The following is a 56834-nucleotide window of genomic DNA, read 5'->3' as shown; positions in this document are numbered from 1 at the left end:
TGCAGTTCGCGCTCGCGCACCCGGTGACCGCCGCCGCGATTCCCGGTGCCTCCCGGCCCTCCCGCATCGCCGAGGACCTCGGCGCCCTCGGCGAGGAGATCCCCGCGGCCTTCTGGCAGGACCTGCGGGAGACCGGCCTGCTCGACCCGGCGGCGCCGCTCCCGGCCGGCGCCTGACACCCACGCCCCGGCAAGCGGAGCCCCGGCCGATCCGACGATCGGCCGGGGCTCCGCTCGTTCAGTACCGACAGCCGTTCAGTACCGACAACCGGTCGGCTTTGACGATCGTTCAGTGTCGACGGTCGTTAAGTATTGACGACCTCTGTTTGGCATGACTTAATTCCGGTACCCGAGAGAGGGGCAGGAACCGTGGCCGACAGCGCTCAGCCGGAAGAACCGGCCGCCGACGATCCGGCCCAGCAGGTGGGGGCCGAGATCAAGCGCATGCGTACCGAACGCGGCCTGACACTGCGGGACCTGGCGGAACGCTGTGGGCTCTCCGCCGGTTTCCTCTCGCTGGCCGAGCGCGGCATCAACGCGATCTCGCTGACCTCGCTCTTCGCGCTGGCCAACGCGCTGGAGGTGGACGCCGTCGAACTGCTGGGCGCGGCCGGGCGGCGGAGCCGGCACGAGTACGCGGTCACCCGGCACGACGACCCGCACGCCACGACGGTGGCGATGGGCGAGCGTACGCACCGCGTGCTGACCGCTGACCTGCCGGACCAGGGCATCGAAGTACTGGCCACGACGGTGCGGCCGACCGCCGAGCCGTCACCGGTCACGCAGCACGACGGCGAGGAGTTCTGCTACGTGCTGCGGGGTGAGCTGACGTTCCTGCTGCCGGACGAGACGGCCGTGCTCACCGCGGGCGACTCGATCCACTTCAAGTCCCGGATTCCGCACGCCATTCACAACCGCGGCACCGACACAGCGGAGGTGCTCTGGACGGTCGACCGCCCGCTGCTGCGGCGACCCGACGGCACGCTCTGCTGACCGCGTTCCACCTGTTGCCGGTGCACGCCACTCACGGAGAGGCGGCCATGAGCGAACCGACGAAGGACGTCCCGAAGAGAGAGCACCCACCGAGCGGCCGCGGCCGAGCAGGCGACCGCGGTTTCTTCGGCCAGCCCCGCGCCCTGGCCACGCTGTTCTTCCTGGAGATGTGGGAGCGCTTCTCGTACTACGGGATGTCCGCGATCCTGTTGTACTACCTCTACGACCGGACCTCCGACGGCGGCCTCGGGCTGGACAAGCCGACCTCGTCCGCGCTGGTCTCGGTCTACGGCGCGCTGGTGTTCATGTCCGGCATCCTGGGCGGCTGGCTGGCCGACCGGCTGCTGGGCATGCGCCGCGCGGTCCTGCTGGGCGGCGTCCTGATCATGTGCGGTCACCTGGCGCTGGCGGTGCCCGGCGGGCTGCCCGCACTGCTGGTGTCGATGCTGCTCATCGTGGCCGGCACCGGGCTCCTGAAGCCCAACGTGTCCAGTCTGGTGGGCGAGTTGTACTCGGCGGCCGACACCCGCCGCGACGCCGGGTTCTCCCTCTTCTACATGGGCATCAACCTCGGAGCCTTCATCGCTCCGTACCTGGTGGGCACCCTCGGCCAGCAGGTCGACTACCACCTCGGCTTCGGTCTCGCGGCCGTCGGCATGGCCGCGGGGCTGGTGGTGTACGTCCGGGGGCGGGCCCGGCTGGGCCGGGCCGGGGAGTCGCCGACGCATCCGCTCCTCCCCGGGGAACGGCGCCGCGCTGCGGTACGCGCCGCCACCGGTGCCGCGGTACTGGCGGTGGTGGTCGTGCTCCTCGGCGTCACCGGAAACCTGACCGTACGGGTGCTGATCAACGCCGTGTCGGTGCTCGCGGTGCTGCTGCCGGCGTCGTACGTGGTCATGATGGTGCGCAGCCCGCACACCGATGCCGTGGAGCGGTCCCGGCTGCTCGCCTACGTTCCGCTGTTCATCGGCGCGGTGTGTTATTGGGTGGTCAACGAGCAGACCGGCTCGGTGCTCGCGCAGTTCGCCGACACCCGGACCGACCTGGAGGTCTTCGGCCATGCCGTGCCGTCCTCGTGGTTCCAGTCGCTGAACCCGATCGCCACGCTCGTCCTGGCCCCGGCCTTCGCCTGGCTGTGGATCAGGTGGGGTGACCGGCAGCCCACCACACCGCGCAAGTTCGCCACCGGACTGCTGCTCGGCGGGGCCTCGTTCGTGCTGATGGCCGGGCCCGGCCTGCTGCACGGCGTGACGGCGAAGGCCAGTCCGTGGTGGCTCGTGGCGAGCTACTTCGTGGTGATCTGCGGGTCGATGTGTCTGTCGCCGGTGGGGCTCTCGGCCACCACCAAGCTCGCGCCGCGTGCCTTCCTCGCCCAGATGATGAGCTTGTGGTTCCTGGCCTCAGCGGCGGCGGGCGGCATCAACGCGCAGTTGGTGCAGCTGTACCGCCCGGAGACCGAGGTCGGCTACTTCGCCGGGGTCGGCGCCGCGGTGATGGCGACCGGCGTTGTCATGCACCTGCTCTCGCCCTGGGTGCAGCGGCACATGGGCGGTGTGCGGTGAGCGGAAGTCCGTCGAAGTCGAAACAGAAGGAGCGAGGCATGCGAGTGGTGGTCGTCGGCAGCGGTATCGTCGGTGCGGCAGCCGGTTACGAACTGACGCGGGCCGGGGTGGACGTGGTCCTGGTGGACTCGTGCGCCGAGGGCCGCGCGACATCGGCCGGCGCGGGCATCATCTGCCCGTGGTCGTCCCAGGTGGACGACCCGGACTGGTACCGGTTCGCGGTCGCCGGCGCGGAACACTACCCGGAGCTGCTGGCCGCGCTGGCCGCCGACGGGGAGACCGAGTTCGGCTACCGGCGGGTCGGCTCACTGCGGCTGGTCACCGAGGCCGAGGCCGACGACGCGCTGCGGCGCGTGGCAGCACGTGCAGCGGAGTCCCCGATGGCCGGCGAGGTGGAGCTGATCGGTGCGGAACGGGCCCGCGCGCTCTTCCCGCCCCTCGGCCACGACGGCCCGGCGGTCCACATCCCCGGTGCCGCGCGGCTGGACGGCCGCCTGGTCCGCGACGCGATGCTCCGCGCTGCGGCCCGGCGGGGCGCCCGGATCGTCAGTGGTGCGGCCGCGATCGTCGCCGAGGACACGGTCAGCGGTGTGCGGGTCGACGGGGAGTTCCTCGCGGCCGACGCCGTGATCGCGGCGGCCGGTGCCTGGTCGCCGCGGCTGCTCGAACCGCTCGGCGTCCGGGTACGCATCGCACCGCAGCGCGGCCAGATCATGCATCTGCGGCTGCCGGGCGTGGACACCGCCGACTGGCCCGTCGTACTGCCGCGTTCGCGCCACTACCTCCTGGCCTTCGACGACTCGCGCGTCGTGGTGGGCGCGACCCGTGAGGACGGTACCGGCTTCGACCACCGGGTGACCGCGGCCGGCATGGCGGAGGTACTGCGTGAAGCGCTGTCGGTGGCCCCGGGGCTGGCCGACGCCACGCATGTGGAGACCCGCATCGGCTTCCGCCCGGTGGGCCCCGACATCCGGCCCATGCTCGGCACGGTTCCCCAGGTGGCCGGGCTGATCGTGGTCAACGGGCTGGGCGCGTCAGGGCTGACGATGGGCCCCTACGCGGGCGCGGTCGCGGCACGGCTGGCCCGCCGAGCGGCTCCGGGCATCGACCTGTCGCCGTACGACCCACTGCGCTGAGCGGTCGGTCCGGACCCCAGTGTGGCCCGGACCGGGGCCCCTGAGGCCCTCTCACCTGAAGCGCCGTCACCTTGCGCGCGAGCGGGTGCGGACGGCGGCGGCGATGAGGAGGGCGAGGCCCGCGACGGCGGCACCGGCGGCCAGCAGGAGCGGTGTCTTCGTGTCCTGATCAGCGGTCGTCGCGGTGCTGACGGACGGACCGGCGGAAGGGTCACCGGAGTGGCTGGTGGAGCCGTCCGCCGTTCCGTTGCTCTCCGCCCCGTTGTCACCTCGGTGCGCCGAGCCCTTCGCACCGTGGGCGGAGTCCGCATCGTGCGCGGAGCCTGTGGGGCCGGACGCCGCCGGGCGGGCCTTGCCGTCCTCGGCATGTCCGCCGCCCTTCGCGGCGCCGGCGCCCGGGTCAGCGGTGCCGGCGGGAGCCTTCCCGCCGCTCCCGCCGGTGCTTCCACCGTTGTCCCCGGAGGGCTCTGAGCCGGACGGTGTGCCCGCGCGGGTGATGTCGAAGGAGGCCAGTACCGGGTTCTGCCCGGGGTCGAGTGTGCACGGTACGTCGGTACGGCCCGGGTTCACCTTGCCGTTCGCGTCCCTCGGCACGACGTGCAGCACGAGGTCGCCCACGCTGATCTCCGCCTTTCCCGGGTGGTGGAAGGTACGCGACGGCGCGGTGCCGGTGCCCTTGACGTCGAACGGGCCGGACTCCGGCACACGGGTCCTGGGCACAGTGAACGGCACGGTGAGACGAGCGCCGTCCTGACCCGCGGTCACCCGCACGTCCGCGTCCACCGTGCCTTCGACGGTCTTGACGCCGATCCAGTTCAGGCCGGTCGTTCCGGCGTCACTGACCTGGGACGTCGCATGGATGGCGAAGCGCCGGGTGGGCTTGCCGACCACGGCCGACCGGGAGACGTCCGCGTCGATGGTGACCGCGGCCCGCTGGCTGACGGCCTGTACCGAGCAGGTGTAGTTCAGCGTGCGGGACACCGGGGCCGCGGCGGCCGAGCCCGCTCCCGGCCCTGCCACCAGTCCCCCGGCGGCCGCCGCCACGCCCGCAACGGTCGCCACCCCCGCGGCTCTACGGGCCACGCGTCCGTGCGGAGCCGTACGGTTCGTCCCGCGCCGGTGGTGCATGCGCTTGTCCGTCATCATCCGACCTCCCCCGTTGCTCTTGTGGGCTTGTGAAACAGGATGCAGCCGGGGTGTCCGGGGTTTGTCACTGTTCTGGCCCAGCTTCATCACTGGAGCGGGCGGGGCGGGAGGCACGCGTCAACACGGTTGATTTGGCTGGGGCGTTGGGGCCTCCCCCCGCGTTCGGTGCCGCCGAGCAGTTCTGTGCCAGGTGGTCGCGGAGTTCGGCGTGGCGGAACTGGTAGACCGCACCGGCCCGGCGCAGGATGCCTCGCTCGCAGGCGTCGTCCAGGAAGGCGATCAGCGCCCAGGGCAGCCGGCCGGTCAGCGGCAGCCAGATGCGCGACAGTGCCACCCACTGACCCCACGCGGTGAAGCTCAGCCCGTATCCGAAGCCGCCGCCGAACGCCGCCTCGACGGCGAACACCAGACCGGCCAGGAGCCCCACCACGGGGCCGTCCATCAGTCCGGGCACGGGATCGTCCATGAGCCCGATGCCGATCGCGGACGGGACTCCGAACACGAGCCCGGACACCAGCATCTGGACGAACACGTTCCTGCGGTTCTCGTCGAGCAGGACGACGGGACTGACGGTGTGGGTGATCTTGCTCGGCACTTCCAGCCAGGCCATGATTCCCAGCACCAGCCCGATCCCGAGCCCGACCATGGGAACGAACAGGACCGCGCCCGCGAGTCCGCCGTCGAGCCCGTCCCCCAGCCCGATCGGCTCGACCACGCCCCGGTCCACGAGTACCAGCGCGAGCGCGGCCGGGGTGCCGAACGCGACTCCGACCTTGAAGCGCGGAAGGAAGCTCCCGCGCTGCTCCCGCGTCCTGCTGAAGATCTTCACGCGGACGCGCGAGGGCTCCGCCTCGCCACGGGAGACCACCGCGTACAGGATGCCGAAGCCGACACCGGCCACGAGCCCGTGCAGGAGCCCGACGACGAGCCCGCGTTGGACCGCGAATCCGAGTCCGTACGGCGTCGCGATCAGGTCGACGGGCAGATTGCCGATCGCGGTCGGCAGTCCGAAGGACAGTCCGGCGAGGAAGGCGACCATGAGGATGCGGGCGGCACGGCTCATGGTGGTACCCAGCTGCCACCAGGCCAGGTTGTGCGTGTTGCGTTGGACGAGGTGGGTGGCGAGGTAGCCGAGCCAGTGCTGGGCGCGCTCGGGGTCCCACTGGCGTCGGCGGGGGTCGTCGGGGACGCCGGTGGTGTCCTCGGGCAGGACGTCGTACGCGGCGGGCGTGAAGGCGGTCAGCAGGTGTTTCCGCAGGGCATCGGCGTCCGCGAAGCGGGCCGTGTCCAGCAGCTTCGACGGGTCGCGGCCGGCGGTGTCGCTGTAGATGGTGCGTGCCATGGCCACCATCAGCGGGGTGGTGAACACCTCGGCGAGGTGGTCGGCGCCGCGGCTCCGCGGGCGTGCGCGCAGCTCGGCCATCACGGGCCCCCACACCGTGCTGTCCAGGCCGCCGCCCTGCCCCGGCCTGCTGGCGCGGGACAGGTAGTCCCCCACGGCGCTCAGGCTGAGGTCGTCCAGCTCCACGACGGCGGCACCGGTGAGCACGTCGGAGCCGGTGTACTCACCGGTCCCGGCCGGACCGTCGGAGCCGTTCACGGCACGGGCGTACTCCTCGGGGCGGCTGGTGAGCAGGTACGGCAGCTTCGTCCGGTTGAGGGAGATGAGCGCCGTGCCCTGCAGGCCCACCGCGATCTCGTCGAACCCGTCGAGGACGGGGAGGAGCCAGTCGGCGTCGATCAGTGCGCGGGCCAGGTTGCGGCCGGGCGCTTCCGGGTCAGGGGCCGCGAGGCCGGGGTGGTCGCGTACCAGCTGTCCGCACATCCAGTCGCGGAGCGAGGTGGTCGTCGGGTCCCATGAACCGAGGCCGAAGATCACCGGTATGCGGCCGGGTACGCCCTTCTCCAGCCAGTCGAGGACGAAGCGGAGGGTCAGGATCGTCTTGCCGGAGCCGGCCGCGCCGAGCACCACCAGCCGGCCGGACGGGATGGAGCGGTACTTGGGCACGATCCCGCCGAGCCAGCCGGCCAGCGGGAGGGGGCCGGGGTCCGTGCCGGGCGGTGCGTTGCGGATGTTGGCCCACTGGTCGGACACCGGCCTGCTGGTGAGGCGGTAGCGCACGCCGAGCGGGAGCGGGTCGTGCACCCTGCGGCGCCGCTCCTCGTCGTCCCACTGGCGGTGCACCGCTTCGACGAACAGCGCGGCTGCCTTGTGGAGTTGCGGTTTCCCGGCGGCGCCCGGCAGCTCCGGCAGGCCGACGGGGCGCTGCGCGGGCGGTGCGGTACGCGGCAGTGCGTCGAGACCGCCGGGGGTGGGCGGCAGGCCGGTCAGCCCGGCCAGCTCGTCGACCGCCTCCGGCGGCAGGGATGTGTACCAGAGGTGCACGGGGCTGGCCGTGAGCGCGCCGAGTCCGTCGGAGGGCTGATCCTCGGTGATGATGCCGATCAGGCAGCCGCCGCTCCACACGGCGGCCCCCGACATGCCCTCCCACGGCGAGCGTTGCGGGTCGGGGTCGCGCGCCGGGGCCTGCAGCCTGGCGATCTCCAGGGTGCCCCGGCGCAGGGACGACAGCGGGTCGGCCAGACCGAGTGCGTGGTGGGTGTCCCGGTAGGAGGTGAGGACGTCGCTGCCGGGCGATGCGACGCCACGGCGCAGCCGGAACCGCGGGAAGCCGAGTGCTTCGCAGTCCACCGCACGCGTGACGCGGGCGAACCGCACCGGTGACACCTCGGTGGCGTACGGACCGCCGGCGCCGGGTCCGCCCGCGATCCTGAGGAGCGCCACGTCCGCCGCGGGGTTGGCCCAGACCGGCTCGCCGGCCGTCTCCCGTACGCCGCCGTCCGCGGTGACGAACCGCACCTGCACCGAGACCGCGTCACCCACCACATGGGCGGCCGTGAGCACCACGTCGGCGGTCACGCGGTACCCGGAGCCGCGCCGGCCCGCGCCCGTACGGCGTGTGGTGAGGATCTGGACCGCCCGGCCGGGGTCGAGCCCCGCCGGCTGCGCGGCCCAGGTCACGGCCTGGTTCACTGCTCGTCGGCCTCGGCCAGCGCGCCGACGTACGGTGAGTCGTCCGATCCCCTCAGGGTCGGCTGCAGCGTGAGTTTGATGTGCTGGGTCGAGACCGTGCCCCGCGTGGCCTCCGCGCCGGACTCCACCACCCAGAACCGCACTTTGGCCCCCGCGTGTCCCGTGCGCTCCAGCGCGACCGACATCTCCAGCTCGATCGGACCCAGTGCGAAGCGGAGCTGTTCGCCTTCCGCCGCGGTGACCGCCTGCTCCAGTTCCTGCCGTAGATTCCTGATCACATTGGCCAACTCGATCACGACCAGCCCCTTTGCCGTTCGCCCGTCACCGGTTACCCAGGACTGTAAGCGAACGGTGTGCCCTGAGTATCGAGTTGACACAGATGAGGAGGGAATGGCGTTGGAACGACGGCAGGTGCCGCTGCCCCGTGGGCGGCACGGCCTCAGCCGTGCGGAGGTGGTGGCGTCGCAGCGGATGCGCATGCTGACCGCCACGGCGGAGGCGATGAGGGACCTGGGCTACGCGCGGACGTCGGTCGCGGAGGTCATCCGGCGTGCCGGGGTGTCACGGGAGACGTTCTACCAGCAGTTCCGGTCCAAGGAGGACTGCTTCGTGCAGGCCCTGGACGCCGCCACCGAGCAGCTGGCGGGCCTGCTGGAAGAAGCCTGGCGGCCGGCCGGCTCCCCCGAGGAGGGCCGGCCGGCCGCCCCGGCGGACGTCTTCCGCCGGCTGGTGCACCTCTACCTCCGCACGCTCGCGGAGCACTCCGCCTTCGCGCGGCTGTTCCTCGTCGAGGTGTACGCGGCCGGACCCGCGGCGATGGACCGCCGTATGGAGTGGCAGCGGCGGTTCGCCGACGCCATCGCCGAGATCTTCCGGACGGCGGAGGAGGAGCAGCAGCCAGGCGTTGACGCGCCTTCAGGTTCCGGTGCGGACGAGCGGCGCTTCCACTGCGAGGCGCTGGTCGCGGCCGCCGCACAGCTGGTCACGGCGCGCCTGGTCGCGGACGACCTGGACGGCCTGTGCGCGCTGGAAGATCCCCTCGTCCGCCTCGCGGCCCGCCTCCTCGGCTGAGGGCCGGTGCCGCCGGCCGGTCACGCCGGTGCCACCGACCGGTCACGCCGAAGCCGCCTGCCGGTCCCGCTGACCCGTTGGGCCCGTTACGGCAGCCAGGGGAAGTGCGCCAGCTGACCGCGTACGGGAGCGGGCAGCAGCGGCGCGATCAGCGCGCGGTACCCGGCCGCCCGCTGCGACGCCGACGTCGCTTCCCCCTTTGACGGAGCGTCGCTTGACGGTGCGTCGGACACCTCGGCCGGGCCGCGGACCGGCTGTCCCGCGCCGCAGAGCGGAACCTTGGGCGCCTGGCGGTTGAGCTGGTCGCCACCGCCCGAGACGGCGTACGGGTTGATGTCGTAGCCGTGGTCACCGGTGAAGTAGCCGGCCACCCCGTTGGCGAAGCAGGCCGGGTTCTTGATGACGTTCTCGGAGTAGCAGATGCCGTCGTTGGTGTTGCAGATCTCCTTGACGGTCAGGTCGCCGAAGCCGCGCGGCCCCTTCATCGTCATGCCCGGCAGGATGGTCGGCAGGTTGGTCTCGATGCCGCCGGGGCCGCCGTCCGCGCCGGGCCGCCGGGGGTCGCCGTAGAGCACGCCGTTGATCCGGTCGTGCGGTACGGCGTCGCTCTCGGAGAGTGCGGCCAGCTCATCGCCCGCGACGATGGCGCCTTGCGAGTACCCGGCAATGGTGAGGTGGCTGTCGGCGCACGTGCCGTGGAACTCCTTGACCGCCGCGTCGAGCTTGGCGATGCCCTCGGCCACCGAGTCGTCCAGTGTCTTGGTGTCGCCGGGGTACGGGGCGATGGACGCCGAGTAGTGGATCTTCGTGAACGCCACGCCGGCGGGCAGCGTGGCGTTGCTGGCGTCATACACCGTGGCATCACCGTCGAGGTGGCCGCCGACCTCGAAGATCATGGTCTCCGGGCAGTCGGCCGGGGCCCCCGCCTGCTGCTGCGCCGGCCCCTGTGCCGGGGCCGCGACGGCCTGCGGCGCGCTCAGCCCCAGGGCGGGCAGCGCCACGCACAATGCCAGTAACGTCCGTGCCTTTCTCATCTGCACCTCGTCTCAATCGCCGTACGAGGAACGGCAGTTCCGCCCCCGTGCGACGTTCAAGCTAGCGGTGCGGGTGTTCTGCGAACAGAGGTGTTCGTGAAAACAGCGGTGTGGCTGTGGTGAAGCACTTGTGTGGCTGCCGTGACGACCGGGAGGGGTGGGCGAGGCACCAACGAGGCGCCGCCCACGCGTACGGGTCGTGGGCGGCGCCGATGCCGTGTGCCGTGTGCGGCGGCCGGGCGGTCAGGTCCGGGCGGCCTGGATCTTCCAGTCGGCCACGTTGCCGGTGCGGTTGTAGTAGGCGTTGACGCAGACGTCGTACTTGCCTTCGGCCGGGCCCGCGCCGTTGGTCTCCAGGAAGCCGCCGTGGTCCCCGTAGGTGTTCCACAGCAGGACGGTGTCGCCGAAGCGGACCTGCTGGTCGGCCGGCGAGGAGGTCTGGGCGAAGATACGCCACCGCCCGGTGCCCGTGGCGCGGTCCTTGGCCTGCGAGGTGGTCACGTCCCAGCGCGCACCGGCCTGCTGCTGTCCGTCGGTGGCGGCACTGTTGGTGTCGAGGTAGCCGCCGTCGCCGCCGTAGAGGTTGCGCAGGTAGATCAGGTCGCCGCTGCGCACCGGCTGGCCGCTGGCCTTGCCCGAGGCGGACAGGATCTCCCAGGTGCCGGTGCCCTTGGCGCGGTTGGGGGAATCCGCCGTGGAGACCCCGTACTTGGCTCCGGCGTAACCGGCGTTGCCATTGCTGTCGAGATAGCCGCCCTGGCCGTTCTGGTAACCGTTCTGCAGGTGGATGCGGTCGCCGTACTTCAGCTCGTTCGCCATCGGACCCTCTCGTTCATCAGACGCGGCCGCGCCGGCCCGGTGCCTCCGCGCGACACGCCTACGGGGAATCAGCGAGAGCACGCTACGGCCGCACGAGAGACCGCAAAAAGCAGCTATCAGGACAACAGTGTGATCTCTGGCGGATTACTCGGATCGGGGCATTTTGCACAGTGCAAACACGCGTGTCGCGGTACGGGGCCGGGGCGGCCGCGGTAGTCCTCGTACGTCCTCGACCACCCACCCCGCCGTGGAGGCAGCTGATGGCCCGGCGCCGCACTCGCTTCAAGGAGCGCAAGACCTGGCTCGGCATCGGCGCGGTGCTGGTCCTCGCCGCGTTCAACGCGCCGGCGGCCACCGGATTCGCTGAGCGGGTCTACCACGACTACGCGATCAACCGGGACGCGTACAAGGCGGAGAACGGGCACTGGGACGTCCTCGACGTCCCGCCGGAATTCCGCCAGAACACCATTCACGCGGCCCTGCTCCGCACCGGCAAGGTCCTGCTGGTGGCCGGCTCCGGGAACAACGTCAAGAACTTTGACGCCAAGCGCTTCACCAGTGTGCTGTGGGACCCGGTCAGGAACTCGTTCAAGAAGATCCACACCCCGAACGACCTCTTCTGCACCGGGCACATCCACCTGGCCGACGGCAAGCTGCTGTTCGCGGGCGGCACCAAGCGCTACGAAAAGCTCAAGGGTGATGTCACCAAGGCCGGCGGCCTGATGATCGTCCACAACGAGAATCCGAACGAGCCTGTCAGACTGCCTGCCGGCACCGTCTTCACCGGCAGGAGGAACCACAGGACGTTCGTCGCCAAGGACCCCATCCGCATCCGGCCGGCGAAGAAGGTATTCGACAAGGAGACCGGCCGGTTCCTGCGTACCGAGGCGAGCGTGGACCGCATTTACGTCGAGGCCCGCAAGAAGGGCAGACAGTACGAGGCCGGCGCCCAGGACAACTACCGGGTACGGGGGCTGACCCGTGCCAGGGCACACAACGTCTACGGCATCGCCACCAAGCTCGGCCTGGACAAGAAGGACTTCCAGGGAATCCACGATGCCTACGAATTCGATCCCCTGGCCGAGAAGTTCACCAAGGTGCAGTCGATGCACGAGGCGCGCTGGTACCCGACCCTGGTGCGCCTCTCGGACGGCCGCGTTCTGGCACTGTCCGGTCTCGACGACATCGGCCAGGTGGTGCCCGGCAAGAGCGAGATCTACGACCCGAAGAGCCGGACATGGGCGTACAGCGGAAAGGTGCGGCAATTCCCCACCTACCCGGCGGTCTTCCCGCTGTCCGACGGCACACTCTTCTACTCCGGCTCGAATGCGGGATACGGTCCTGCCGATGTCGGCCGCACGCCGGGCATCTGGCATTTCCGCACCAACACCTTCACCAAGCTGCCCGGCCTGGACGACGCCGGCCTGATGGAGACCTCGGGCACGGTACTGCTGCCGCCGGCGCAGCGGCAGAAGTTCATGGTGGTCGGCGGCGGGGGCATCGGCGAGTCCGCCAAGTCCTCGAAGAAGACCCGGCTCATCGACCTCACGCAGCCGCACCCGTCCTTCCACGACGGCCCGTCACTCGACGAGGGCACCCGCTACCCGATCCTGTCCGTCCTGCCGGACGACACCGTGCTGGTCACCGGGGGCTCGAAGGACTACCGGGGCCCGGTGGCCGAGAACATCCTCCAGGCCCGCCTCTACGATGCGCGCTCCGGCACGATGCGCCGCGTCGCCGACCCGCAGGTGGGCCGCAACTACCACTCCGGAGCGATCCTGCTGCCCGACGGCCGGGTCCTCACCTTCGGCGGTGACTCCCTCTTCGCCGACAAGGCCAAGACGCAGACGGGCACCTTCGAGCAGCGCTTGGAGGTCTACACGCCGCCCTACCTGTACCGGGGCGCGCGGCCCGCGCTCTCCCACGGACCCACCACCGTCGGACGCGGCGCCACCGCGGTCTTCCGCACCAAGGACGCCGCCGCGGTCAAAACGGCCCGGCTGCTCCATCCCAGCTCCACCACGCACGTGACGGACGTCGAACAGCGCTCCGTCGCGCTGGACTTCACGAGGACGAAGAGCGGCGACGGCATCGAGGTCACCCTCCCGAAGAACCGCAACCTGGTCCCGTCCGGCTGGTACATGCTCTTCGTGACGAACCGTCAGGGCACGCCGTCCACGGCTCGGTGGGTGAAGGTGCCGTGACGCCTCCGACGACCGGCCCTCCGCCGCGTTCCGGTATCACCGCGGGGGGCAGCGCGTACGGACGCCCCACGGCGCCCACCCCCGCGTACGCACCACCGTCAGGGCGCGTCGGTCCAGCCGAGCGGGTACATCTCGTGGACCGCGGTGAGGGCGGCCGGTTCCGTGTCCGCAGCGGGCGCCGCCGGCTCGCCGGCCGCTTCGGTGAACGCGGTGAGCGCGGTCACCATCGCGGCGCGCTGCGCGGGCTCCATGCGCTCGACGATCTCGGCGATCGCCGCCCGGCGCCGGGCCGTGACCGCTGCCACGATGCGGCGTCCCTCGTCGGTCAGCCGCAGCAGCGTCTCGCGGCGGTTGCCGGGGTTGAGCTGCCGGTCGGCGAGGCCCGCCGCGATCAGCCGGTCGACCATGCGCATCGCCGTGGACGGATTGACGCGCAGCAGGTCGGCGAGGGCCACGAGCTTGGCCGTTCCGTGCACGGACAGGACGACGAGCAGCCGGAACTGCGGCAGGGTCACCCGGTCCTCGACCGCCGCCAGCGAGCGCGCCGAGACGCCGACCAGCACCCTCGACGCGGTCAGTGCCGCCCGCGTCACCGCGTCCACGTCGTCCCGGGCAGCCTTCCCCGCACCCTCGTCCATGCAGCCTTTTTACCTCACATGACCTTCCCTTTGACGACGTTTGCGCAAGGCGATACCGCGGACGGGAACCAGCGCTTCACCGGCCCGGGCCGGCCCGGGCTGCCGGATGACGGGATGGACCCGCGTGGTACCGGCGGTCACTCCGCCGGCGGGCGGGCCGCCGCCAGGTCCCGGGCGTAGGTGACGGACCGGCGTTCCACCGCGAAGCCCGTGTCCTCGTAGAAGCCCAGCGCACCGGAGGGGTTGGCGGTGTCCACGGTCAGCGACACGGTGTCGTACCCGGCGTCGCGCGCCGCTCCCAGTACGTCCCGCAGCAGTGCGGGCGCCGCGCCCCGGCCGCGGAAGGCGCGCCGGGTCCCCAGGTACGCGACGTGGCAGTCCCGGCTGCCCGTCGCGGCCGTCTCCGCCGCGCTCTCCTCGACCAGGAGGTAGGCGGCCACCTCGTCGCCCGCGACCAGCAGCCGGGACATCGCGGGTTGGAACGTCCCGGCCCCGATGACCCAGGTCCGCCAGTCGGTCTCGTCGAGCACGGTGAAGTTCCAGTGGTCGCGGAACGCGTCGTTGTGCGCGAGCCGGGTGGCCTCGGCGTACGACGCGTCGAAGGGCACGATACGGGTGCCCTCGGGCGCGGGGCGGGGCTCCGGGCGGCTGCCGGCCAGTGACTGCTTCATGTCGAACCACCAGCGGCACGGCGTGAACCCGCGCCGCTCGGCCAGTTCCGCCAGGTCCCGCTGGTCCGCCATGCCGTTGAGCAGCAGCTCACCCGGCAGCTTCGACAGTTCCCCGTCCAGCGCGTGCCGGACCTGCGCGCGGTCCTCCAGCCAGGTGACGAGCCGGGTCCCGATGCCGCGCCGCCGCCAGTCGGGGTGCACTGCCGCGTCCGCGGAGAAGCGGGCCGCGTCCACCGCTCCGTGCGGCGTGTGCAGCACGGCGTACGCGACGAGGTGCGGGCCGTCCCACAGCCCCAGGCTGTCCCGCTCCGGGTCCAGCTTGGGGTCGGCCAGCACCTCCGTGAGGTCTCCGGCGTCCAGGTGCTCGCCGGTGTCGTCGACGTGCTCGACGGCCTGGTGGAGCTGCAGCCAGGCCGGTACGGACTCGTTGCTCAGCGGCCGGGCCTCCAGGCGCTCCGTGGGAAGCCGTTCTCCCATGTCAGCCGTTCCTCTCACCTGGTCGCACCTGCCGATGACCTCACTCTCGCAAGGTCCGCCGTCCGGCGCGACCGGTAGTCACCCGCCCCGGCCGCCGACCAGCCCGTTCGTCCCCTCTTCCGGGTGGCGCGCCTTGATCGCGGACGGCGGGATTGACGGGGCGTTTCGGGGTACTCGGCGTCGCGAACCGAGCGTGTACGGAACAGTGGGGAGGCGTCTGTGGGCGTCCAGGCCGACGCGGCAGACGTGCCGGAAAGGAGCCACCGATGAGTACCGAGAACCCGCAGGCCGACAGCGCGACGCCGGAGGAACTGCGCGAGCAGGCCGAGCGCACCCGCGAGGAGCTGGGCGACAGCGTGGCGGCACTGACGAAGAGGACCGACGTCAGGGCCCAGGTCATGCAGAAGTCGGCCGCCGTGAAGGAGCAGGTGGGCGAGAAGGCCGCCCGGGCGGCGGAGGCGGTGAAGGACAAGGCCCCCGAGCCGGTCGGTGACGCGACGGTCGAGGTCGTACGCGCGGTCCGGACCCGGCGCACCCCGCTGCTGGCCGCAGGCGCCGCCGTACTGGTGACGCTGGTGGTCATCGGTCGCCGCCGGCGTCGCCGCTGACGTTCGACCGCGCTGCCCACGTCGGCGGGGCCTGCGGCAGTACGGCAGGCCCCGCCGGTCTCGTTCCCTCGCTCACGGAGAAGCAGTGTCCGCTCACCAGACCCTCTGCGCGATCACCGGCGCCACCGTCACCGCCGCCGTCCTGCTCGCCCGCTGGCGCGTCACCGAACACCGCCCGCCGCGTGCCTGGCCCGGCGGACACGACAGCCTGAGCCTGAGCGAACTGACCGCACCGCACGTCACACGGTCCGGCCCGGCCGCCCCGCCCCTGCAGGAGGAACCGGGCGCCGAGGTCCGGCAGGGCCGGCAGCACTGACGGCCCTGCCCGGCCGGCGGCACCACGACTCGGGCCGGGCCGGGGCCGGGCTCACAGGCGGTGGTACTCCTGTTCCGGGCGGCCGGCGGCGCCGTAGCGCAGCCGCATGCGCAGACGGCCGCGCGTGACGAGGTCGGCGAGGTAGCGCTGTGCCGTGGCGCGCGAGACACCGATCCGCTCGGCGACCTCACCGGCGGAGAGCGGGGCGTCCGAGCCGTCCACGGCGGCCAGGACCAGTTCCCGCGTCACGGTCTGCGCGGCGGCCTGCCGGCTGCGGCTCGCGCGCGGGCTCCGGAGCGCGTCGAAGGCGTTGTCGATCACGGTCTGGTCGAGGATGTCCGCCTCCGTGAGCTGCCGGAACCGCGCGTACCCGCGCAGCTTCTCGGACAGCAGCCGCGGCGGGAACGGCTTGATCAGGTACGCGAGCGCACCCGCCGACAGCGCCCTGCGTACGGTCGCGCCCTCGGCAGCGGCGCTGAGGACGAAGACGTCGCAGGGCAGCTCGGCGATGAGCCCGATGCCGGAGCGGTCGGGGAGGTAGAGGTCGACCAGCGCGAGGTCGACGGGGTGCGCGGCCACGTGGTCCAGCGCGGCCCGCGCGGAGTGTGCCGTCCCCACGACGGTGAAGCCGGGGGTGCCGGCCACCTGCGAGGCGTGCAGGTCGGCGACGCGGAAGTCGTCGTCGACGACCAGCACGGAGAGGGAGCCGTCGGGTTCGTGCTGCCGCTGAGGGTCGTGGCCTCCTGATGGCCTGTCAGCCTCTGTGTCCTGTCGGGACCCTGAGGGCGACTCAAGTCCTGCACCGTCTTCGCGTCGTTCGTGATGGTCGGGCATTCCTGGTCTTTCACGGTGTGGTGTCGGGGTTGCGTACGACGTTGGGCAGTCGGGCCACGAAGACGGCGCCGCCGGTGACCCGGTCGGACTCGCCGAACGGTTCCGCGGAATCGGCGCCGGTCCCGGGCCCGGTGGGGTCGGCGGGCGGTCCTCCGGGGTCGGTGAGGCGGATGTCCCCGCCGCGGCCCCGGGCGATGCGCCGGATGAGGGAGAGGCCCACGCCCCGTCCGCCCGGCGCCGACGCATGGTCCTTCGTGGAAACCCCCTCCTCGAACAGGGTGTCGGCCAGCCCGGCCGGTACGCCGTCGCCGCTGTCCGCCACCGTGAGGTGCAGGTCCGACTCCACCGCCATCAGCTCCACCTCGACACGCGGCGGACGGCGGGTCCCGTCACGGGCGGCGTCCAGGGCATTGTCGATCAGGTTGCCGAGCACCGTGGTGACATCGACGCGTGCCGTCACCGGCGCGTCGACCCAGGTGGCGCCGCCGAGCAGCAGGGTCACCCCGAGTTCGCGCGCCTGCGCCGCCTTCGCCGACAGGATGGCGCTCAGGTACGGGTCCTTGACCGTCTCCAGGCCGGGCAGCGCGGCGCCGGACGCTGCCGACGGATCGCCGCCACCGGTACCGGGCAGGGTGCCGGCCGTACCGAGCAGGGTGTCGATGTAGTCCGCCGCCTGCTCGGTGTGTCCCTGGTGCAGCAGCCCGGAGAGGACGTGCAGACGGTTGGCGAACTCGTGCCGCTGGGCGCGCAGCGCGGAGCTCATCGTCTGTACGGCGTCGAGCTGGCGCGTGAGGGACTCCACGTCGGTGCGGTCCTTGACGGTCAGCAGTGTGCCGAGGTCGAGGCCGTCCCGCTCGACCCGGCGGGCCGACACCACCAGCACCCGCTTCCCCACCCCGGCCATGACGGGCCGTCCCTCGGCCGCGCCGACCACTTCCCGGACGCGCGGGGTCAGGCCCAGCGCGTCGAGTGGGGTGCCCGGCTCGGCCGGCGTGCCCAGCAGGCGGCGCACCTCGTCGTTGGCGACGGTCACCCGACCGTGGCCGTCGACGGCGAGCACGCCCTCGCCGATGCCGTGCACCACCGCCTCCTGCTCCTGGACCAGGCCCGCGAGCTCTTCGGGTTCCAGGCCGAGGGTGAGCCGCTTCCAGCGCCGGGCCAGGAGTACCGAGGCACCGATGCCCAGCAGCAGCGCGGCCACCAGCCAGCCGACCCCGCCCCACAGCACCCGTGCGGCCTGGGCGCGGACGGCCGCCGCCGAGACGCCGACGTTCGCCTCGCCGACGACGCGGTCCGAGCCGGGCGCGCGTACCGGCACCTTGGCGACCACCTCCTCGCCCAAGTGCGCACGGTGCAGGGCGAGTTCTTCGTGCCCGGAGAGCGCCCGGCTGGGGTCGGTGCTGACCTTCTTGCCCAGCTGGGAGACGTCGGGGTGGGCCAGCCGGATGCCCCGGTCGTCGGTGACCACGACGAACAGCGAGCCGGTTTCCTTCCTGACGGTCTCGGCCCGCCGTCGTACCGCGGTGGCGGCGAGCGCCGTGCTGCTTTCGTGCGCGGCACCGTGTCCCGGGCGGTCGTTGGCCGCGGAGTAGCGGGCGGCCGCGGCGCGCACGGCAGGCTCCGAGGCGACGGTACGGGAGATGGCGAGGGCGCGCTGCTGGTACTCGTGGACGAGCCGCTGGTCGGTGTCGTACGCGAAGGCGCCGAAGGCCGAGACGAGCACGGCCACGACGATCACGCACTGCAGGAGCAGCGTCCGGGTCCGCAGCCGTACGCGCGGTCTCCTGCGACCGGGACCCGGCACGGCTGACCTGGGCCGGAGGCGGGTGCGGCGGGACGGGTAGGGCTTCACAGGGCCCACGGTAGACGCGAGCGGAACGCGCACGTCCGAGGGGCGCGGGCTCCCACCGGTTGGCGCGGCGGGCTGTCGCTGGGGGGACGGTGGGCGGCATCACGGATTCCTGCCAGTGACGCGGCGGGCGACACCACGGGCTGCCGTCGGTGGCACGGCGGACGGCACCACGGGCTGCCGTCGGTGGCATGCGGACGGCGTGTGCACACAATGAGCAGAAGTCGCAGAACGCGGCTATCGCGGGTTGTGCACGAATGCTGGAGCGCCGCTCCGGGCTGCGGATAGCTTCCCGCAGGTCCGACCGAGCCGCGATCAGCTGGAGAAGCGAATGACCACACGCCGCGCAGAGCCGCGCGCGAGCGCTGTACGCGCCCACGCCGAGGGGGCGCAGAGAAGGTGACGACGCATACCTGGACGCTGCTGATCACGCTGGCAGGTGCCATCGCGGCCCTGATCGTGCTGATCAATTCCCGGCTGAAGTTCCACCCGTTCATCGCGCTGATGCTGGTCTCCATCGTGGTGGCCGTGGTGTCCGGCGAGTCCACCGAGCAGATCGCCGAGTCCATCGAGAAGGGCGCCGGCGGCATCCTCGGCGACGTCGGCATCACCCTCGCCTTCGGCGCGATGCTCGGCAAACTGCTCGCGGGCTCGGGCGCGACGGACCGGATCGCCCGGGCCATCATCGACCGCGCGGGCGAGCGCGCGCTCCCCTGGTACATGGCGGGCGCCGCGTTCGTCATCGGCATCCCGATGTTCTTCGAGATCGGGCTCATCGTGCTGCTGCCGCTCATCTTCAGCGTGGCCCAGCGGCTGCGCGACAGCGGGAAGCACACCGGCTCGCCCTACGTACTGCTGGCCACCCCGGCCATCGCGGCCCTCGCCACACTGCACGGGATGGTGCCGCCGCACCCGGGCCCGCTGATCGCCGTGGAGGGCCTGCACGCCGGCCTCGGTACGACCATCCTCGTCGGCCTCGTGTGCGCGGTACCGACCGTCGTCCTGGCGGGCCCGGTGTACGGACGGTGGATCGCACCGCGCCTGGCGGTGTACCCGGACCGGGAGCTGGTCGCCCAGTTCGCCGGCGGACGACAGGCCGCGGACGGCGACGAGCGGGCCGCGCGTACCGATGGGCAGTCCGCGAGCGGGGCCACCTCCGCACCCGCCCGCTCCGAGCAGTCCCCCACCCGCTCCGAGCAGTCCTCCTCCCCGCGGACCGGCGTCCCCGTCGGCCGGGCGCTGGCGGCCGTGCTCCTGCCGGCCGTCCTGATGCTGCTCCGCACGCTCGGCGAACTCACCCTCGGCGAGTCCGGCGCGCTCCGTCACGTGCTGGACTTCGTGGGCGAGCCGGTGATCGCGATGTTCGCCGGCTTCCTCTTCGCGCTGTTCGTACTCGGATACCGCCGCGGTACATCGCCGGAGGCCACCCGGCAGGCACTCACCGACAGCATCAAATCCGTGGCGAGCATCCTGCTGATCATCGCCGGTGGCGGCACGTTCAACCAGGTACTGGAGGACTCCGGCATCGGCAAGGCCATCGAGTCCGTCGCCTCCGGCGCGCACCTGAACCTGCTCGTCCTGGGCTGGCTCCTGGCCCTGGTGCTGTCGTTCACCACGGGCTCAGCGACCGTGGGCATCGTGGCGGCGACCGGCATCCTGGCACCGATGGCACAGCACACGGGCAGCATCGAGACCTCGCTGCTCGTCGTGGCGATCGGCGCCGGCTCGATCGGCCTGAACTACGTGAACCACGCGGGTTTCTGGCTGGTCAAGGAGTCCTTCGGCATGACCCTCGGCCAGGCGACGAAGTCGCACACCATGATCCAGACACTGGTCAGTGTCTGCGGTCTGCTGATGGCCCTGCTCCTCTCCGCGTTCGTCTGACCCGAACAGTGGTCTTCGCGCGGCCCGGGCGGGGGCATACCGCCCGGGCCGTGGGCATGCCGTCCGGGCCGCAGGCATGCAGCGCGGCCACCGGCACGGACCGAGCATGCCTCGCAGAACCTGTCGCCGCGCTGACCACGCTGAACACCGCCCTGCTCACCGCGCGCAACCACGCGCTGACAGCGGGCGCGGAGATCGTGCTGTCCGCCGTGCCCGCCAACACACTGCGCATCCTCGGCATCGGCGGCACCGGCAGCGGCACGCTCACGACACACTGACCGGCGGGACACACTCACGTCCGCGACACACTGACAGTCGCAACGCACTGACGCCGCGACGCACTGTGTCTGGCGGTCCCGACACACCGGCGGCCGTCGGGCGGCGCCCGCCATGCCGCGTACGCATACCGGAACCGGTGGCCACACCGCACGCGGCACCGCACCACACCGCACTGGTCACGCCCTCTCAGGACGAGTTCACACTTCTGGCCTGAACAGGGTGCATGAGGTCGAGCAGCCCGGGCACTCGCCGCGACGTAAGGCACTACGCACGACGAGATGGAGGTAGCTCCTCATGGCTGCGACCAACAACTCGGGCAACTTCGCCGACGACCGCGAGCGCGCGGCTGAGGCCGGCCAGAAGGGCGGCCACGAGAGCGGCGGCAACTTCGCCAACGACCCGCAGCGCGCCTCCGAAGCCGGCCAGAAGGGCGGCCAGGAAAGCGGCGGCAACTTCGCCAACGACCGCGAACGTGCCTCTGAGGCCGGCCAGAAGGGCGGCCAGGAAAGCGGCGGCAACTTCGCCAACGACCGCGAGCGCGCGTCCGAGGCCGGCCAGAAGGGCGGCCGGCGGTAACACTCCGCTGCCGAACGTCGATGGGGCCCGGCAGGCACGTACCTGCCGGGCCCCACGGCTCGCCCCCCACACAACGACGTCTCATGACTCGCTCCCCCGCACAACGAAGTCCCACCTCTCGCGCCCCCGCACAACGAAGCCTCACGGCTCGTTCCCGCTCCGCACAACGAAAGGACGCCTGTTGCTGACGTCGCATCACGCCACCGTGCGGCAGTTGCTGGCCCGGTACGCAACGGCCCGGCTGGCCCAGGAGGAGAAACCCACTCCCGAGCACCGCGCCGAGCTCACGGCCGCCTCCTCCGCACTGTGCGCGGCCACCGGATGCGCCCGCCTCGACGAGGCGCTGGCGGCCGCGGACCGCATCGTGCAGCAGCACGCGACCCCGTGCACGGCGTCCGTGGAACACCCCTGCCAGGTGTGAACCCCGGCTTCGGCATCTCTTGCCCCCAGCGGCGCCCGCATGAGGCAAGGTGTCCTCATGCTGACCGATCATCAGGAGTGCCGCGTCACCGTGACGGCGGTGGCTCCCGTCGGAGTCCTGGTCGATGCCGACGGCGACGAGGGCTTCATCGACCAGGCGAAACTGCCGTCGTGGTGGTCCGACGTGCCTCATGTCTCGGTCGGCGACCGGCTGCGCGCGGTGGTGCTGGACGCCTCGAGGACACCACCGCGGCTCAGTGCCCTGCCCGGTGACATGCGCAGAGCCGAAACCCTGCGGCGAACGGGGCAGTGAGAGGCGGCGTCGTCCGCCGCGCATGGCCGCCGCGCCGCCCGGTATTCTTGCTCCGACACCATCCGGAGGGGAAGCGAACCATGGCACGGCGGCCGACCGTCACGAGCGTGCAGATCGCCCGTGAGGCGGGTGTGGCCCAGTCGACCGTGTCCCGCGTCCTCAACGGCGGGAGCGTGTCCGACGAGACCCGCCGCCGGGTGCTGGAGGTGGTCGCCAAGTACGACTTCCAGCCCAGCCAGGCGGCCCGCAGTCTGGTGGGTGCCCGCTCGGGGCTCATCGGTGTGGTCATCCGGGACCTGACGAACCCCTTCTATCCGGTGATGGTCAAGGCGATGGAGCGGGTGCTGCACGGGCAGGGCCTGCGGCTGTCGCTGGTCACGGACGTGATGACGGCCGACGAGGGCCTGGCGTTGCTGCGGCGCGAGGGCGTGGACGGAGTCGTGTTCACCTCGGCCGTGCAGGACGAGCCGCTGGCACACCGCATCCGGGGACACGGCATTCCCGTGGTGTTGTGTCACCGCACCCTGGAAGGTTTCCCGGTCGACCAGGTGGAGGCCGACAACGTCACCGCCGGCCGGCTGGCGGCCGACCACCTGCTGGAGCTGGGACACCGCCGCATGGCGATGGTGTGCGGCCTGGCCGGCGCGAGTACCGCGGAACAGCGCGGCCGCGGTTTCCGCGAAGGAGTGCGCGCCGCCGAGGCACGGACCGGAGAGGCCGTCGCCCTCACGGAGGTGGACGGCGCGTACGACTACGGCACCGCCTACGACGCGGTGCGCACACTGCTCGCCGACACCGAACCGCCCACGGCACTGTTCTGCCAGAACGACGTCATGGCGTACGCGGCCCTCAACGCGGCCGCCGCGGCGGGCGTGTCGGTACCGCGTGAGCTGAGCGTGGTGGGCTGCGACGACGTACCACTGTCGGCGTGGGAGCGCATCGACCTGACGACGGTGCGTCAGCCACTGGAGCGGATCGCGCAGGTCGGCGTGGAACTGCTGCTGGAGCGGCTGGCCGATCCGGACGCGCCGCCCCGCCACGAGGTGCTGCCGGTGGAGTTCGTCGGCCGCACCACCACAGCCCCGGCCTGAGCCCGCACGTCCGCCTCACCGGCTCAGCAGCGGACACACCACTGCATTCCTCCCCGAGGCACCCGGTACGGGCCGCCGCGCCCGCACGCCCCGAAACCGGGACACACTCCCCGCCCGTCCCGCGATGCGGACACGCACCCCTCTCCGCCCGAGAACCCCGGCACATACCCCTTGACCGCCTCACGGTCCGTCTCGCATTCTTTGGATACGCATCCAATGGATACGTATCCAACACGAGCAAAGGAGCTGGGCGTGTCCCGCACCATCAAGGCCGCCACCACCGCGACCACCGCCCCTTCCGGCAACGACACGGTCGGGCAGGCCGTCCGCGAGCTGATCGCCGACGTCCGGGGGCGCGGCGATGCCGCCGTCCGCGAGCTGTCGGCGCGCTTCGACCGCTGGGAGCCGGAGTCCTTCCGGCTCGGCGAGGAACAGCTCGCCGAGATCATCGGCTCGCTCGACCCGCAGGTCATCGAGGACATCAAGACGGTCCAGGCCAACGTCCGCCGCTTCGCCGAGGCGCAGCGCGAGTCGCTGTCGGAGATCGAGATCGAGACCGCGCCCGGCGTCTTCCTCGGCCACCGTCACGTGCCGATCCAGTCCGTCGGCGCCTACATCCCCGGCGGCCGCTACCCCCTGACCGCCTCGGCCCACATGACGATCGTGACCGCCAAGGCCGCCGGCGTACCCCGCGTGGTCGCCTGCACCCCGCCGATCCGCGGCGAGATCCCCGCCGCGACCGTCGCCGCGATGCACTTCGCCGGCGCGGACGAGATCTACCTCCTCGGCGGCGTCCAGGCGATCGCCGCGATGAGTGTCGGCACGGAGACGATCGCGCCGGTCAACATGCTGGCCGGCCCGGGCAACGCCTATGTGGCCGAGGCCAAGCGGCAGTTGTTCGGCGAGGTCGGCATCGACCTGTTCGCCGGTCCCACCGAGATCCTGATCGTCGCCGACGACACCGCCGACCCGTTCGTCGTCGCCGTCGACCTGCTCTCGCAGGCCGAGCACGGCCCCGACTCCCCCGCCGTGCTGGTGACCACCAGCGAGCGCGTCGCCACCGAGGCCGCGCGGCACATCGACGAGATCCTGCCCGGCATGCCGACCGGTGACATCGCGGGCCCGGCCTGGCGGGACCACGGTCAGATCATCCTGGCCGACGACCTGGACGAGGCGTACCGCGTCGCCGACGAGTTCGCCTACGAGCACGTGCAGATCCTCACCGAGCACCCGCGCGAGGCGCTGGACAGGATGCACGCCTACGGTGCGCTGTTCCTCGGCGAGGGCACCTGCGTCTCGTACGGTGACAAGGTGATCGGCACCAACCACGTGCTGCCGACGCGTGGCGCTGCGCGGTACACCGGCGGCCTGTGGGTGGGCATGTACCTGCGCACCGTCACCTACCAGGAGGTGCGCGACCAGCAGTCGTCGGCCGACCTCGGGGTGCTGTGCGGACGGGCGGCGCGTGTCGAACTGTTCGAGGGCCACGCGCGTTCCGGTGACGTTCGGGCGGCCAAGTACGCCGGCGTCCCGCTGTCCTGGACCGGCCACTTCGAGGCCGCCAACGCCTGACCGCCGCCGACGCCCGACCGCGTACGGCCGCCCGACGGCCGCCGCCCCGCCCCACCCCCGATCAACGGAGATCCCATGGCCACCGCCGCCACCCTGACGCCGGATCAGGTCCGCCGTCGCTCACTGCAGTCCGGCACCATCGGCGCGATCGTCGAGTGGTACGAGTACACGGTCTACGGAGTCACCGCCGCGCTGGTGTTCGGGCAGTTGTTCTTCCCGAACCTCTCCCCCGGCATCGGTCAGATCGTCTCGCTCGCCTCGTTCGGCGTGGGCTTCCTGGCCCGCCCGATCGGCGCGTTCGTGGCCGGGCACCTCGGGGACCGGATCGGACGCAAGTCCACACTGATCCTCACGTTCTCGATCATGACGGTGGCCACCACGGCGATCGGCGTCATGCCGACCTACCACAGCATCGGCGTGGCGGCACCGCTGCTGCTGTGCGTGCTGCGGCTGGCACAGGGCTTCGCGGTCGGCGGCGAGTGGGGCGGGGCGGCCGTCGTGGCGGTGGAGAACGCACCGCGGGCCCGGCGCGGGTACTTCGGTTCCTGGCCGCAGATCGGGGTCTCGGCGGGGCTCCTGCTGGGTACGGCCGCGGTGTCGTTCGCGTCGTGGATCTCGGGCGGCGCCTTCGACGAGTGGGGCTGGCGGGTGCCGTTCCTGCTCAGCTTCCTGCTCGCGTCCGTCGGCTTCTTCATCCGGCTGCGTGCCACCGAGAGCCCGGCCTTCCTCGCCGAGAAGGCCAAGATGGACGCCGAGCTCGAAGACCGCAAGGCGCCCGCCGCTGTCGTGTTCCGCGACCACCGCAGGCCACTGCTGATCACCATCTTCGGCCGGTTCGCCGAGGCCGGGAACTACTACCTCTTCACCACGTTCATCCTGTCGTACGTCACCTCCACGCTCGGCGTGCCGAAGGGCTACGGACTGACGGCGTCGATGATCGGTGCGGCGGTGAACATCGTGATGATCCCGGTGTTCGGCGCGCTGTCCGACCGTATCGGCAGAGTACGCACCTTCCTCGCCGGCGGAGCGCTGATCGTGGTCACCACCTGGCCGGTCTTCGCGCTGGTGCACACCGGACAGCTGTGGGCGATCGTGGCGGGCGTGGTGCTGTTCCTCGCCCTCGGTCATGCCATGGTCTACGCTCCGCTGCCCGCGCTGTACTGCGAGATGTTCCCCACCGCCGTGCGGTTCTCGGGCATCTCGATCGGGTACCAGATGGCATCGATCCTGCTCGCGAGCTTCACCCCGGCGCTGGCCAGTGCGATGGTCATGTGGGCCGGCGGCAGCCTGTGGATGGTCATCGCCTTCGCGATCGTGACCACGCTCATCGCGATGGCGGCGATCGCCTTCGCGCCCGACCACCGCGACCGCGAACTGGACGAGATCGGCACCGCACCCGAGCGCGCCGAGGGTGCTGACGCGCCGTCACCCCTCCCTCGCTGAGCCGCGTACGCCCGGCCGCCGATACCGCGCCGCCTGTCCGGCCCTGGACCACCAGGATCGGGTGGGCGGCGCCGTCGTATCTCCTTACGGGCCGACCGGCCGGTGACGAGCCGGGCGATGCCGGCAGCCGCCGACGGCTCAGCTCCGCTCGCCCTTCCCGCACTGTTCGAGCAACCAGGCGCAGTCCTGGGCGAGTTGCATCACCGTCAGGCGGATCGCCCGGTCGCCGGCGGGGGTCGGAGCGGCGACGCGTCGTTTGATCACATCGAGCTGGCAGGCCATGAGTGACCATTCGGGGCTGCCGCGCCAGAGGCCGTCGATCTTCCGGCGGAGCTGCGGCACGAGGTAGGCGATGTGGTCCCGCAGCCGGATGTCGAGTGTGACCCGGTCGATGTCCTCGGAGATGTCCTTCTTGCCGAGGCCGCGGGCGACGTTCTCCGCGATGACGCGGACGTCGGTCTCTCTGATGGGAGCTGTCATGACGTGGGAAAATCGTTCTTGCAGAGACGCGGAAGATACCAGGGAAATAGCGGGTGGCCGGTCATGAAGCGGACGTTACCCGGATGCTTTGCGCATGATGCTCGAACAGCGGGATATCCCCGGGTTCGACCGTGCTGCTGAAGCGGCATGGGGGTGGCCTCCACCTCACACTGGTCGCGGCGACTCGTTCGGCCGTCGAACGGGTATGCCAGCCGTTCACGCGGTGCGGCTGACAAGGGCATCGGGGTCGACCTCCTTCGGAAGAGGGCGGTTCGCGGGCGTCAGAAGGCGGCTGTGCGCAGCGTGGCCCACACCATGTTGCCGCCGGTGCGGGCCGAAGGGACGGTTCCCCAGTCGGCTGCCAGTTCCTGGACGAGGTACAGGCCGCGGCCGCTCTCGCAATCGGGCCCTGCCGAGCGGCGGATCGGCCCCCCGCGCACCGATCCCTGGTCGTGCACCTCGATGCGGAGCCGGCCGTCGGCGACGAGGCCGAAACCGCACAAGAATCTGGTTCCGCGCGCGTGTATGACGACGTTCGTCACCAATTCGGACGTCAACAGCAGCGCGTCATCGCACACTTCTTCGGAAACGTGCCAACTCCTCAACCGCTCCCCCACGATGCGGCGCACGATTTTCACATTGGCCCGGCTCGTGGGGAGTTCGACCCAGTGCGCCTGACGCAGGCCGGCGTCTACGAGCTGGGGGGCGGGGGTGGCGTGGGGGGACACTGTGATCGCCTTCCATCGGAGGACGGTCGCGGCGGAGAGGCTGACGGACGGTAACCACGGCCGACCGCAGAGGCCCGTGCGGATCTCACCCCACCGCAGGCCAGCAGCCGTCGGTAATCACCTCGAGAACCTCAACTTCGCTGTTCGCAAGGCATGCTGGCGCAACGACGCGAACCGTTCCCGGTAGTGCCGCCGCACAAATAACTATGACGCCAGGTCAGTTCACGTTGCAACCGACTCCCTGATAATTTCAGGAAGCAGTCGTCATCCTGGCGTCATCAAGCTTCAGCCGTCACACTCGTACTGGTTCCACAGATCACAGGAGGTAGGGCGTGAGCGAGCGTTCGGGCGCCGGCAGCAATGCACCCACCGTTCTTCGCATGATCCTCGGCCGCCGGCTGCACGACATGCGTCAGAACGCGGGCGTGTCGCTGGAGGACGCCGCGAAGGCGCTGCGCGTCACACCGCTGACGATCCGCCGCCTGGAAAAGGCGGAGGTCGCGCTCAAACCCCTGTACGTGGAGAAGCTCCTGGCGACCTACGGGCGCGACGCCCAGGAGACCGAGGAGTTCGTCACCCTCGCGGAACGCGCCAACGAGCCCGGCTGGTGGCATGCCTACCGTGACGTGCTGCCCAGCTGGTTCACCGCGTTCGTCAGCCTGGAGACCGGCGCCAAGACCCTGCGCACCTACGAACCGCACTACGTCACGGGCCTGCTGCAGACCTACGGGTACGCACGCGCCGTACTGAGCGGGGGCTTCCCCCAGGACACGGATGAAGACCTCGAACGGCGGGTGCACCTGCGGCTGCGCCGCCAGAGCCTGCTGGAGAAGCCGGACGCACCCACTCTCTGGGTCGTCATGGAAGAGGCCGTGCTGCACCGTGTGGTCGGCGGCCCCGAAATCATGCGCGAGCAGATAGACCGACTGCTCGAAGTCTCGGAACTGGACCACGTCAGCCTGGACATCGTGCCCTTCACCGCAGGTGCACACGTCGGCGCGTGCGCTCCCTTCACTTATTTCCGGTTCGAGGAGCCCGAGCTGCCGGATGTCGTCTACAGCGAGATCCTGTCCGCCTCGATGTACCTGGACCAGCGCTCGGACGTCGTCGCCCATCTGGAAGCACACAACCGGATGTCGCTGATGACCTCTTCCGCGGACAGCAAGGCGCTCTTGAACCGCATGCGCAAGGAGTACTCATGACCGCTCACTTCAGTGTCTACAACGGGATGCCGGCCTCCGACCTGGGAGAACACGGCTGGGAGTGCCCGTGGAGCGGCCCCAACGGGGGGCAGTGCGTGGAGACGAAGCGGCTCGCCGACGGCCGCGTCGCGCTCCGGCAGTCGACGGATCCGGCGGGACCCGCGCTGATCTACACGGTCGACGAAATCAAGGCGTTCGTCGTGGGTGTCAAGAAAGGCCTCGCGGACCACTTGACGGTCGCGTGACCCACGACGTGAACGGGGGCTTGGCAGGACGGCACGGGCTGTGGTGCAACCCGGATTGCCGCAACACACCGCTGAAGGGGAGAATATGAGCAAGACCGGAGCCGCTCGGGGTATCGACACCAGCAGGCCGCATTCCGCTCGCATGTACGACTACTATCTCGGCGGCAAGGACCACTACGAGATCGACAAGCAGGCCGCCGAGAACGTCGCATCGGCCTACCCCGGCATCTTCGTCTGTGCTCGTGAGAACCGTGCGTTCATGCACCGCGCCACCCGCGTCCTCGCGGCGGAGCACGGCATCCGCCAGTGGCTGGACATCGGCACCGGCATCCCCACCGAGCCGAACCTGCACCAGGTCGCCCAGTCCGTTGTCCCCGAAGCGCGGGTCGTCTACGCGGACAACGACCCCCTCGTCCTCAAGTACGCCGAGCGTCTGATGCGGAGCACGCCGCAGGGCCGTACCACCTACATCGAGGCGGACGTCAACGACCCCGAGACGATCCTGGATTCGCCGGCGCTGCGGGAGGTCCTGGACCTGGACCAGCCGGTGGCGCTGTCCCTGAACGCGCTGATGCACTTCATCACCGACGCGCACGACCCGTACGGCATCGTCAACCGGCTGCTCGACATCTTCCCCTCGGGCAGCGCGCTGGCGCTCAGCCACTGCACACCGGACTTCGACCCGTCCACCTGGGAAAAGGTCACCGAGATCTACACCAACGCCGGCACGCCCGTGCAGTTCCGCTCCCGTGAGGCGGTCACGCGCTTCTTCGACGGGCTCGAACTCCTCGACCCCGGTGTGACCATCGGACACCGCTGGCGTCCCGCCGAGACGGACGGCGGCGCGCTCCCCACCGACGCGGAAGTCAGCCTCTGGGCGGGCGTGGGCATCAAGCCGTGACACCGGAGCGCGTCCTCGCGCTCGCTGCGATGTCGCTGCCGGCCATCGCGGTCCCCGGGCCCAGTGGCAGTGTTCCTGGGCGTGAAGCAGGCCGGTGCGGCGTACCTCGTGCACCTGGGCGTACAGGCGTTCCGGCACCGCAAGGAGCTGCGCGCGGCGGACATGGCGGCACCGGTGTCCGCCGAGCGGCGTGGTGATCTGCGTACGGTGCTGGGCGGCGCGTTCGTGGGCGTCACCAATCCGAAGGGGCTCGTCTTCTTCGCGGCGGTGCTGCCGCAGTTCGTCGACCACGCCGCGGGCCGCGTCCCCGTACAGATGATGGTGCTGGGTCTGGTCCCGGTCGCCATCGGGCTGGTCACGGACACGCTGTGGGGGCTGGGCGCGTCGGCCGCCCGGGCCTGGTTCGCGCGGTCCGACCGGCGCCTGTCGCTGATCGGCGGGGCCGGCGGTTTCGCGATGATCGGCCTGGGCGTGACGGTGGCGGCGACGGGCCGGAGCGACGGAGGCGACAGCGAGGTGACGGCTCGTCAGGCGCCCCACTCCCCCGGCCCCGTCGTCACCCGTGCGCGGTCGTCGTGCTCGCGGTGGGTGGCGCTTCGTCCGGTGCGGTGTCCGGGCGGTGTCGCCGTACCGCGCGGGCGGCCGACACGGCCAGGGCGAGCGCGCCGGCTCCGAAGAGGACGTTGCCGGCCAGGCCGATGACCGGCGGGAGGCCCATCTCCGCCGCGTGGACGACGCCCACCCAGACGTACGTCAGCAGAGCGCCTACGGCCACGGCGACGTGGTGTGCGGCTCCCCAGCCATGACGCCGCGACCAGCGCACCCCGAGGGCCGTGGCGAGGGCGGCCAGTGCGAACCAGAAAGCCACCACGGCCCAGTCCGGGATGTGGTCCCGCAGGAGTTGCTGACCCGCCCAGTAGGCGCTGGTCAGGGCGAAGGCGGCACAGCCCGTCCGCCATGGGCGAGGGGCGGTGGCATCAGTGGTACGGATGGTCGGCTGCGGGTTCCGGCCGGGCCCGAAGGCGGCGAAGGCGGTGAGGATCAGCGCGGCGATCATGACGGCGCCCACGGCCCACTGCCACGCCGAGGCCATGAAGCGGCCGTTGTCGGTGTACTGCGAGGCGGCCAGGAAGAGTGAGCCCGTCACGAACACCAATGCGGTGACGCTCAGGCCCGGCCGGCCGAGCCAGGGCCGCCGCTGGTCCCGGCTGAAGGCTTCGACGAGGGCGATCGGCACGCAGATGCTCCAGACCATGTGCATCGACACCACGTCCTGCAGCAGGGCGACGCTGGTGCCGAGCACGGGTAGGTGTGTTCCTGCGTAGAGCAGGCCGAAGTCAAAGCCGCCGTAGTGGGGGTTCCACAGCATCTGGTCGACCGGGCCCTCCTCGAACAGCCCGTAGGCCGCACCGAGCAGCAGCATCGTCGGCCGGCCACGTCCGGTGTGCCGTGCGGCCTCCCGGACGAGCAGGGCCCCGCAGCCGTACAGGGGAACGAGGAGGGGCAGCGAGCCGAGCGCGGTGACCGGCGCGTTGCCCAGCAGGAACTCGCCCACCAGCGGGGCCAGCAGGAGCAGGGCGATGACCGACCGCCACCGGTGCGGGGTCCTGCGTACGTGGTTCATTTCTCCGATGCTAGGAACGCGCCGCACCCGCCGCATCGGCCGACCGGCCAGGCCCGCAGGCCACCTGGCCAGGACTCACCCGGCCGGGCGTCCGACCCGGCGGCCACCACGCCGCCCGCCCCGCAGCGCCCCGGTCATTCGCCCTGTGCGTCGTGGGCCAGCAGGGCCAGCTGGATGCGGTTGTCCAGGTCCAGCTTGGTCAGCGCGCTCGACAGGTGGGCCTTGACGGTGCCGGTGGAGAGGTGCAGCCGCTGCCCGATCTCGGCGTTGGACAGCCCTTCGGCCACCGCGGCGGCGATCTCGCGTTCCCGATCGGAGAGCGCGGCCAGTGTGCGCCGCGCCTGCTCGGTACGGCTGCCGGCACCGGTCGCGGCATGCTCGATCAGGGTGCGTGCCGCCGCCGGGGAGAGCACCGGCTCACCGCGCGCCGCGCGGCGCACCGCCTCGACGATCTCCTCGGGTTCGGTGTGTTTGAGCAGGTAGCCCGCGGCCCCGGCCCGCATCGCGCCCAGGATCAGGCCGTCCGCGTCGAAGGTGGTCAGCACGATCACCTGCGGCGCGCGGTCGCCGCGTGCCACCGTGCGGGTCGCGGCGAGCCCGTCCATGACCGGCATCCGGATGTCCATCAGCACGACGTCGGGGGTGTGCCGCCGGACGGCGTCGGCCACGCCCTCGCCGTCGGCGACCTCGCCGACGACCTCGATGTCGCCCGCGCCGCGCAGCATCATCCTCAGCCCGGCCCGAACCAGCGGATCGTCGTCGACCAGCAGCACCCGGATCATCGCCGTCACTCCGCGGCCCAGGGCAGGGCGGCCCGCAGTGTGAAGGTCCCGTCGGCCGTGCCGTGTGACAGCCGGCCGCCGTCGAGCCGTACCCGCTCGGCCAGCCCGGTGAGGCCGGCGCCGGTCCCCGGGATGTCCGGTGCGGGCGCGCCGGTGGGCACCTGGTTGGCGATCTCGATCGTGAGGTCCGAGCCCGGCCTGCCGGCCAGCCGTACGGTCACCTTGGCTCCCGGGGCGTGTTTGCGCGCGTTGGTCAGGCCCTCCTGGACCACCCGGTACACCGTACGCTGCAGCTGTGGCCGCGGCGGTTGCGCGTCGGTGCCGAGGCCGTCGTGGAACTCCACCGTCTGCCCCGCTGCCCCGGCCTCCACGACGAGCTCGGGCAGGCCGGCCAGGAGCGGCTGCGGGGTGGTGCGTTCGCCGTCGTCGGTGCGCAGGACGCGCAGGACGTCGTGCAACTCGCCGAGTGCCTGGTGGGCGTTGTCGCGGATGACCCGTGCGCTCTCGGAGATCTCGGTGCCGTCGAGACCGGGTCCGCGGCCGGCTGCTGACTGCTCGGCCCGGTAGGCCAGCGCACCGGCGTGCACCGACAGCAGGGAGATGCGGTGGGCCAGTACGTCGTGCATCTCCCGGGCGATGGCCTCGCGCTCGGTGCGGCGGGTGTCGGCGAGCCGCCGGGCGTGGGCCGCGCGTTCCAGGTCGGCCTCCCGGCGTACCGCGAGCACCCACAGCCGCCGGGCCCGCAGTGTGCTGCCGCACGCGAAGGCGGTCAGGTAGTACGCGAGCGCGAAGGCCACACCGGACACACCGTCGGCGTCGAATCCCTGGAGGAGCAGGGTGCCGAGCAGGCTCGCCGCCACGTAGAGGCCGAGCACGAGGAGCGAACGCCGCCAGGGCAGCCGCAGCGCCAGGTTCGCGGTGAGGACGAAGACCGCGGGGAGCGCACTGCTGGAGACGGCCACCGCGGGCAGCGCGAGCAGCGCGACCAGCAGGGGGTGCCTCCGGCGCCACCACAACGACAGACAGGCCGGCGCGCCCAGCAGCAGGTCGAGCGCGATCTGCCAGTCCGGCGGGTGGTCGTACCGCTGGACGATGCCGCTGGCCACGAGGCCCAGCAGCACCGCGACGCCGAAGGTCACGGCGTCGGCCGTCCAGTCCCGCGGGGTGCGGCGGGCGGGCGTACCGTCGCCACCGGCCAGGAATTCACCGGGCAGCAGCCATCGCGGTACCCGGCCCGGTACGGCCCTGCGCACGTCTTCCCTGTGCTCCACGGTGCTCACGATAAGAGTCCGCGCCGGGCTTCGGCCGGTTCAGCTCGGCTCGGCCCGGCTCGGTTCGGGCAGGTTCGGCGTTGTTTCGCTGCCGGTCGCCCGCGGCCGGGGCCGCCGGGCGCGTGCGGTCTGTGCCGTCGGTGCGGTGAGGACGGCCAGGCAGCCGACGACCAAGGCGATGCCGGCCCAGCCGACGGCGGGGAGGCGTTCGCCGACGACCAGCACGGCGAGTACGGCCGCGACGGCCGGTTCGAGCAGGGACAGCGTGGTCGCCGTACTCGCCGGGACGTGCGCCAGGCCCCAGCCGAAGAGGAGGTATCCGGCGAACATGGGGACCAGCGCCATGTACGCGCCCACGGCCGCGTTGGTTCCGGAGCTGAGGAGCGGCGCGCCGGTGGCGAGCAGGACGGGCACGAGCAGCAGCCCGCCCAGCCCGAAGACCGCGCCCATCGCCGCGCGGGAGCCGGTTCCGTGGCTGATCAGCCGGTGTGCTGCCCAGGAGTACAGCGCGTAGGTCGCCGCGGCGACCAGGCCCAGCCCCACGCCGAGCACGGTGGCACCCGTGGAGACGGTGTGCGGGGTGTCGTGTGCCCGGGCCGCTTCCGCCACGCACAGGAGTACCGTGCCCAGCACGCCGAGGGCCGCGCCCAGCTTCCAGCGGCGGGTGAGCCGTCGCCGGTCGGCGACGCGCTCGATCAGGGCCGACGCCAGCGGAGCCGTACCGATGGACACCACCGTGCCGACGGCCACGCCGGCCAGATGCATCGAGCTGTAGAACGCCAGGGGGTAGACCGCCACCGCGACCGCGCCCAGCAGCACGGTACCGCGCTGCGTACCCAACTGGCGTGCTTGGCGGGCCATTTGGGGTGCGGCGAGCAGGGCCTGGAGCAGTCCGCCCAGCCCCATCGCCACGGCGCCGATCGCCAGCGGGCCCACCGCAGGGGCGAAGGTCGCCGCGGTCCCGGTGGTGCCCCACAGTACGGACGCCGCGAGGACGCAGAGCGAACCCGCACCCACCGAGCGGGCCGGGTGTCCCGCGGGCCGGCTCACAGCCGGTCCAGGAGGCCGGCGGCCATCGCGCGGGCGTGCTGGATGCGCGTGTCGTCGCCCTCCAGACCTGCCCGCGCCATCGCGCCTTCCAGCAGGAACGCCAACTGCTCCGCCGTCGCCCGGGCGTCCTCGGGCCGGCCGGGCAGCAGTGCTTCGAGGTGGCCGGCGAGCAGGCCCTCGACCTCCTCCTTGTGGCGGCGCACCATGGCCCGCCCCTCGTCACCCGCGGGCAGCTCGGCGGCCGCGTTCAGCAGGCCGCAGCCGCGGAACCCCTGCTCGTAGACGTCCGCCGCATGATCGGCGTAGGCGTCGAACACCGCGAGCACGCCCTCGCGCGGACCCTCGGCCCGCGCCAGGCGGCGGCGGTACAGGCCCAGCCACTCCTCGTGCCGCGCCTCCAGGTAGGCCCGCACCAGGTCGGCCTTGGAGGCGAAGTTGTTGTACAGGCTCTTGCGGGCCACGCCTGCCTCGGCCGTGATCGTGTCGATGCCGGTCGCCGCGACGCCGTCGGCGTAGAAGCGGCGTGCCGCGGCGGCCAGCAGCCGCTCCCGGGCCACCCGCCGTCTGGTGGGTCCCGCGGCCCCTCGCTCGGTGGCGGCCATCGCACTCCCTTAAGTAGGTAGATCGGGCTACCTACTATAACCACCGTCGGGTTCGGTGGCTGCCGGTGCGGGGCGGCGGTGCAGGAGGCCGAAGCGGCCCCACTGCGTCTCGGCGCGCTCGACGGCCGCGCCGGTACGTGCCGGATCGACCGCGGCGAGCTGCGCGACCAGGGCCTGGACGACGGCCATGCCCGCGGTGAGCGAGGGGAAGAAGGCCACGCCTTCGGCGGGCACGATCAGCACCTGTTCGGCCGCCTCGGCCAGGGCCGGACTCGCCGCGTCGGTGATCGCGAACACCCGGGCGCCCCGGGCCCGCGCCTCGTCGGCGGCGATGACCGTACTCTCGTAGAGCCGCCAGAAGCTGATGGCGATGAGCACGTCCTCCTCGCCCAACCACGCCATGGTGTTGGCGAGTTCGGCGTCCCCGTGGGTCACCGACACCACGTCGTAGCCGGCGATGCGGGCGTTGTGCGACAGAGCCGTGCCCACCGCGGCGTAACTGCCGTCCGCGATCACCACCGTACGGCGGGCAGCGGCGACGGCATCCGCGATGGTGCGGACGGCCTCTTCGTCGAAGCGCCGGTCGAGCAGGGCGAGGCTGTCCAGGTCGCGCCGGAGGGAGGCCGAGGCCGGCGAATCGACGCCGCGGTGCTCGGCGGCCACCTGGGGCGCACTGAGCGAGGACAGATAGCGGGCACGCAGCTCCTGCTGGAGCGCCGGCCACCCGGCGAAGCCCAGGGCCTGCGCGGTCCGCGTCACCGTGGCGACGTTGATGCCCGCGAGCTGCGCGAGTTCCACGGTCGAGGCGTACGAGGCCCGCCGCGGCTGCGACAGCAGCACTTCCAGTACGGCGGCGGCCTTGGGGCTCAGCCCCCGCTCGGGCACGTGCCCCCGCAGCCACTCCTCGAACCCGTCCGCTTCCCGCTGTGCGGCGGCATCTGTGGTGGCGGCCCGCTTCGTCACATGTCCCTCCCAAGGTCGGACGACACGCTAGCGCGATCCTCCTTCTGCAAAGGCTATTGCAGAATCAAGAAATCGGGGGTTACTTTGCTGGCCGTCTCCACCACTGCTCGTCGCTGCTCTCCATTTCTCCTCACTGCTCTCCGTTCTCCTCACTGCTGGCCACCGGGAAGGTGCGGCATGACGCTGTTGGCACGACTGGACCGGCTCCCGCTGAGCCGTCCGCACTACGCCCTGTTGTTGATCGGCGGCCTCGGCTACACCTTCGACGGCATGGACTCGGCCGTGGTCGCCTTCCTGCTGCCGAGCGCGCAGGCGGCCTGGGGCCTCGACAACGGCCGTCTCGGGCTGATCGGCTCGGCGGCGCCCTTCGGTTTCCTGTTCGGCGCGGTGATCGCCGGCCTGCTGGGCGACCGCATCGGCCGCAAGAAGGTCATGATGTACGCGCTGGCCTTCTACGCGGTGTTCTCGGTCGCCGCCGCGTTCGCCCCCAACTACGAGGTCTTCCTGCCGGCCCGGGTCCTCGCCGGCGCGGGAGCGGGCGCCGAGAGCGCGATCATCGCGCCGTTCCTCTCGGAGTTCGTCCCGGCGAAGCGGCGGGGCTGGTTCGTGGGCGCGCTGGCCGGGTTCTTCTCGTTCGGCTTCGTCGCCGCCGCGCTGCTGGGCCGGTTCGTCGTACCGACCGTGCCCGAGGGGTGGCGCGTCGCGCAGGTCATCACCGCGCTGCCGATCGTGCTGCTGCTGTGGTGGCGGCGCTCCCTGCCCGAGTCGCCGCGCTTCCTGCTGACGCACGGCCGCCACGCGGAGGCCGAGGAGGTCGTCGCCGATCTGGAGCGCAGGGTGGAGACCGCCACCGGCCGGCCGCTGCCGCCGGTTCCCGAGGCCGCGGCCGGACCCGCCACGGTCACCCCCAAGGTCAATCTGCTCAGCGCACTGAGGTTCCTGTGGAGCCCCGCGATGGCGCGGCGCACGGCCATCATCTGGCTGATCTGGTTCGTGGTCACCTTCTCGTACTACGGGTTCTTCTCCTGGATCCCGACGCTGCTCGTGCAGCGCGGCATCACGGTGACCAAGAGCTTCGAGTTCTCGCTCATCATCTACCTGGCGCAGGTCCCCGGGTACTTCTCGGCCGCGTGGCTGTCGGAGCGGCTGGACCGCAAGAACACCATCGCGCTGTACCTGGCGGGGTCGGCCCTCAGCGCGTTCTGGCTGAGCCGGATGAGCGATCCGGTGATGATCACGCTCGCGGGTGCCGTGCTGTCGTTCTTCCTCAACGGCACCTACGCGGGCGTGTACTCGTACACCCCCGAGGTCTTCCCGACCTGGATCCGGGCCAGCGGAACCGGCCTGTCCAGCGCCTTCGGCCGCATCGGCAGCATCCTCGCGCCCACGATCATCGGCCTCTCCGCCGCCTCCCTCGGCTTCGCCGGCGTGTTCGGGCTGACCACCGCGGTACTCGTCCTCGGAGTGGTGTGCGTGGTCGTCTTCGGCCTGTCCACGGCGGGCCGTTCGCTGGAGGACCTCACCGAAGGCGGCGAACCCACCGAAACGGCCAAGGAAATGGCGACGTGACCACTGCCGTCCGGCCCACCTCGCTCACCCCGCACTCCCCCGCCCCCCTTTCTCACCAGTCCGGAGGCCAGGCATGACCGATTCCCTGCTGCTGCGCAACGCCACCCTGCTCGACGTGGTCAGCGGCGAGTACACGGAGGGTGACCTCCGCTGCGCCGACGGGCGGATCGTGGAGACCGGACGCGGGCTGACGGCACCCGACGCCCGGACGCTCGACCTGAACGGGGCCTTCGTACTGCCCGGCCTGATCGACGCGCACGTACACGTCACCGCGCTCACCGCGGGCCTGGGCCAACTGCCCGAGCTGGCACCCTCCTACGTGGCGGCGCACAGCGCACGCACCATGGGGCAGATGCTGGACCGCGGCTTCACCACGGTCCGGGACGCCTCCGGAGCCGACTACGGACTGGCCGACGCGCAGGCCGAAGGGCTCATCCGCGGACCCCGACTGCTGTTCTGCGGGCGGGCGTTGAGCCAGACCGGCGGGCACGGTGACGTCCGGGGCCGCGGTACGCACCGGCACGACGACCACCCCTGCTGCGCCGGCCTCGGCCGGATCGCGGACGGCGTCGACGCGGTACGGGCCGCCGCGCGCGACGAGCTCCGCAAGGGCGCCCACCACATCAAGGTCATGGCCTCCGGCGGTGTCGCCTCGCCCACCGACCGCATCGACTCCACCCAGTACTCCGACGACGAACTGCGCGCTGTCGTGGACGAGGCACACGCCGCCAACCGCTACGTGGCGGCCCACGCCTACACCGCGCGGGCCGTCAACCGCGCCCTCGAAGCAGGCGTCCGCTCCATCGAACACGGCAATCTGCTCGACGACCGCAGTGTGGAACTGCTGCGGGAGCACGACGCGTACCTCGTGCCGACCCTGGTCACGTACTGGGCGCTCAAGGAGGAAGGCAGGGCGCACGGTCTGCCGGAGGCCAGCTGGCGCAAGGTGGACGAGGTGCTGGGCGCCGGCCTCGCCGCCCTCGAACGTGCCGCACGCGGCGGCGTGAATCTGGTGTACGGGACCGACCTGCTCGGCGGCATGCACCGGCACCAGAACGAGGAGTTCCGGCTGCGCCGCGAGGTCCAGGACCCGATCGAGGTCGTCCGGGCGGCCACGGTGAACGCGGCCGCCCTCGTCAACATGACCGGGGAGATCGGCACCCTCGAACCGGGCGCCCACGCCGACCTCGTCGTGCTCGACGGCGACCCGCTGGCCGACATCGGCGCCCTCGCCGACCCCCAGCACATCCGGTACGTCGTGCAGGGCGGCGAGGTGGTCACCGGCTGAGGGGCCGGCCGGTGACCGGTGCCGGGCAGGGGCTCGACTCAGCAGCTGAGGTTGCCGCCGGGTTCGACGCCGAGGATCTGGGTGAAGCGCTGGTAGTTGTCGATCCGGCTCTGCACCTGCCCCGGGTTGCCGCCGTTGCACTCCAGGCTGCCGTTGATGGCGCGGATGGTCTCGCCGAACCCGGCGCCGTTCACCATGGCGTCGTGCGGCGTCATGGTGCCGGGCCCCTTCTGGGTGTTCCAGTACCACAGGCCGGTCTTCCAGGAGACGGCCGCGTCGTTCTGCACGAGGTCGGGGTTGTTGAGCAGGTCGATGCCGAGCGCGTCGCCCGCCGCCTTGTAGTTGAAGTTCCAGCTCAGCTGGATGGGGCCGCGGCCGTAGTACTTGTCGTTGCCGGCCGGGCAGCCGTACGGCTGGGTGGTGTCGCAGTAGTGCGGATAGTTGGCCTGGTTCTGCTCGACGACGTGGACGAGCCCGCCCGTCTCGTGGCTGACGTTGGCGAGGAAGGCGGCGGCCTCCTGCTTCTTCACCGTGTCACTGCCGGTGTTGCTGAAGCCGGGGTACGCGCTGAGGGCCGCGGTGAGGCCGTTGTACGTGTAGAAGGAGTTCCGGTTCGGGAACATCTGGTTGAACTGCGCCTCGCTGACCACGAATCCGGCGGCCGCCGTGTCCTTGGCGGCCTTCTGGGCCGAGGCGGTCGGGGCGAGCGTCAGGGTGCAGAGGGCGACGGCCGCGCCGGTGGCGGTCAGCAGTCCGAGTATGCGGCGGTGCACAGTGTCGACTCCTGAGGGATGAGGGGGGTGGGGGACCGGACGGTGCGTCAGCCGCCGACGTTGACGTCGATGCAGGCGTAGAAGGCGTTGCTGGTGTCGGCCACGTTCCAGACGGCCAGCACCTTCTGCTTGCCGGTGAGGCCGCCGAAGTCGACCTGGTGGTTCACGACCTCGCCAGGCTTGGCGCCGCCGTCGTCGAAGAGGGCGATCCGCTTGCCGCCGACGTAGTACTCCCAGGTGCTGGTGGCGTGGCGCGCGGTGAGCTTCCAGGAGAACGTCGTGTTCTTCGGCACCGGCGTGACGGTCCAGCCCTTGCTGTCGTCGTCCAGTTCGGCGAAGCGGCTGTTGCCGCCGCTGCAGCTGGTCAGCCCCTTGGGGCCCTCGACGCTCTGCGGTTCGTACGTGATGTCCCCGCAGGACACCGTGCCGGCGGCGCACTGCGCCTGGCGGCTGGGCGGATCGGAGATGTATCCGTGGGCGCTCGCCGGGCCGGCGGGGAGGGTCAGGGCGAGCACGGGGGCGAGGGCGGCGCCGACGAGGGCAGCCGTCTTCCTGATGGTACGCATGGCGGTACTCCTTCACATCAGGCCGTCCCGGGTACGCACGGCCGTGTGGGGGGACGCATGCGAGGGGGCGGCCTCTCACGGGTGGGGCCAAGAGGCGCGAAGGTGACGCGCTCCCGCCGTCCGCGCGGGGCGGGACCGCCTTCTCAGGGCAGGACCACTCCCACGCGGATCAACTTCCAAGCGGAAGCGGCGAGTTCGTTGGACTAGACCATACAAGCGGCGGTCGTGGCCGTGTCAAGGGTGGGACACGGCGGTGTCCATGAGGCGTACTGGCCGTCCGTGCGGCAGTCCCCTGTAAGGCACAGCGCGGCCCCGCGGCGGTGTGACCGGCGCGGGGCCGCGGGGTGCGGTGTCACTCAGGAATCGAGGCGGGCGGCGACACTCAGGAGGACCGGCGCAGCCAGTCGTCGAAGCGGATGCGGCCCGGCCGGGCGCGGCCGTCGTCGGGGACGAGGCTGCGCTCCGCCAACTCGGACCCGAAGTAGCGCGCGTGCGGGTCGGGGACGACCGTGCGCGGATCGTGCCAGGCACGCAGCGCCCTGGCGACGAGTTCGTCGAAGCGGAACGTCTCGGGCCCGGCCACCTCGGTGATGATCTTCTGCGGGGTCTCCACGGCCGCCCTGGCCAGCGCCTCGGCGACGTCGTCGGCCGCCACGGGCTGGAAGAGCACGGGCGGTACGCGCACGGTGTCGCCGTCGGTGGCGTTGTCGGCGATGCCCTTGACGAACTCGTAGAACTGCGTCGCGCGGACGATCGAGTACGGCACCGGCCCCTGCTTGATCAGCCGCTCCTGTGCCACCTTCGCCCGGAAGTAGCCGTTGCCGGGCAGGCCGTCGACGCCGACGATCGACAGCGCCAGGTGGTGCCACACGCCCGCCTCCTCCTCGGCGGCCAGGAGGTTGCGGGTGGAGGTGGTGAAGAACTCCAGCACCGCCGCGTCCTCGAAGGAGGGCGAGTTGCTGACGTCCACCACCACCTCGGCGCCGGCCAGCGCCGCGGCGAGGCCCTCGCCGGTGAGGGTGTTGACGCCCGTACTGGGCGCGGCGGGCACCGCCTCGTGCCCGCGGTCGTTGAGCTTCCCGACCACCTTGCCGCCGATGAGGCCGGTGCCTCCGATGACCACGATCCGCACGTCACGTACTCCTTTTCCGGGAACGGTCCGGAGGTCTCCCGGGCAGCCGAGGTGCCCGTACGGCGGCCTCAGGGCCGGCGGGGCGCGCGCAGGTGCGCACGCTGCTTCAGTTCGTCGTCGTCGACCAGGACGAGCATGGGCTGCCCCGGTACGCAGAGCATGGTGACGAGGAAACGCAGGCGCGTATCGGTGCTGGCGTTGCCGTCCTGGTAGTGGATGACGTCCCCGCCGGGCTCCCAGAACGTCTCCCCGGCGCGGACAATCCGCTCCGGCTGTCCTTCCAGCTCGAAGCGCATCTCCCCCTCCAGTACGTAGCCGAAGGCCGGTCCGGAGTGCCGGTGCGGTGGCGTGCCGGGGTCACCGGGCGGGAACTCCACCCGGACGGTCATCGCGTGTGTGCCTTCCGGGATCGCGGGCGGCGTGGCCTCCTGCAGCACGGTGAGCGCGGTCTTCCAGGCTTCCGAGCGCGGTGCGCCGGTGTCGGGCATGGCGGCTTCCTCCTGCGGTGCCGATGACCTCGGTCGTGCCCGGGGAGGTACGGGGTCGCATGTCGCGCCGTTGCGTGTCCCAACGCCATGGATCGACAGACCGTACGTCGCGAGCGGGCCTCCATTCTTCAAAGCCCCGGTGCGCCCGGTGAGCGCCGAACCGGACACATTGCCCGTGCAGACCGAGCACCGCCCGCACGGAATGACGAAGCGGCCCGCCGCTCCCCCACCCGACGGGAAGGGGGAGCGACGGGCCGCGGCCGGGACCCGTACATAGCCGGTGGGCTCCGGCGAGCGGGCTACTGGTAGGGGCCCGCGGGCTGCGGTGCGTGCGGTGCGTCGGCGCGGAGCACGATCACACTGGCGATCTTGTCGGCGAAGGTCTGGTGCCGGATGTCCCAGATGGCCCACCACCAGCCGAGACCGACGATGGCGTAGTTGAGGAACTGGAGCAGCCGGCGGCCGAGGGCCAGGCCGAAGCCGAGCATCCGGCCGTCGCGCTCGCGGACGGCGCGGATGCCGAGGGCCTTCTTGCCCACGGTCTGTCCCGTCCGGCCCTCGCGGCGGAGCTGGTAGACGACGGCCGCGATCATCGCGAGGACACCGATCCACGACACGACGTTCGCGAGTACTTCGCCGCTCTCGCCGGAGCTCTCCTCGATCCCGGCCCCGATGCCCGTCAGCACCCAGAACGGCCCGAAGTTGATCAGCGCGTCCAGGAGGAAGGCACCCGCGCGCTGCATCCAGCCGGCGTACGGCGGCTGCGCCCCGTCCGGCGCCCAGGGCTGCTGCTGGGCGTACGGCATACCGGCCGGCTGCTGGGGCGGGTAACCGTAACCCGGCTGCTGGGGCGGGTAGCCGTAGCCCTGTTGCGACGGGTACCCGTAGGCCGGCTGCTGTGTCGGCGGTTGCTGCTGCGGGTAGCCGTACGGCGACTGCGGCGGCCCGGGGTGGGTCACTGCGCAACACTCCTCGATGGCGTGGCGGGAAAGCTGTGCTTGGCGAAGCACACGGTATGGCATCGCCACGCACAGTCGCCATCCGCCCCTGACGTGGGCGGATGGCCCCACGGCCGCCCGGAGTTCCACCGCCGCGGTCGGGCAGGCGACGCCTACTCGTGCGCGCTGATCACACCGCCGGCGCTGAGCACGATGTACACGCCGTTGGCGTCGAGCCCCGCGTCGTGCTCGTTCGCCTGCATCGTGCCGTACACCGCGCCGTCCCGGCCGAGGATCTGCGCGCGGTACCGGAGGTCGCCGGCCTTCGTGACCTTGGCCGTCCAGCCGCCCGCGAGCTTGAACGTGCCCGGTCCCTGGTGGCCGCCGCCCATCCAGGAGTGGACCTCGCCGCCCAGCGTGAGCACGACGAACATGTCGTTCGCGTCGAGCCCGGCGTCGTGTCCCTTCGTCTCCAACTCGGCCAGGACCGCACCATCGTTGACGATCTTGGCGAGGTAGTGCTGTTCGCCGAGCCGGTAGATCTTCGCCTTGCTGCCGTCCGCCAGGGTCTCGGTGCGTACCGGGGTCCCCGTCTTGGCCGTGCCGGCGTGCGCGCTGCCCGACTGCGTGTTCGTGGCGCCCGACTGCTTGTCGGCGGTGCCCGACTGCTGGTCCGCCGCGCCCGCCTTGGTGTCGACCTCGGTGGCGGCCTTGCCCGTGTCAGCGGCGTGGCTCGCGGGCTTCGTGCCGGCGGCGTCCGAGCCGGAGCAGGCGGTCAGGCCGAGACCGGCGGCGGCGACCAGGGCCGCTGCGGCAATGCGCAGAGTGCGGCGGCGGGCGGTGCGGACGGTGGTGCTGGAGCTCATTGCGGATCCCCCGGTGTGGTCCGTGTCGTTGTCTGCTCGGTACGTCACCCACTCTGATCGGGACCACTACCGCGCGACTGTCGTTCCACTAACACCTGGCTAATGAGCGATACGGGGTGGGCCCGCCGCCACCGTGGCCGGCTCACCCGCCCGCCAGCCGGTCGCCCAACGGGCTGCGGCGGTACAGGACTTGGCGGCCGTGCCGGGTGCGGGTGACGAGGCCCGTGGCGTGGAGGACGCGCAGGTGTTGTGACACGGCGCTGGGGGTGACCCGGAGGCGGCGGGCGAGTTCGACGGTGGGCAGCGGTTCTCCGAGGAGGCCCAGCAGCCTCGCGCGCGGTGCGCCGAGCAGGGACACCAGTGCGGACGGGTCGGCCGCCGGCGGCAGTTCCCACAGCGTCGCGACGCCTCGGCTCGGATAGACCAGCATCGGTGCCTCGTCCGGGCTGAGCGGCGGTGCGGGCTTGTGCGCGAACACGGAGGGGATGAGCAGCAGTCCGCGGCCGGCCGCCGTCACGCGGTGGCTGCTGAGCATCTGCGCGATGTGCAGCGCGCCGTCCTGCCACCGCAGGTTCGGGTGCATGTCGGCGAAGAGGCCGCGTGCGCCGCCCATGGACAGTTGCCGGCCCCGGTGGGTCATGTCGGCCTCCAGCAGCAGCCGCATCTGCGGCCACATCGGCTCGACGGCGATCTCCCAGTACTGCCGCAGCACGTCGCAGATGGCGTCCCGGAGTCCGGCGACCGGTCCGTCGCCGGGAGCGGTGGCCGCGCGCAGGGGTTCTGGCACCGGGTCCGGTGCGTGGGTGGCCAGCAGGTCGCGGCGTACCGTACCGGGGGCGGTCCGGCGGACGACGGCCAGTTCCTCCTCGAAGGAGGGAGCGAAGCCCGCGGGCCGCGGGGTGAGGAAGTCGGGGAGGGTGCGTCGCCTGGCGACCAGCGACAACAGCAGGTCGGTGTCGAGCGCGCCGAGCCGGCCGAGTACGGACCTGCGCCAGGGCAGATGCACGACGGAGAGCCCGGGATCGCGCAGCACCCGCAGGCTCACCACGGTTTCGTGCAGGGGCGAGACGGCGAACCGGGTGTCCGCCAGGTCCTCGATGCCGAGCACAAAGCTGATCATTAAGCCGTACGCTACATCGATTGGCGGCGACCCGGTGCTGCCGTGAACTGCCCCGCATGACCACTGCGACGCACCGCACAGCAACACACCGCACGCTGAACCGGCCAATGACGCTGATCCTGGCCCTGACCTGCGCGGTGGCCGTGGGCAACGTCTACTTTCCGCAGGCGGTCGTCCCGTTGGCCGCCGCCGGGCTGGGGGTCCCGCCCGAGTCGGCCAGCCTCGCCGTGACCGCCACCCAGGCCGGGTACACGGCCGGCATGTTCCTGCTGGTGCCGCTCGGCGACCGGCTCCCCCACCGCGCGTTCCTGGTCGCCCTGCTCGGCCTGACGGGCCTGGGACTGTGCGCGGCGGGGTGCGCCCCCAGCCTGCCGGTCCTCGTCGCTGCCAGTGCGTTCACCGGTTTCACCACCGTCGCCGCACAGGTCGTCGGTCCCCTGGCGGCCGGACTGGTGGCCCCCGACCGGCGCGGAGCCGTCATCGGCACCCTGCTGAGCGGGTCGATCGGCGGCATGCTGCTGGCCCGCACGTTCAGCGGAACGCTCGGCGAGTGGCTCGGCTGGCGAGCCCCCTATCTGGTGGCAGCGGCCCTCGTCCTCCTCCTCGCGGCCGCCCTCGCCCGTACGGTGCCTGTCACGGCCCCGTCGTCACGGCAGCCGTATCCGGCGCTCCTCGCCGAACCACTGCGCCTCCTGCGCACCGAGCCGGCCCTGCGCCGCTCCTGCTTCTACCAGGCGACCGTCTTCGCCGGTTTCTCGGCCGTGTGGACGGGCGTGGCGCTCCTCCTCACCGGCCCCTCCTACGGCCTGGGCGCCCAGGCCGTAGGGCTGCTCGCGCTGGTCGGCGGGCCCACCATGTTCTGCACACCGTTCGCCGGGCGCCTGGTGGACCGTCGCGGGCCGGACCCGGTGAACCTCGTCTGCCTGCTCGGCGTCCTCGCCTCCGCGCCGGTCATGGCCGTGGGCGCCTCGGGCGGCGCGCTCGGGCCGGCCGCCCTGGTCCTCGGCACACTGCTGCTCGACGTCGCGATGCAGTCCGGCATGGTCGCCAATCAGGCCCGGGTCTACGCCGTGCGTCCCGACGCCCGCAGCCGGCTCAACACCGCGTACATGACCTGCGCTTACGTGGGCGGCAGCGCGGGCTCGTGGATCGGGGTGCGGGCGTACGGCCGGGCCGGGTGGTGGGGCGTGTGCGCACTGGTCGCGCTGCTCGCCGCGCTCGCCCTCGCCCGGCACCTCGCGGCGCTGTACGGCCGGGCACCCGTCGGCAAGCGGCTGCCACCGCCTTCGTAGGCCGCGCGCGCAGCCCGGCTCGTGGCGGGGCGGCGTCCGGGCCGGGCGGTCTCGGCGGGGCGAAGCGGCCGGGGACGACGTACGCCGTACCGGAAGCCGCGGGTCGGATGCCGAGCGGTGCGGAACGGCTGGTCGGGCCGTACGGCTGCGTGACACTGCGGCGGCGGCACCGCGCTGCCCGCGCCCGGCCGGCCACCACCGCGCCCCCTCGTCTGCGCATATGGCGGGATGACGTACCCGGATCGGGATCGGGCCGGGTGTTCAATGCGCTCTGAAGTCCGCGCTGCCGCCGCCCGCATGCGGCGGCAGCGCGGCCTTCGCGCGGGGCACCCGTCTTGGTTCCCGCGCCCGTGCCTCCCGTTCGAGGAGGAAGTCCTATGCACGTCACCCAGTCCGCCTTCCCGCGGAAGCTGCGCCGCAGCGCCACGGCTCTCGCCGCGACCGTCCTGCTGTCGTGGGCCGGTGCCGGTCACGCGGACGCCGCCCAGCAGGCACCACCGGGTGGTTCCGCCACCGCGACCGACGCGGTGAACGCGTACGTGTACGGCTATCCGCTGGTCCTGATGCAGGCCACCCAGCAGGTCTCCACCAACGTCGCCCGCCCGAGGGCCACCACCATCCAGGCGCCGGTGAACCAGTTCGCCACCGCGCGGGACGTGCCCGGCGCGGGCTTCAAGACCGTGGTCTCGCCGAACGTCGACACGCTCTACAGCTCGGCCTGGCTGGATTTGAAGGCCGAGCCGGTGGTCCTGCACGTGCCCGACACGCACGGCCGCTACTACCTCATGCCGATCCTCAGCGCATGGACGGACGTCATCGCCTCTCCGGGCAAGCGCACCACGGGTACCGGTGCGGGTGACTTCGCGATCACCGGCCCGGGCTGGCGCGGCACCCTGCCCGCCGGGGTGAAGCGGATCAAGTCCCCGACCGACATGGCCTGGATCGTGGGGCGCACCCAGCTCAACGGCCCGGGCGACCTGCCCGCGGTGCACGCGCTGACCGCGCAGTACTCCCTGACCCCGCTCAGCAAGTACGGCCGCGCGTACACCCCGCCGCGTGGCCGGGTCCGCGCCGACGTGCCCGCCACGCCGCCGGCCGAGCGGGTGGCCCGGATGGACGCGACGACGTTCTTCTCCCGGCTCGCCTCCGCCATGGCGGCCAATCCGCCCAGCCCGGCGGACGCTCCGATGGTCGCCACCCTGAAGCGGCTCGGCATCAGCCCGGGCAAGCCGTTCGACATCGACGCCAAGGGCACGGCCACCGCCCGGGCGCTGCGCCACGCGGTCACCGCGGGCCAGCAGAAGATCCAGCAGGCGGTCCCGGCCCTGGGGAAGAACGTCAACGGCTGGCGGGTCGCGCTCGACCTCGGCCGCTACGGCACCGACTACCTGCGCCGGGCCGCCACGGCCTGGCAGGGGCTCGGCGCCAACCTGCCGCAGGACGCCGTCTACCCGGTCGTCTTCACCGACAGCCACGGCCGGCAGCTGACCGGCGCTCGTCAGTACACGATCCACTTCCCGCCGGGCCGGATACCGCCGGCGCATGCCTTCTGGTCCCTCACCATGTACGACCAGCAGGGCTTCCTCGTACCCAACCCGATCAACCGTTACGAGGTCGGCCACACGGTCAGGCCCAGGCTCAACAGCGACGGGTCCCTGGACATCTACGTCCAGCACGCTCCGCCGGCGGCGGCCAAGCGGTCCAACTGGCTGCCCGCGCCCACCGGGCAGTTCAACGTGATGCTCCGCATGTACTGGCCGCGGCAGGCCGTGCTCAACGGCACCTGGTCCCCGCCCCCGGTCACCGTCACGAGCGGTTCCCCCGGGTCTGACGAACTGGCCAGGACCGGTGACCGCGAACTCGCTGCGCTCGCCGTCGGCGCCGCGCTGTGCCTGGCCACCGGCGGCACGATGATCGCACTGGCCCGCCGGCACAGGAGGGCCGCACGTCCGTGACGGTGCGCCACGGCCCGCTGCTCCCTTGAGCTCTGTGGCCGCTTCGGAAGCGTTCCCGCTTCTCGTCCGAGCGGCCACTGATGCATATTTCTGAATGCCCAAGAGGTGTCCGGTGGCCTGATCCGGGGCATCGGAGAGATCAGGCCGACGTCCGGGTCTGCAGGCCGGACTCCAGCCAGGGCGCCTCGGTTCGGACCAGGAGCAGGGTCGCCTGCTGTGCTCCATGACCGCTCAGCCAGTCGGTCATGGAGCACAGTCGTCTTCCCGAAGGGGGCCGACCCGGTCTCTGGCCGCCCGGCGGCCGTGGGATGCTGGCCATCCGTCGCGCACCGGCCACGGAGGATCCGCTCGCCGCACGCCCGGGGTCTCTCCCCGGGCCGCCTCCTGGCCAAGGAGGAGCCGGTCGGCGAAAATCGGAACGATGCGTTCCGCGCGAGCGCGGCGCCGCAGGCCGAGGGAAGGGGGCCATGGTGAGAACGGGCAGCACCGGCACGTCGACCCGGGTACGGTCCGGAAGCAGCTACGCACTGTGGAGCACGGCCGACGACGCCCGGCAGCACGCCGAGCAGTTGGCCGCGCGCTCCTTCAGCGTCCTGGAACGGTCCCGGCGGACGCGGGCCGAGGCGCAGCTGATCCGGCAGCGGGCCCGGCGGACGCGTGGCCTTCCGGTCCCGGTGCCGTCCTCCGACGGTGCGGGCGCCGGCGCACCTCCCGCCGGCACCGGCCGGATATCCGGCAACCGGCAGCCGGTGATGGCCGACTGCCTGCCAGGATTCAAGCTCGACTGCCCGCCGCTGGAAGTGTGCGCCCGGGTGCTGGGGCTGGACGGGCTGGCGCTGCTCCTCTCGCCCGGGCGCGGCCTGCCCGAGCTGGTGCACTGCAGCGGGCAGCTCGGCCGGCGGCTGGAGGACCTGCAGATGGTGCACGGGCAGGGGCCCACCTACGACGCGGCCGAGGACTCGGCCCACGTCGCCGTGCCGGACCTCGCCGCGTCCGGCCCGGCGCGCTGGCCCGGGCTCCCGCCGGCCCTCCGTTCCCTGGGCGTACGTGCGGTGTTCGCCTTCCCGGTGAGCCTCGGCAGCCGGGCCCTGGGCGTACTGTCCGGCCACCGCCGGGCCCCCGGCGACCTGACACCCGACCGGTACGGCGACGCACAGGACCTGGCCGACACCATCGCCCTGGCCATCGCGCACGATCCCCACTGGCTCGCGGCCCAGGACGCCCTCCCCTTCGCCCCGGTCCACCAGGCCACCGGCGCGCTGGCCGCGCGCCTCGGCATCTCCCCCGACGAAGCGCTGTCCCGCCTGCGGGCCCACGCGCTCAGCCATGACCGCTCGGCGCTGAGCACCGCCCGTGCCGTACTCCACCACCAACTGCTGCTGGACGGCGAGGCCGACGCCCACTCGTGAGCCGTCCCGACGAACCGGGCACGGGCATCCGCCGGTCCCCGCCGACTACGGCCGTGCGTCCTTCAGGATCAGCAACTCACCCTTGCCGACCGGCGAAAGGGAGGTGAGAAAGCCTTCCGTAGCCGCGACCAGCCGCCGGAATTCTTCGAGCTGGTGCGCGTGGGAGACGGCGTTGTCCACCACGAGCAGACAGCCGTCGGCGAGTGTCCGCCGCAGCGCGGGCCACCATGCGGCGTACTGGCCGCGGTCGCTGTCCAGGAAGATGAAGTCGTACTCGCCGTCGGCGCGCGAGGCGAGGAACGGTCCGGCCTCGCCCGCGATCTGCCGGATGCGCGGGCGGAACCCGGCACGCGCGAAGTTCCGCTCCGCCATCGTGACTTTGTGAGGTGCCCGCTCGACGGTGGTGACCGCTCCCGCCTCACCCACGGCATCGGCGAGCCACAGCGTCGAGTAGCCGTTCGACGTCCCGATCTCCAGCACGTGCCTGGCCCGCGTCGCCTTGACGAGGAGCGCGAGGAAGACGCCGGTGTCATGGGTGATGTTCAGCAGCTTCCGGCTCCGGTCGTCCGTCGCCGCATCGCCGGTCCTGCCGAATTCCTCCAGCTCACGCAGGAGTGCAGCGAGACTGTCGTCCACGGTCCGGCCTCCAGGATCGGCGATGCGGATGCTCACCCGGACAGGGTTCTACCCGCCCAGTGGTACGTCCTTACCGCTCAGGTCCGCGCGAATGCCGTCCTCGGTGACCGAAATGCCGCGGAGGCGCAGGTCGCCCGGCAGGTCGTTGGGCAGCTGGGCCGAGAACTCCATCTTCTCCGCCTCCTTCGGCTCCCCGGCCTTCTGCAGGCCACGGATCAGCGCCGGGTCGATGCCGGTGGGCTTCAGCAGCGCCGGGTGGTCGACCAGTGCGTCCAGCGCCCTGCCCTTCATCAGCCGGTCCGGCCGGATCCGCTCACCGGTCGCCTGCTGGAGAGCGCCGTCGTCCACCTTGTCGGCGGTGGGCGGGGTCAGCTGGAGGCCGCCGCCCTTGCCCGGGGTGTAGGTGAGCAGGCCGGGTACGACCAGCCGGGTGTCCTCGACGGTCATCGTCAGGCCGCGGTCCCCGGTGCGCTGCAGGTGTGCCCGCGACCGGATCTCGGCGTGCGTGCCGCCCACCGGCACGGCGCCGTGGGCCACGACGCTGTTCTCCTGGGGCCCGGGCTCCAACCGCACCTGTGAGGCGGCGACTTCCCGGTTCAGGTCGTCGAAGTCGAGGAACACCTGGCCGTGGACCCGGCTCAGGACCGCGCCCTGCACCGAGGTGGGGAGGTCGCCGACGACCCGGATGTCGTCCACCGTCCCCTTCACCTGCGCAATGGAGACCCGCCCGGCGGGCACGTCGGGGACGTTGGCCTCGACATGGTCCACGTGCCCCGTGGCGAGCTGCGTGAGGAAGGGGAAGCCGCCGATGTGCACCTCGGGCGCGGCCCGCAGCTTCAGGGCGTCCTGCACCTTCTGTGCCGCCAGGTTCTCGGCGTAGAGCACGGCCCAGCGGTCGCCGAGGGCGAGGAAGGCGAGCAGTACGACCAGGGCGACGACCGTCTTCGTCACCCTGCGGACGAGGCGCCTGCGCGGTGTGCGGCTTCCGGGAGGCGTCGCGGCCCCGCCCTCCCCGTCCGGTCCCTCGTGGGCAGTGGGGGCGGTACGCGCCGCCGGGATCTGTGCCGCGGTGTCCGCGGGAGGTCCGTTCGAAGTCACCGCCACATGCGATCACACGGCGGCCGCTCCCGTCCAAGCCGGCCGCCCTTCTCATGGCCGGGCGCCGGCCTGGTCCGGTCCACGGGAGCCGTCGCTCGTGTACTCACCGGCGACGGCGGACGAGGCAGAAGGGATGCCCGGCGGGGTCGGTCAGGACCCGCCACCTGTCGCCGCCCGGCTGGTACGCCGGCCTGGCCGCGCCCCACTCCAGCAGCGCCTTCTCGGTTTCGTCGAGATCGTCGGTCGCGAAGTCGAAGTGCGCCTGCTGCGGCACTTCTTGCTCGGGCCAGCGCGGCGCCCGGTAGCCGTCGACCCGCTGGAAGCCGAGGTCGACCCCGTCGCCGCCGGTGAGTGCCGCGAAGTCGGCGCCGGAAGCGGGGTGCAGTGCGAGCCCGGTGGCCCGGCCGTAGAACTCGGCCAGCGCCAGGGGGTCCGGGCAGTCCAGTGTGATCGCCGTGAGTCTCATCCGCTGCCCGGTCATGGCGCCTCCGTGGTGGCTGTGGTCATCGCAGCTGCGCGTTCGGGACACCTCATCCCGCCGTGGGCGTTCCCTCCGACGTGTCCTGTCGCCCCGATGACGAATTCTGATGATGGTCATATGATCCCTGGTCGTCGGCATGCGTCCGCATCCGTCGGCCGGCTGCACGCGGACGCGACCGCCCGTACCGCCCGCACCATCAACTGCGCTGCCCGCACCACCCGTACGACCGCTCCGTAGCCACCACTTCGGGAGGGCATGTGAGAAGACACCGCGCGGCCGGCTGGGCCGCCTCAGCACTCGTGAGCGCCCTGGCGCTGACCGGCACGCTCACCGGGCCCGCGGCCGCGGTGCCCGCCGCGGCCCCCGCCGCGCCCACGGCCGCGGGCGAGCACGCGGTGGCCACCGCCACCACGCCCGTCACGCACGACGAGAACGACCGCGTGCCGAAGGGCGCGGTCTGGACGCAGCACTACTTCCCGTCGTCGGACGGTTCCGGCACCGAGCTGCATGCCGACGCCCTGCTGCCCGAAGGGCTGCGGAAGGGGCAGAAGGTCCCCGTCATCCTGTCCGTCGGCCCGTACTTCGGGCATTCGGGGCAGACCGACGTGGAGGGCTGGAAGCACACCGGGCCGTCGGCCCGCTTCCAGGACTTCATCGAGGGCTCGGACCTGTTCCGGCGCGGCTATGCGTTCGTCATGGTGGACCTGCGCGGCTTCGGCGGCTCCACCGGCTGCCTCGACTGGGCCGGCCCCGGCGAACAGGCCGACGTGAAGGCCGCGATCGACTGGGCGGCGAAGCAGCCGTGGTCGACGGGTGCCGTGGGCATGTACGGCAAGTCCTACGACGCCGTCACCGGCCTCATCGGCAACAACCTGGACCAGCGCGCGCTCAAGGCCGTCGTCGCGCAAGAGCCCGTCTGGGACATGTACCAGTACATATACTCGAACGGCGTGCCCCGCCCGAACGTCACCGGCACCGCCAACGCGTACAACTCCATCGCCACGCTCGACCAGATGGCCGACGACGACGCGCGCTACCGGGCCAACTCCCAGTACGAGAAGGCCCATCCGGAATGCCTCACGGAGAACTCCGCCGGGTACCGCATAGCCGACCAGTGGGACGAGCACTGGACCTCCCGCGACCTGGCGAAGATGGCCAAGGGCACCGACACCCCGCTGTTCGTCACCCAGGGCTTCATCGAGAACAACACCAAGCCCGAGGAGATGCAGGAGTACCTCGACAACCACAAGGGCCCGGAGCGCGGGTGGCTGGGCCAGTGGGAGCACGTACGCGGCGGTGACCGCACCAGCGACGGGCGCCTGGCCATGGGGCGCGAGGGCTGGTACGACGAGACGCTGTCCTTCTACGACCAGTACCTCAAGGGCAGCAAGCCGAAGGTCCGTTACCCGGCCTACGCCGTCGAGGACTCCACCGGCGCCTGGCGCGCCCAGAAGACGTGGCCGGTCGTGGAGCGCCCCGTCACCCTCCGGCTCGGCGGCGGTGCGTACGTGGACGACGGCGGCGCCTCGGCGCACGCGGCGCTGGCGGAGTCCGGTACGGCGACCACGCCCACGACGCTCGGCAAGCCGTCGCCGAACGGCACGTGGGACATGGAGCACGCGCCCCGCACCGACCCCGTCGCCCCGAAGGGCCTGGCCAGGGAGCAGGTGAAGCGGCAGCAGGCCGGTGACACCACGTCGAGCTTCTTCGTGTGGTCCGAGCCGGTCGAGGAAGCGGTACGGATCACCGGTACGCCGCGGATCTCGCTGAACGCACAGGGCAAGGGCAACGTCATGGTCAAGCTGTACGACGTGGCCCGCGACGGCAAGGCCGTCATGTTCGACGAGCAGGTCTCGCTGCTGGACTCGGGCCGGCTGTCCGTCGACCTCAAGGCGACCGACTGGACGCTGCGGGCCGGGCACGTGCTGGCCGTGGAGATCGGCTCCATCCAGACCGGTTCGTGGCGCGACACCCCGTCCGGGGAGACCATCACGGTCAAGAACGCACAGCTGAAGCTGGCCCTGGACGACCCGGCCGATGACGTCGCCACCGCGGGCGACCGGTCACCGTTCCTGGACACGTACCTGAAGCAGTACACCGTGGAACTGCCGGCCGGACGGCCGTCGTTCACGGTGGTTCCCGGCGGACACCTCTGATTCCGGGGCGCCGGCTCCTCCCCTGCCCCGCGCCGCCGATGCGCACGCGGGGCAGGGGTCATGGCTTCCGCCACACCGAGACGTGTGACCGGCTGTCCCCGGTGAACGGCGTCCCGGCCCAGTCGGCCCACCGCTCGGCCAGTTCCAGCCCGGCAATCTTCGCCATCAGGTCCAGTTCGGCGGGCCAGACGAAGCGGTGGTACGAGCGGAGGACGGTGGCCCGGCCGTCAGCGATCGTGTAGTGGTGCGAGACGAGACGCTGGTCGGCCAGGTCGTACGTGTCGAAGCCGACGTGCCGGTCGCCGATGTGGAACGGGCGCGCGGTCTCGCCGGGCGGCAGCCGCTGCAGATCGGGGACGCCCACCTCGATGACGAACCGGCCGCCCGGTTCGAGGTGTTCGGCGGCATTGCGGAAGCACGCGACCTGTTCGTCCTGCGAGAGCAGGTTCGTGATGGTGTTGTACACGAGGTAGACCAGGGAGAACGCGCCGGGCACACGGGTGGACGCCATGTCCCCGATGGTCACGGGCACGTCGGCACCGCCGGGCTTCTTGGCCAGCTCGCGGGCCATCGGCTCGGACTTCTCGATCCCGGCGACGCGTACGCCTCGCGCGCTGAGCGGAAGCGCGACCCGTCCGGTCCCCACCGCGAACTCCAGGGCGGCACCCCGGCCCGCGCGGCGCTCCAGGAAGTCCACCGCGGGGTCCAGGACCTCCGGTGCGTACATGTACGCGGATGACTCGTCGTACGCCTGCGCCACCTGCGCGTTCCATACGTCTTCGGTCATGACGCCGAACGCTGCCACAGTGCCGTGCCGCCGTGCCACTGGGTTTCGCGTGAGGCACGGTGGGGGGCATGCGGATCGCGACCGGGGGAAACGCCGAGTGGCCGGCCCGGTGCCGTCAGCACCGGGCCGGCCACTCCCACGAGCCCCGGGGGTCAGTCCGTGCCGGACTCCATCGCGGCGCGGTCCAGCGCCTCGTCCTCGCCGGAGACCTCGCCACGGGAGGCGATGGCCTCGGCGCCGCCCTCCGGCAGGGCGCCGATCAGGCCGGTCGCGGCCGCCTGGGCGGCACCGACGGCCGGGTCGGCCGTGCCGATCAGGCCGAGCCCCGCGTACTGCTCCAGCTTGGCGCGCGAGTCGGCGATGTCGAGGTTGCGCATGGTGAGCTGGCCGATCCGGTCGACCGGGCCGAACGCCGAGTCCTCGGTGCGCTCCATGGACAGCTTGTCCGGGTGGTAGCTGAAGGCCGGGCCGGTCGTGTCGAGGATCGAGTAGTCCTCACCGCGCCGCAGCCGCAGGGTGACCTCACCGGTGACCGCCGCGCCGACCCAGCGCTGCAGCGACTCGCGGACCATCAGCGCCTGCGGGTCCAGCCAGCGGCCCTCGTACATCAGCCGCCCGAGGCGCCGGCCCTCGTTGTGGTACTGGGCGAGGGTGTCCTCGTTGTGGATCGCGTTGACCAGGCGCTCGTACGCGGCGTGCAGCAGGGCCATGCCGGGCGCCTCGTAGATGCCGCGGCTCTTGGCCTCGATGATCCGGTTCTCGATCTGGTCCGACATGCCCATGCCGTGGCGGCCGCCGATGGCGTTGGCCTCCATCACCAGGTCGACCGCGGAGGCGAACTCCTTGCCGTTGATCGTCACCGGGCGGCCCTGGTCGAAGCCGATCGTGACGTCCTCGGTGGCGATCTCGACGTTCGGGTCCCAGAACCGCACGCCCATGATCGGCTCAACGGTCTCCACCCCGGTGTCCAGGTGCTCCAGGGTCTTGGCCTCGTGGGTGGCGCCCCAGATGTTGGCATCGGTGGAGTACGCCTTCTCCGTGCTGTCGCGGTAGGGCAGGTCGTGGGCGAGCAGCCACTCCGACATTTCCTTCCGGCCGCCCAGCTCGGTCACGAAGGCGGAGTCCAGCCAGGGCTTGTAGATCCGCAGGTGCGGGTTGGCGAGCAGGCCGTACCGGTAGAACCGCTCGATGTCGTTGCCCTTGAAGGTCGAGCCGTCGCCCCAGATCTGGACGTCGTCCTCCAGCATCGCCCGGACCAGGAGGGTGCCGGTGACGGCACGGCCCAGCGGGGTGGTGTTGAAGTACGCGCGACCGCCGGAGCGGATGTGGAACGCGCCGCAGGTCAGCGCGGCCAGGCCCTCTTCGACCAGTGCCGCGCGGCAGTCCACGAGGCGGGCGATCTCGGCACCGTAGGTCTTCGCACGGCCGGGCACCGAGGCGATGTCGGGCTCGTCGTACTGACCGATGTCGGCGGTGTAGGTGCACGGGACGGCGCCCTTGTCGCGCATCCACGCGACCGCGACGGAGGTGTCGAGGCCGCCCGAGAAGGCGATGCCGACGCGCTCGCCGGCGGGAAGGGAGGTGAGGACCTTAGACATAGGAAGAGTATGCATCATCGCGTATGTCCATGCAAAGCCGGGGTGGAACGGCCGTGCCGTCGCACCCCCGCCCGGCCCTCGGCACAAAGCTGCCCGGCATCCGCCGTCCGGGTGACGGAAGGCGGATGCCGGGCCTGTGCGGCTACTGGATGGGGCGGTATTGGCGCAGGTCAGCCGCGGGGGAACGGTGGGGCCGTCGTCCCGGGCCCGCCCGCGTCACTGGGGCGGGCGGTCCTGGCCCTGGTCCCTTCCGAACTGGTCCTTGAGCTTGTCCTGAGCGGTGTCGACGTGACGGCTGTACTTGCCCTGAGTCCGCTCGTCGAGGAGGTCACCGCCCTTGTCGATGCCCTTGCCGGCTTGGTCCTCGTGGCCTTTCAGCATCTGCTTGAGCTTGTCCATCACAGACATGTGGGCCCTCCTTCCAGGTTTCCCTTCCTTCTCAGGGTCGTGGACCGACGCGCAGGCCGCATCTCTGCCGCCGGCTCGCGCGTGTCAGCGGGCCCGCGTACGAAGACCGGGGAGCAGCGGCGCGAAGTACCCGCCGTACTCATCGCCCCCGGTGTGGCCGGTCTCGGCGGTGTCGTCCCCGGGCAGCGGGTTCTCCGGCACTCCTCGCATCAGTGCAGCAGCTTGAGGCCCACCACGCCCGCGATGATCAGCAGCAGGCACACCAGGCGGGCGGCCGTCACCGGGTCGCCGAGCGCGACCATGCCGTAGACGGCCGTGCCCACCGCGCCGATGCCCACCCACACGCCGTAAGCGGTACCCAGCGGAATGTGGTTCACCGCGTACGACAGGCCGCCCATGCTGAGGGCGAGCGCGCCGATGAAGAGCACGGACGGCCACAGCCGGGAGAAGTTCTTGG

The 56834-nt window shown here is 71.7% G+C and carries 57 protein-coding genes and 1 pseudogene (1 of these 58 running past the window's edge); 26 read left to right on the top strand and 32 right to left on the bottom strand.

All coding sequences use genetic code 11. From position 1 onward, the window contains the following. From C3486_RS05100 to C3486_RS05085, 4 genes are all read left to right on the top strand, one after another. Window positions 1-176: the 3' end of an aldo/keto reductase gene (locus tag C3486_RS05100; RefSeq protein WP_103831352.1), read on the top strand. The gene continues 838 nt to the left of window position 1, outside the view; the window shows 176 of its 1014 coding nt (coding positions 839-1014); its start codon lies off the left edge, out of view; it ends in the stop codon at window positions 174-176. Between the two features lie 192 nt (window positions 177-368). Next, on the top strand, window positions 369-992 hold the full coding sequence (locus tag C3486_RS05095) for a helix-turn-helix domain-containing protein (RefSeq protein WP_103831351.1): 624 nt from the start codon (window positions 369-371) through the stop codon (window positions 990-992). A gap of 47 nt (window positions 993-1039) precedes the next feature. Then, window positions 1040-2554: a peptide MFS transporter gene (locus C3486_RS05090; protein ID WP_103831350.1), complete on the top strand. Its 1515-nt coding sequence runs from the start codon at window positions 1040-1042 to the stop codon at window positions 2552-2554. A gap of 38 nt (window positions 2555-2592) precedes the next feature. Beyond that, complete coding sequence (locus tag C3486_RS05085) at window positions 2593-3690, top strand: FAD-binding oxidoreductase (protein ID WP_103831349.1); 1098 nt, start codon at window positions 2593-2595, stop codon at window positions 3688-3690. Window positions 3691-3756: 66 nt separating this feature from the next. Here C3486_RS05085 and C3486_RS05080 read toward each other — a convergent pair whose 3' ends face one another. From C3486_RS05080 to C3486_RS05070, 3 genes are all read right to left on the bottom strand, one after another. Further along, a complete protein-coding gene (locus C3486_RS05080) occupies window positions 3757-4752 on the bottom strand; it encodes a DUF6801 domain-containing protein (RefSeq protein ID WP_146074960.1) in 996 nt (331 codons plus the stop codon). Between the two features lie 148 nt (window positions 4753-4900). Then, window positions 4901-7870, bottom strand: coding sequence for a trypsin-like peptidase domain-containing protein (locus C3486_RS05075; RefSeq protein ID WP_103831347.1), 2970 nt, complete (start codon window positions 7868-7870; stop codon window positions 4901-4903). After that, window positions 7867-8166, bottom strand: coding sequence for a trypco2 family protein (locus tag C3486_RS05070; protein ID WP_103831346.1), 300 nt, complete (start codon window positions 8164-8166; stop codon window positions 7867-7869). Before C3486_RS05070 ends, C3486_RS05075 begins: the two co-directional genes overlap by 4 nt. A gap of 94 nt (window positions 8167-8260) precedes the next feature. On the opposite strand from C3486_RS05070, the gene C3486_RS05065 reads away from it, so the two are divergent. Beyond that, window positions 8261-8941, top strand: a complete 681-nt coding sequence (locus tag C3486_RS05065; RefSeq protein ID WP_103831345.1) for a TetR/AcrR family transcriptional regulator — start codon at window positions 8261-8263, stop codon at window positions 8939-8941. Window positions 8942-9027: 86 nt separating this feature from the next. On the opposite strand, the gene C3486_RS05060 is transcribed toward C3486_RS05065, so the two are convergent. After that, window positions 9028-9942 (bottom strand): cutinase family protein, encoded by a 915-nt coding sequence (locus tag C3486_RS05060; RefSeq protein WP_181138448.1) that lies wholly within the window; start codon window positions 9940-9942, stop codon window positions 9028-9030. Between the two features lie 276 nt (window positions 9943-10218). Next, complete coding sequence (locus tag C3486_RS05055; RefSeq protein ID WP_103831343.1) at window positions 10219-10794, bottom strand: hypothetical protein; 576 nt, start codon at window positions 10792-10794, stop codon at window positions 10219-10221. Window positions 10795-11054: 260 nt separating this feature from the next. Between C3486_RS05055 and C3486_RS05050 the strand changes: the two genes are divergently transcribed. Further along, window positions 11055-12998 (top strand): galactose oxidase early set domain-containing protein, encoded by a 1944-nt coding sequence (locus C3486_RS05050; protein ID WP_103831342.1) that lies wholly within the window; start codon window positions 11055-11057, stop codon window positions 12996-12998. A gap of 98 nt (window positions 12999-13096) precedes the next feature. Here C3486_RS05050 and C3486_RS05045 read toward each other — a convergent pair whose 3' ends face one another. Beyond that, the gene (locus C3486_RS05045) at window positions 13097-13636 is read right to left on the bottom strand and encodes a MarR family winged helix-turn-helix transcriptional regulator (RefSeq protein ID WP_103831341.1); all 540 of its coding nucleotides are present in this window, start codon (window positions 13634-13636) and stop codon (window positions 13097-13099) included. A gap of 137 nt (window positions 13637-13773) precedes the next feature. Then, window positions 13774-14784, bottom strand: a complete 1011-nt coding sequence (locus tag C3486_RS05040) for a GNAT family N-acetyltransferase (RefSeq protein WP_103831340.1) — start codon at window positions 14782-14784, stop codon at window positions 13774-13776. A 266-nt stretch (window positions 14785-15050) separates the two neighbouring features. Between C3486_RS05040 and C3486_RS05035 the strand changes: the two genes are divergently transcribed. Both C3486_RS05035 and C3486_RS05030 read left to right on the top strand, forming a co-directional pair. Beyond that, entirely contained in the window at window positions 15051-15392 is a 342-nt protein-coding gene (locus tag C3486_RS05035; RefSeq protein WP_103831339.1) for a DUF3618 domain-containing protein, read from the top strand. 85 nt (window positions 15393-15477) lie between these two features. Then, window positions 15478-15708, top strand: a complete 231-nt coding sequence (locus C3486_RS05030; RefSeq protein WP_103831338.1) for a hypothetical protein — start codon at window positions 15478-15480, stop codon at window positions 15706-15708. Between the two features lie 51 nt (window positions 15709-15759). On the opposite strand, the gene C3486_RS05025 is transcribed toward C3486_RS05030, so the two are convergent. Together C3486_RS05025 and C3486_RS05020 are read right to left on the bottom strand one after the other, a co-directional pair. Continuing rightward, window positions 15760-16404 (bottom strand): response regulator, encoded by a 645-nt coding sequence (locus tag C3486_RS05025; RefSeq protein WP_258052606.1) that lies wholly within the window; start codon window positions 16402-16404, stop codon window positions 15760-15762. A 148-nt stretch (window positions 16405-16552) separates the two neighbouring features. Further along, window positions 16553-18280 carry a sensor histidine kinase gene (locus C3486_RS05020; RefSeq protein WP_258052605.1) on the bottom strand — a complete coding sequence of 576 codons (1728 nt, stop codon included), beginning with the start codon at window positions 18278-18280 and terminating at the stop codon, window positions 16553-16555. Window positions 18281-18790: 510 nt separating this feature from the next. On the opposite strand from C3486_RS05020, the gene C3486_RS05015 reads away from it, so the two are divergent. From C3486_RS05015 to C3486_RS04980, 8 genes are all read left to right on the top strand, one after another. Next, complete coding sequence (locus C3486_RS05015; RefSeq protein ID WP_103831336.1) at window positions 18791-20275, top strand: GntP family permease; 1485 nt, start codon at window positions 18791-18793, stop codon at window positions 20273-20275. A 50-nt stretch (window positions 20276-20325) separates the two neighbouring features. Next, the gene (locus tag C3486_RS05010; RefSeq protein WP_146074959.1) at window positions 20326-20553 is read left to right on the top strand and encodes a hypothetical protein; all 228 of its coding nucleotides are present in this window, start codon (window positions 20326-20328) and stop codon (window positions 20551-20553) included. A gap of 295 nt (window positions 20554-20848) precedes the next feature. Further along, window positions 20849-21130, top strand: coding sequence for a general stress protein (locus tag C3486_RS38730; RefSeq protein WP_103831334.1), 282 nt, complete (start codon window positions 20849-20851; stop codon window positions 21128-21130). 181 nt (window positions 21131-21311) lie between these two features. Further along, window positions 21312-21551, top strand: a complete 240-nt coding sequence (locus tag C3486_RS37140) for a DUF5133 domain-containing protein (RefSeq protein ID WP_181138447.1) — start codon at window positions 21312-21314, stop codon at window positions 21549-21551. A gap of 57 nt (window positions 21552-21608) precedes the next feature. After that, the gene (locus C3486_RS04995) at window positions 21609-21863 is read left to right on the top strand and encodes a hypothetical protein (protein ID WP_181138446.1); all 255 of its coding nucleotides are present in this window, start codon (window positions 21609-21611) and stop codon (window positions 21861-21863) included. Between the two features lie 107 nt (window positions 21864-21970). After that, on the top strand, window positions 21971-22954 hold the full coding sequence (locus C3486_RS04990; RefSeq protein ID WP_181138445.1) for a LacI family DNA-binding transcriptional regulator: 984 nt from the start codon (window positions 21971-21973) through the stop codon (window positions 22952-22954). 252 nt (window positions 22955-23206) lie between these two features. Next, entirely contained in the window at window positions 23207-24526 is a 1320-nt protein-coding gene (gene hisD / locus C3486_RS04985) for a histidinol dehydrogenase (RefSeq protein WP_258052604.1), read from the top strand. 75 nt (window positions 24527-24601) lie between these two features. Continuing rightward, the gene (locus tag C3486_RS04980; protein WP_103831329.1) at window positions 24602-25969 is read left to right on the top strand and encodes an MFS transporter; all 1368 of its coding nucleotides are present in this window, start codon (window positions 24602-24604) and stop codon (window positions 25967-25969) included. A gap of 138 nt (window positions 25970-26107) precedes the next feature. Here the strand turns inward: C3486_RS04980 and C3486_RS04975 are convergent, their stop codons facing one another. Together C3486_RS04975 and C3486_RS04970 are read right to left on the bottom strand one after the other, a co-directional pair. After that, on the bottom strand, window positions 26108-26449 hold the full coding sequence (locus tag C3486_RS04975; RefSeq protein WP_103831328.1) for a DUF6415 family natural product biosynthesis protein: 342 nt from the start codon (window positions 26447-26449) through the stop codon (window positions 26108-26110). Window positions 26450-26730: 281 nt separating this feature from the next. Beyond that, on the bottom strand, window positions 26731-27177 hold the full coding sequence (locus C3486_RS04970) for an ATP-binding protein (protein ID WP_103831327.1): 447 nt from the start codon (window positions 27175-27177) through the stop codon (window positions 26731-26733). A gap of 332 nt (window positions 27178-27509) precedes the next feature. Here C3486_RS04970 and C3486_RS04965 point away from each other — a divergent pair, with 332 nt between their 5' ends. The 4 genes and pseudogenes from C3486_RS04965 to C3486_RS04950 form a co-directional block, all read left to right on the top strand. Next, window positions 27510-28379 carry a helix-turn-helix transcriptional regulator gene (locus C3486_RS04965; RefSeq protein ID WP_103831326.1) on the top strand — a complete coding sequence of 290 codons (870 nt, stop codon included), beginning with the start codon at window positions 27510-27512 and terminating at the stop codon, window positions 28377-28379. Further along, window positions 28376-28624, top strand: coding sequence for a DUF397 domain-containing protein (locus tag C3486_RS04960; protein WP_103831325.1), 249 nt, complete (start codon window positions 28376-28378; stop codon window positions 28622-28624). The genes C3486_RS04965 and C3486_RS04960 overlap by 4 nt, the downstream gene beginning before the upstream one ends. An 85-nt stretch (window positions 28625-28709) precedes the next feature. Beyond that, window positions 28710-29525 carry an SAM-dependent methyltransferase gene (locus C3486_RS04955; RefSeq protein WP_103831324.1) on the top strand — a complete coding sequence of 272 codons (816 nt, stop codon included), beginning with the start codon at window positions 28710-28712 and terminating at the stop codon, window positions 29523-29525. Window positions 29526-29588: 63 nt separating this feature from the next. Further along, a pseudogene (locus C3486_RS04950) lies at window positions 29589-30026 on the top strand (LysE family translocator); the annotation flags it as partial. A gap of 55 nt (window positions 30027-30081) precedes the next feature. On the opposite strand, the gene C3486_RS04945 reads toward C3486_RS04950, so the two are convergent. The 6 genes from C3486_RS04945 to C3486_RS04920 all read right to left on the bottom strand — a co-directional run bounded on the left by C3486_RS04945 (window position 30082) and on the right by C3486_RS04920 (window position 35817). Further along, window positions 30082-31149: a hypothetical protein gene (locus C3486_RS04945; RefSeq protein WP_258052603.1), complete on the bottom strand. Its 1068-nt coding sequence runs from the start codon at window positions 31147-31149 to the stop codon at window positions 30082-30084. A gap of 134 nt (window positions 31150-31283) precedes the next feature. Beyond that, window positions 31284-31931: a response regulator transcription factor gene (locus C3486_RS04940; protein WP_103831323.1), complete on the bottom strand. Its 648-nt coding sequence runs from the start codon at window positions 31929-31931 to the stop codon at window positions 31284-31286. A 5-nt stretch (window positions 31932-31936) separates the two neighbouring features. Then, complete coding sequence (locus tag C3486_RS04935; protein WP_103831427.1) at window positions 31937-33202, bottom strand: sensor histidine kinase; 1266 nt, start codon at window positions 33200-33202, stop codon at window positions 31937-31939. A gap of 39 nt (window positions 33203-33241) precedes the next feature. Beyond that, on the bottom strand, window positions 33242-34252 hold the full coding sequence (locus tag C3486_RS04930; RefSeq protein ID WP_181138444.1) for a DMT family transporter: 1011 nt from the start codon (window positions 34250-34252) through the stop codon (window positions 33242-33244). Next, a complete protein-coding gene (locus C3486_RS04925) occupies window positions 34249-34854 on the bottom strand; it encodes a TetR/AcrR family transcriptional regulator (RefSeq protein WP_103831322.1) in 606 nt (201 codons plus the stop codon). The genes C3486_RS04930 and C3486_RS04925 overlap by 4 nt, the downstream gene beginning before the upstream one ends. A gap of 27 nt (window positions 34855-34881) precedes the next feature. Continuing rightward, window positions 34882-35817 (bottom strand): MurR/RpiR family transcriptional regulator, encoded by a 936-nt coding sequence (locus C3486_RS04920; RefSeq protein WP_103831321.1) that lies wholly within the window; start codon window positions 35815-35817, stop codon window positions 34882-34884. A 177-nt stretch (window positions 35818-35994) separates the two neighbouring features. Here C3486_RS04920 and C3486_RS04915 point away from each other — a divergent pair, with 177 nt between their 5' ends. Beyond that, window positions 35995-37386: an MFS transporter gene (locus tag C3486_RS04915; protein ID WP_103831320.1), complete on the top strand. Its 1392-nt coding sequence runs from the start codon at window positions 35995-35997 to the stop codon at window positions 37384-37386. A gap of 73 nt (window positions 37387-37459) precedes the next feature. After that, entirely contained in the window at window positions 37460-38674 is a 1215-nt protein-coding gene (locus tag C3486_RS04910) for an amidohydrolase family protein (RefSeq protein ID WP_103831319.1), read from the top strand. Window positions 38675-38712: 38 nt separating this feature from the next. On the opposite strand, the gene C3486_RS04905 is transcribed toward C3486_RS04910, so the two are convergent. The 7 genes from C3486_RS04905 to C3486_RS04875 all read right to left on the bottom strand — a co-directional run bounded on the left by C3486_RS04905 (window position 38713) and on the right by C3486_RS04875 (window position 44557). Beyond that, complete coding sequence (locus C3486_RS04905; RefSeq protein ID WP_103831318.1) at window positions 38713-39447, bottom strand: chitinase; 735 nt, start codon at window positions 39445-39447, stop codon at window positions 38713-38715. 47 nt (window positions 39448-39494) lie between these two features. Next, window positions 39495-40013, bottom strand: a complete 519-nt coding sequence (locus C3486_RS04900) for a lytic polysaccharide monooxygenase auxiliary activity family 9 protein (RefSeq protein WP_103831317.1) — start codon at window positions 40011-40013, stop codon at window positions 39495-39497. A gap of 382 nt (window positions 40014-40395) precedes the next feature. Further along, window positions 40396-41145: an SDR family oxidoreductase gene (locus C3486_RS04895; protein ID WP_103831316.1), complete on the bottom strand. Its 750-nt coding sequence runs from the start codon at window positions 41143-41145 to the stop codon at window positions 40396-40398. Window positions 41146-41213: 68 nt separating this feature from the next. Beyond that, window positions 41214-41633 (bottom strand): cupin domain-containing protein, encoded by a 420-nt coding sequence (locus C3486_RS04890; protein WP_103831315.1) that lies wholly within the window; start codon window positions 41631-41633, stop codon window positions 41214-41216. Between the two features lie 299 nt (window positions 41634-41932). After that, the gene (locus C3486_RS04885; RefSeq protein ID WP_258052602.1) at window positions 41933-42592 is read right to left on the bottom strand and encodes an RDD family protein; all 660 of its coding nucleotides are present in this window, start codon (window positions 42590-42592) and stop codon (window positions 41933-41935) included. A gap of 152 nt (window positions 42593-42744) precedes the next feature. After that, a complete protein-coding gene (locus C3486_RS04880; RefSeq protein WP_103831313.1) occupies window positions 42745-43437 on the bottom strand; it encodes a hypothetical protein in 693 nt (230 codons plus the stop codon). Between the two features lie 142 nt (window positions 43438-43579). After that, window positions 43580-44557, bottom strand: a complete 978-nt coding sequence (locus C3486_RS04875) for a helix-turn-helix domain-containing protein (protein ID WP_103831312.1) — start codon at window positions 44555-44557, stop codon at window positions 43580-43582. Between the two features lie 56 nt (window positions 44558-44613). Here C3486_RS04875 and C3486_RS04870 point away from each other — a divergent pair, with 56 nt between their 5' ends. The 3 genes from C3486_RS04870 to C3486_RS38505 all read left to right on the top strand — a co-directional run bounded on the left by C3486_RS04870 (window position 44614) and on the right by C3486_RS38505 (window position 49213). Then, entirely contained in the window at window positions 44614-45849 is a 1236-nt protein-coding gene (locus C3486_RS04870) for an MFS transporter (protein WP_258052601.1), read from the top strand. Between the two features lie 377 nt (window positions 45850-46226). Continuing rightward, complete coding sequence (locus C3486_RS04865) at window positions 46227-47804, top strand: DUF1254 domain-containing protein (RefSeq protein ID WP_103831310.1); 1578 nt, start codon at window positions 46227-46229, stop codon at window positions 47802-47804. A 467-nt stretch (window positions 47805-48271) separates the two neighbouring features. Next, window positions 48272-49213, top strand: coding sequence for an ANTAR domain-containing protein (locus C3486_RS38505; RefSeq protein ID WP_103831309.1), 942 nt, complete (start codon window positions 48272-48274; stop codon window positions 49211-49213). A gap of 45 nt (window positions 49214-49258) precedes the next feature. On the opposite strand, the gene C3486_RS04855 is transcribed toward C3486_RS38505, so the two are convergent. From C3486_RS04855 to C3486_RS04845, 3 genes are all read right to left on the bottom strand, one after another. Further along, window positions 49259-49885, bottom strand: a complete 627-nt coding sequence (locus tag C3486_RS04855) for an O-methyltransferase (protein WP_219822192.1) — start codon at window positions 49883-49885, stop codon at window positions 49259-49261. Between the two features lie 12 nt (window positions 49886-49897). Further along, entirely contained in the window at window positions 49898-50800 is a 903-nt protein-coding gene (locus tag C3486_RS04850) for a DUF2993 domain-containing protein (RefSeq protein WP_258052600.1), read from the bottom strand. 250 nt (window positions 50801-51050) lie between these two features. Then, window positions 51051-51428 carry a VOC family protein gene (locus C3486_RS04845; protein ID WP_258052599.1) on the bottom strand — a complete coding sequence of 126 codons (378 nt, stop codon included), beginning with the start codon at window positions 51426-51428 and terminating at the stop codon, window positions 51051-51053. 257 nt (window positions 51429-51685) lie between these two features. On the opposite strand from C3486_RS04845, the gene C3486_RS04840 reads away from it, so the two are divergent. Next, window positions 51686-53584, top strand: coding sequence for a CocE/NonD family hydrolase (locus C3486_RS04840; protein ID WP_103831308.1), 1899 nt, complete (start codon window positions 51686-51688; stop codon window positions 53582-53584). Window positions 53585-53642: 58 nt separating this feature from the next. Here the strand turns inward: C3486_RS04840 and C3486_RS04835 are convergent, their stop codons facing one another. The 5 genes from C3486_RS04835 to C3486_RS04820 form a co-directional block, all read right to left on the bottom strand. After that, window positions 53643-54371: a class I SAM-dependent methyltransferase gene (locus C3486_RS04835; RefSeq protein ID WP_103831422.1), complete on the bottom strand. Its 729-nt coding sequence runs from the start codon at window positions 54369-54371 to the stop codon at window positions 53643-53645. 152 nt (window positions 54372-54523) lie between these two features. Further along, complete coding sequence (gene argG, locus C3486_RS04830; RefSeq protein ID WP_103831307.1) at window positions 54524-55969, bottom strand: argininosuccinate synthase; 1446 nt, start codon at window positions 55967-55969, stop codon at window positions 54524-54526. 216 nt (window positions 55970-56185) lie between these two features. Beyond that, a complete protein-coding gene (locus C3486_RS04825) occupies window positions 56186-56377 on the bottom strand; it encodes an antitoxin (RefSeq protein WP_103831306.1) in 192 nt (63 codons plus the stop codon). An 84-nt stretch (window positions 56378-56461) separates the two neighbouring features. After that, the gene (locus tag C3486_RS37880) at window positions 56462-56587 is read right to left on the bottom strand and encodes a hypothetical protein (RefSeq protein WP_258052598.1); all 126 of its coding nucleotides are present in this window, start codon (window positions 56585-56587) and stop codon (window positions 56462-56464) included. Beyond that, a partial coding sequence (locus C3486_RS04820; RefSeq protein WP_103831305.1) for a multidrug efflux SMR transporter occupies window positions 56587-56834 on the bottom strand: 248 nt, incomplete at its 5' end. The genes C3486_RS37880 and C3486_RS04820, both read right to left, overlap by 1 nt.

It is taken from the genome of Streptomyces sp. Ru73 (assembly GCF_002920575.1).
Classification (GTDB): Bacteria; Actinomycetota; Actinomycetes; order Streptomycetales; family Streptomycetaceae; genus Streptomyces.
The sequence above is the reverse complement of the archived record's forward strand: the minus strand, read 5'-3'. Positions and strand labels throughout refer to the sequence as shown.

Coding starts and splice junctions, on each gene's coding strand:
- C3486_RS05090 (WP_103831350.1), top strand. CDS start 1,040: ATGAGCGAACCGACGAAGGACGTCCCGAAGAGAGAGCACCCACCGAGC.
- C3486_RS05085 (WP_103831349.1), top strand. CDS start 2,593: ATGCGAGTGGTGGTCGTCGGCAGCGGTATCGTCGGTGCGGCAGCCGGT.
- C3486_RS05065 (WP_103831345.1), top strand. CDS start 8,261: ATGGCGTTGGAACGACGGCAGGTGCCGCTGCCCCGTGGGCGGCACGGC.
- C3486_RS05055 (WP_103831343.1), bottom strand. CDS start 10,794: ATGGCGAACGAGCTGAAGTACGGCGACCGCATCCACCTGCAGAACGGT.
- C3486_RS05050 (WP_103831342.1), top strand. CDS start 11,055: ATGGCCCGGCGCCGCACTCGCTTCAAGGAGCGCAAGACCTGGCTCGGC.
- C3486_RS05045 (WP_103831341.1), bottom strand. CDS start 13,636: ATGGACGAGGGTGCGGGGAAGGCTGCCCGGGACGACGTGGACGCGGTG.
- C3486_RS05040 (WP_103831340.1), bottom strand. CDS start 14,784: ATGGGAGAACGGCTTCCCACGGAGCGCCTGGAGGCCCGGCCGCTGAGC.
- C3486_RS05035 (WP_103831339.1), top strand. CDS start 15,051: ATGAGTACCGAGAACCCGCAGGCCGACAGCGCGACGCCGGAGGAACTG.
- C3486_RS38730 (WP_103831334.1), top strand. CDS start 20,849: ATGGCTGCGACCAACAACTCGGGCAACTTCGCCGACGACCGCGAGCGC.
- C3486_RS04995 (WP_181138446.1), top strand. CDS start 21,609: ATGCTGACCGATCATCAGGAGTGCCGCGTCACCGTGACGGCGGTGGCT.
- C3486_RS04980 (WP_103831329.1), top strand. CDS start 24,602: ATGGCCACCGCCGCCACCCTGACGCCGGATCAGGTCCGCCGTCGCTCA.
- C3486_RS04975 (WP_103831328.1), bottom strand. CDS start 26,449: ATGACAGCTCCCATCAGAGAGACCGACGTCCGCGTCATCGCGGAGAAC.
- C3486_RS04960 (WP_103831325.1), top strand. CDS start 28,376: ATGACCGCTCACTTCAGTGTCTACAACGGGATGCCGGCCTCCGACCTG.
- C3486_RS04955 (WP_103831324.1), top strand. CDS start 28,710: ATGAGCAAGACCGGAGCCGCTCGGGGTATCGACACCAGCAGGCCGCAT.
- C3486_RS04945 (WP_258052603.1), bottom strand. CDS start 31,149: ATGAACCACGTACGCAGGACCCCGCACCGGTGGCGGTCGGTCATCGCC.
- C3486_RS04940 (WP_103831323.1), bottom strand. CDS start 31,931: ATGATCCGGGTGCTGCTGGTCGACGACGATCCGCTGGTTCGGGCCGGG.
- C3486_RS04925 (WP_103831322.1), bottom strand. CDS start 34,854: ATGGCCGCCACCGAGCGAGGGGCCGCGGGACCCACCAGACGGCGGGTG.
- C3486_RS04915 (WP_103831320.1), top strand. CDS start 35,995: ATGACGCTGTTGGCACGACTGGACCGGCTCCCGCTGAGCCGTCCGCAC.
- C3486_RS04910 (WP_103831319.1), top strand. CDS start 37,460: ATGACCGATTCCCTGCTGCTGCGCAACGCCACCCTGCTCGACGTGGTC.
- C3486_RS04900 (WP_103831317.1), bottom strand. CDS start 40,013: ATGCGTACCATCAGGAAGACGGCTGCCCTCGTCGGCGCCGCCCTCGCC.
- C3486_RS04890 (WP_103831315.1), bottom strand. CDS start 41,633: ATGCCCGACACCGGCGCACCGCGCTCGGAAGCCTGGAAGACCGCGCTC.
- C3486_RS04880 (WP_103831313.1), bottom strand. CDS start 43,437: ATGAGCTCCAGCACCACCGTCCGCACCGCCCGCCGCCGCACTCTGCGC.
- C3486_RS04875 (WP_103831312.1), bottom strand. CDS start 44,557: ATGATCAGCTTTGTGCTCGGCATCGAGGACCTGGCGGACACCCGGTTC.
- C3486_RS04870 (WP_258052601.1), top strand. CDS start 44,614: ATGACCACTGCGACGCACCGCACAGCAACACACCGCACGCTGAACCGG.
- C3486_RS04865 (WP_103831310.1), top strand. CDS start 46,227: ATGCACGTCACCCAGTCCGCCTTCCCGCGGAAGCTGCGCCGCAGCGCC.
- C3486_RS38505 (WP_103831309.1), top strand. CDS start 48,272: ATGGTGAGAACGGGCAGCACCGGCACGTCGACCCGGGTACGGTCCGGA.
- C3486_RS04845 (WP_258052599.1), bottom strand. CDS start 51,428: ATGACCGGGCAGCGGATGAGACTCACGGCGATCACACTGGACTGCCCG.
- C3486_RS04835 (WP_103831422.1), bottom strand. CDS start 54,371: ATGACCGAAGACGTATGGAACGCGCAGGTGGCGCAGGCGTACGACGAG.
- argG (WP_103831307.1), bottom strand. CDS start 55,969: ATGTCTAAGGTCCTCACCTCCCTTCCCGCCGGCGAGCGCGTCGGCATC.
- C3486_RS04825 (WP_103831306.1), bottom strand. CDS start 56,377: ATGTCTGTGATGGACAAGCTCAAGCAGATGCTGAAAGGCCACGAGGAC.
- C3486_RS37880 (WP_258052598.1), bottom strand. CDS start 56,587: ATGCGAGGAGTGCCGGAGAACCCGCTGCCCGGGGACGACACCGCCGAG.